This is a genomic window from Vibrio jasicida 090810c, assembly GCF_002887615.1.
GTDB lineage: Bacteria > Pseudomonadota > Gammaproteobacteria > Enterobacterales > Vibrionaceae > Vibrio > Vibrio jasicida.
The window spans coordinates 1,499,458-1,557,128 of the sequence record NZ_CP025793.1; the positions used below are offsets into that span (position 1 = coordinate 1,499,458).

The 57,671-nt window shown below is 44.9% G+C and carries 49 protein-coding genes (2 of these 49 only partly in view); 16 read left to right on the plus strand and 33 right to left on the minus strand.

All coding sequences use genetic code 11. The annotated features are described in order from the left end of the window. Positions 1 to 606: the 5' portion of an enoyl-CoA hydratase/isomerase family protein gene (locus C1S73_RS24255; protein WP_095760400.1), read on the minus strand. 240 nt of this gene lie to the left of the window's left edge; 606 of the gene's 846 nt are visible here — the first part of the coding sequence; it begins with the start codon at positions 604 to 606; its stop codon lies beyond the left edge, outside the window. A 326-nt stretch (positions 607 to 932) separates the two neighbouring features. Between C1S73_RS24255 and C1S73_RS24260 the strand changes: the two genes are divergently transcribed. Then, positions 933 to 1,919: a zinc-dependent alcohol dehydrogenase family protein gene (locus C1S73_RS24260; RefSeq protein ID WP_038871731.1), complete on the plus strand. Its 987-nt coding sequence runs from the start codon at positions 933 to 935 to the stop codon at positions 1,917 to 1,919. 66 nt (positions 1,920 to 1,985) lie between these two features. On the opposite strand, the gene C1S73_RS24265 is transcribed toward C1S73_RS24260, so the two are convergent. After that, a complete protein-coding gene (locus C1S73_RS24265) occupies positions 1,986 to 2,426 on the minus strand; it encodes a YtoQ family protein (RefSeq protein ID WP_038871730.1) in 441 nt (146 codons plus the stop codon). A 375-nt stretch (positions 2,427 to 2,801) separates the two neighbouring features. Between C1S73_RS24265 and C1S73_RS24270 the strand changes: the two genes are divergently transcribed. Then, positions 2,802 to 3,407 carry a transcriptional regulator gene (locus tag C1S73_RS24270; protein ID WP_038871729.1) on the plus strand — a complete coding sequence of 202 codons (606 nt, stop codon included), beginning with the start codon at positions 2,802 to 2,804 and terminating at the stop codon, positions 3,405 to 3,407. Positions 3,408 to 3,476: 69 nt separating this feature from the next. Here the strand turns inward: C1S73_RS24270 and C1S73_RS24275 are convergent, their stop codons facing one another. The 5 genes from C1S73_RS24275 to C1S73_RS24295 form a co-directional block, all read right to left on the minus strand. Continuing rightward, a complete protein-coding gene (locus tag C1S73_RS24275; RefSeq protein ID WP_038871728.1) occupies positions 3,477 to 3,938 on the minus strand; it encodes a hypothetical protein in 462 nt (153 codons plus the stop codon). Beyond that, entirely contained in the window at positions 3,935 to 4,621 is a 687-nt protein-coding gene (locus C1S73_RS24280; protein WP_038871726.1) for a winged helix-turn-helix domain-containing protein, read from the minus strand. Before C1S73_RS24280 ends, C1S73_RS24275 begins: the two co-directional genes overlap by 4 nt. Positions 4,622 to 4,741: 120 nt before the next feature. Then, positions 4,742 to 6,067, minus strand: coding sequence for a sensor domain-containing diguanylate cyclase (locus C1S73_RS24285; RefSeq protein WP_038871723.1), 1,326 nt, complete (start codon positions 6,065 to 6,067; stop codon positions 4,742 to 4,744). 360 nt (positions 6,068 to 6,427) lie between these two features. Beyond that, positions 6,428 to 7,558: an AI-2E family transporter gene (locus tag C1S73_RS24290; RefSeq protein ID WP_038871736.1), complete on the minus strand. Its 1,131-nt coding sequence runs from the start codon at positions 7,556 to 7,558 to the stop codon at positions 6,428 to 6,430. A 228-nt stretch (positions 7,559 to 7,786) separates the two neighbouring features. After that, positions 7,787 to 8,422: a DJ-1/PfpI family protein gene (locus C1S73_RS24295; RefSeq protein ID WP_038871721.1), complete on the minus strand. Its 636-nt coding sequence runs from the start codon at positions 8,420 to 8,422 to the stop codon at positions 7,787 to 7,789. A 308-nt stretch (positions 8,423 to 8,730) separates the two neighbouring features. Between C1S73_RS24295 and C1S73_RS24300 the strand changes: the two genes are divergently transcribed. Beyond that, positions 8,731 to 9,303, plus strand: coding sequence for a YceI family protein (locus C1S73_RS24300; protein ID WP_038871719.1), 573 nt, complete (start codon positions 8,731 to 8,733; stop codon positions 9,301 to 9,303). Positions 9,304 to 9,403: 100 nt separating this feature from the next. On the opposite strand, the gene C1S73_RS24305 is transcribed toward C1S73_RS24300, so the two are convergent. The 7 genes from C1S73_RS24305 to C1S73_RS24335 form a co-directional block, all read right to left on the minus strand. Beyond that, on the minus strand, positions 9,404 to 10,000 hold the full coding sequence (locus C1S73_RS24305; RefSeq protein WP_038871716.1) for a cytochrome b: 597 nt from the start codon (positions 9,998 to 10,000) through the stop codon (positions 9,404 to 9,406). Positions 10,001 to 10,136: 136 nt separating this feature from the next. Next, the gene (locus C1S73_RS24310; RefSeq protein ID WP_038871713.1) at positions 10,137 to 13,025 is read right to left on the minus strand and encodes an Ig-like domain-containing protein; all 2,889 of its coding nucleotides are present in this window, start codon (positions 13,023 to 13,025) and stop codon (positions 10,137 to 10,139) included. An 829-nt stretch (positions 13,026 to 13,854) separates the two neighbouring features. Further along, positions 13,855 to 14,715, minus strand: coding sequence for a nuclear transport factor 2 family protein (locus tag C1S73_RS24315; protein ID WP_038871710.1), 861 nt, complete (start codon positions 14,713 to 14,715; stop codon positions 13,855 to 13,857). 123 nt (positions 14,716 to 14,838) lie between these two features. Next, on the minus strand, positions 14,839 to 15,717 hold the full coding sequence (locus tag C1S73_RS24320; protein ID WP_038871708.1) for an AraC family transcriptional regulator: 879 nt from the start codon (positions 15,715 to 15,717) through the stop codon (positions 14,839 to 14,841). Positions 15,718 to 15,942: 225 nt separating this feature from the next. Further along, entirely contained in the window at positions 15,943 to 17,262 is a 1,320-nt protein-coding gene (locus C1S73_RS24325; protein ID WP_038871705.1) for a peptidoglycan DD-metalloendopeptidase family protein, read from the minus strand. A gap of 216 nt (positions 17,263 to 17,478) precedes the next feature. Continuing rightward, positions 17,479 to 18,036, minus strand: coding sequence for an AAA family ATPase (locus tag C1S73_RS24330; protein WP_038871702.1), 558 nt, complete (start codon positions 18,034 to 18,036; stop codon positions 17,479 to 17,481). A gap of 43 nt (positions 18,037 to 18,079) precedes the next feature. Continuing rightward, positions 18,080 to 19,015: a LysR family transcriptional regulator gene (locus C1S73_RS24335; protein WP_038871699.1), complete on the minus strand. Its 936-nt coding sequence runs from the start codon at positions 19,013 to 19,015 to the stop codon at positions 18,080 to 18,082. Between the two features lie 135 nt (positions 19,016 to 19,150). Here C1S73_RS24335 and C1S73_RS24340 point away from each other — a divergent pair, with 135 nt between their 5' ends. The 4 genes from C1S73_RS24340 to C1S73_RS24355 all read left to right on the plus strand — a co-directional run bounded on the left by C1S73_RS24340 (position 19,151) and on the right by C1S73_RS24355 (position 24,542). Further along, positions 19,151 to 20,239: a DUF1254 domain-containing protein gene (locus C1S73_RS24340; RefSeq protein WP_038871697.1), complete on the plus strand. Its 1,089-nt coding sequence runs from the start codon at positions 19,151 to 19,153 to the stop codon at positions 20,237 to 20,239. A 700-nt stretch (positions 20,240 to 20,939) separates the two neighbouring features. Then, positions 20,940 to 22,271, plus strand: coding sequence for a cytochrome ubiquinol oxidase subunit I (locus C1S73_RS24345; RefSeq protein ID WP_038871696.1), 1,332 nt, complete (start codon positions 20,940 to 20,942; stop codon positions 22,269 to 22,271). A 2-nt stretch (positions 22,272 to 22,273) separates the two neighbouring features. Further along, positions 22,274 to 23,266 (plus strand): cytochrome d ubiquinol oxidase subunit II, encoded by a 993-nt coding sequence (locus C1S73_RS24350; RefSeq protein WP_038871695.1) that lies wholly within the window; start codon positions 22,274 to 22,276, stop codon positions 23,264 to 23,266. Between the two features lie 274 nt (positions 23,267 to 23,540). Beyond that, positions 23,541 to 24,542, plus strand: coding sequence for an oxidoreductase (locus C1S73_RS24355; RefSeq protein ID WP_038871694.1), 1,002 nt, complete (start codon positions 23,541 to 23,543; stop codon positions 24,540 to 24,542). Between the two features lie 93 nt (positions 24,543 to 24,635). On the opposite strand, the gene C1S73_RS24360 is transcribed toward C1S73_RS24355, so the two are convergent. From C1S73_RS24360 to C1S73_RS24375, 4 genes are all read right to left on the minus strand, one after another. Beyond that, positions 24,636 to 25,196 carry a hypothetical protein gene (locus C1S73_RS24360; protein ID WP_038871693.1) on the minus strand — a complete coding sequence of 187 codons (561 nt, stop codon included), beginning with the start codon at positions 25,194 to 25,196 and terminating at the stop codon, positions 24,636 to 24,638. Between the two features lie 47 nt (positions 25,197 to 25,243). Then, a complete protein-coding gene (locus C1S73_RS24365) occupies positions 25,244 to 26,902 on the minus strand; it encodes an ATP-binding SpoIIE family protein phosphatase (protein ID WP_038871692.1) in 1,659 nt (552 codons plus the stop codon). A 26-nt stretch (positions 26,903 to 26,928) separates the two neighbouring features. Next, complete coding sequence (locus tag C1S73_RS24370; protein WP_038871686.1) at positions 26,929 to 27,189, minus strand: hypothetical protein; 261 nt, start codon at positions 27,187 to 27,189, stop codon at positions 26,929 to 26,931. Positions 27,190 to 27,443: 254 nt separating this feature from the next. Next, a complete protein-coding gene (locus C1S73_RS24375) occupies positions 27,444 to 28,058 on the minus strand; it encodes a glutathione S-transferase (protein ID WP_038871681.1) in 615 nt (204 codons plus the stop codon). A 284-nt stretch (positions 28,059 to 28,342) separates the two neighbouring features. Between C1S73_RS24375 and C1S73_RS24380 the strand changes: the two genes are divergently transcribed. Both C1S73_RS24380 and C1S73_RS24385 read left to right on the plus strand, forming a co-directional pair. Beyond that, the gene (locus C1S73_RS24380) at positions 28,343 to 28,918 is read left to right on the plus strand and encodes a TetR/AcrR family transcriptional regulator (RefSeq protein ID WP_038871678.1); all 576 of its coding nucleotides are present in this window, start codon (positions 28,343 to 28,345) and stop codon (positions 28,916 to 28,918) included. A 1-nt stretch (position 28,919) separates the two neighbouring features. Then, the gene (locus C1S73_RS24385) at positions 28,920 to 29,324 is read left to right on the plus strand and encodes a PPC domain-containing DNA-binding protein (RefSeq protein ID WP_038871676.1); all 405 of its coding nucleotides are present in this window, start codon (positions 28,920 to 28,922) and stop codon (positions 29,322 to 29,324) included. Between the two features lie 98 nt (positions 29,325 to 29,422). Here the strand turns inward: C1S73_RS24385 and nirD are convergent, their stop codons facing one another. The 11 genes from nirD to C1S73_RS24445 all read right to left on the minus strand — a co-directional run bounded on the left by nirD (position 29,423) and on the right by C1S73_RS24445 (position 42,878). Then, positions 29,423 to 29,758, minus strand: a complete 336-nt coding sequence (gene nirD, locus C1S73_RS24390) for a nitrite reductase small subunit NirD (RefSeq protein WP_038871673.1) — start codon at positions 29,756 to 29,758, stop codon at positions 29,423 to 29,425. Then, positions 29,759 to 32,278 (minus strand): nitrite reductase large subunit NirB, encoded by a 2,520-nt coding sequence (gene nirB / locus C1S73_RS24395; protein ID WP_050566727.1) that lies wholly within the window; start codon positions 32,276 to 32,278, stop codon positions 29,759 to 29,761. Between the two features lie 10 nt (positions 32,279 to 32,288). Continuing rightward, entirely contained in the window at positions 32,289 to 33,125 is an 837-nt protein-coding gene (locus C1S73_RS24400; protein WP_038871668.1) for an ABC transporter ATP-binding protein, read from the minus strand. Between the two features lie 11 nt (positions 33,126 to 33,136). Beyond that, positions 33,137 to 34,102, minus strand: a complete 966-nt coding sequence (locus tag C1S73_RS24405; RefSeq protein WP_038871666.1) for an ABC transporter permease — start codon at positions 34,100 to 34,102, stop codon at positions 33,137 to 33,139. Between the two features lie 80 nt (positions 34,103 to 34,182). Next, entirely contained in the window at positions 34,183 to 35,547 is a 1,365-nt protein-coding gene (locus tag C1S73_RS24410) for a CmpA/NrtA family ABC transporter substrate-binding protein (RefSeq protein WP_005387573.1), read from the minus strand. Between the two features lie 265 nt (positions 35,548 to 35,812). Continuing rightward, complete coding sequence (locus tag C1S73_RS24420; RefSeq protein WP_012129218.1) at positions 35,813 to 36,394, minus strand: ANTAR domain-containing response regulator; 582 nt, start codon at positions 36,392 to 36,394, stop codon at positions 35,813 to 35,815. A gap of 73 nt (positions 36,395 to 36,467) precedes the next feature. Then, on the minus strand, positions 36,468 to 37,385 hold the full coding sequence (locus tag C1S73_RS24425; RefSeq protein WP_038871659.1) for a dienelactone hydrolase family protein: 918 nt from the start codon (positions 37,383 to 37,385) through the stop codon (positions 36,468 to 36,470). A 229-nt stretch (positions 37,386 to 37,614) separates the two neighbouring features. After that, a complete protein-coding gene (locus C1S73_RS24430) occupies positions 37,615 to 38,568 on the minus strand; it encodes a glycosyl transferase family protein (protein WP_038871656.1) in 954 nt (317 codons plus the stop codon). Next, entirely contained in the window at positions 38,565 to 39,470 is a 906-nt protein-coding gene (cobA, locus tag C1S73_RS24435; RefSeq protein WP_038871653.1) for a uroporphyrinogen-III C-methyltransferase, read from the minus strand. The genes C1S73_RS24430 and cobA overlap by 4 nt, the downstream gene beginning before the upstream one ends. Positions 39,471 to 39,490: 20 nt before the next feature. After that, positions 39,491 to 42,154, minus strand: coding sequence for a nitrate reductase (locus tag C1S73_RS24440; RefSeq protein ID WP_038871651.1), 2,664 nt, complete (start codon positions 42,152 to 42,154; stop codon positions 39,491 to 39,493). A 289-nt stretch (positions 42,155 to 42,443) separates the two neighbouring features. Then, positions 42,444 to 42,878, minus strand: a complete 435-nt coding sequence (locus C1S73_RS24445) for a GNAT family N-acetyltransferase (protein ID WP_038871648.1) — start codon at positions 42,876 to 42,878, stop codon at positions 42,444 to 42,446. A gap of 363 nt (positions 42,879 to 43,241) precedes the next feature. Here C1S73_RS24445 and C1S73_RS24450 point away from each other — a divergent pair, with 363 nt between their 5' ends. The 6 genes from C1S73_RS24450 to C1S73_RS24480 all read left to right on the plus strand — a co-directional run bounded on the left by C1S73_RS24450 (position 43,242) and on the right by C1S73_RS24480 (position 52,329). Further along, entirely contained in the window at positions 43,242 to 45,458 is a 2,217-nt protein-coding gene (locus C1S73_RS24450; RefSeq protein ID WP_038871645.1) for an EAL domain-containing protein, read from the plus strand. Positions 45,459 to 45,678: 220 nt separating this feature from the next. Further along, positions 45,679 to 46,935: an aromatic amino acid transport family protein gene (locus C1S73_RS24455; protein ID WP_038871642.1), complete on the plus strand. Its 1,257-nt coding sequence runs from the start codon at positions 45,679 to 45,681 to the stop codon at positions 46,933 to 46,935. Between the two features lie 644 nt (positions 46,936 to 47,579). Then, positions 47,580 to 49,493 (plus strand): tetratricopeptide repeat-containing diguanylate cyclase, encoded by a 1,914-nt coding sequence (locus C1S73_RS24465; protein WP_061034602.1) that lies wholly within the window; start codon positions 47,580 to 47,582, stop codon positions 49,491 to 49,493. 9 nt (positions 49,494 to 49,502) lie between these two features. Beyond that, positions 49,503 to 49,838 (plus strand): hypothetical protein, encoded by a 336-nt coding sequence (locus tag C1S73_RS24470; protein WP_038873503.1) that lies wholly within the window; start codon positions 49,503 to 49,505, stop codon positions 49,836 to 49,838. 256 nt (positions 49,839 to 50,094) lie between these two features. Next, a complete protein-coding gene (locus tag C1S73_RS24475; protein ID WP_038873500.1) occupies positions 50,095 to 51,873 on the plus strand; it encodes a S8 family peptidase in 1,779 nt (592 codons plus the stop codon). Between the two features lie 12 nt (positions 51,874 to 51,885). Next, positions 51,886 to 52,329, plus strand: a complete 444-nt coding sequence (locus tag C1S73_RS24480) for a hypothetical protein (protein WP_038873497.1) — start codon at positions 51,886 to 51,888, stop codon at positions 52,327 to 52,329. Between the two features lie 82 nt (positions 52,330 to 52,411). Here the strand turns inward: C1S73_RS24480 and C1S73_RS24485 are convergent, their stop codons facing one another. The 4 genes from C1S73_RS24485 to C1S73_RS24500 form a co-directional block, all read right to left on the minus strand. Continuing rightward, the gene (locus C1S73_RS24485; RefSeq protein WP_038873495.1) at positions 52,412 to 53,701 is read right to left on the minus strand and encodes an alkaline phosphatase; all 1,290 of its coding nucleotides are present in this window, start codon (positions 53,699 to 53,701) and stop codon (positions 52,412 to 52,414) included. Positions 53,702 to 53,839: 138 nt separating this feature from the next. Then, entirely contained in the window at positions 53,840 to 54,769 is a 930-nt protein-coding gene (locus C1S73_RS24490; protein ID WP_038873492.1) for an SRPBCC family protein, read from the minus strand. Positions 54,770 to 54,926: 157 nt separating this feature from the next. After that, positions 54,927 to 56,168 (minus strand): sensor histidine kinase, encoded by a 1,242-nt coding sequence (locus C1S73_RS24495; RefSeq protein ID WP_038873489.1) that lies wholly within the window; start codon positions 56,166 to 56,168, stop codon positions 54,927 to 54,929. Next, on the minus strand, positions 56,140 to 56,808 hold the full coding sequence (locus tag C1S73_RS24500) for a response regulator transcription factor (protein WP_038873507.1): 669 nt from the start codon (positions 56,806 to 56,808) through the stop codon (positions 56,140 to 56,142). The genes C1S73_RS24495 and C1S73_RS24500 overlap by 29 nt, the downstream gene beginning before the upstream one ends. A gap of 89 nt (positions 56,809 to 56,897) precedes the next feature. Here C1S73_RS24500 and C1S73_RS24505 point away from each other — a divergent pair, with 89 nt between their 5' ends. After that, a protein-coding gene (locus tag C1S73_RS24505; RefSeq protein ID WP_038873487.1) for a DUF5666 domain-containing protein crosses the window boundary here: on the plus strand, positions 56,898 to 57,671 show its 5' portion. 408 nt of this gene lie beyond the right edge of the window; only the first 774 of its 1,182 coding nucleotides appear in the window; its start codon is at positions 56,898 to 56,900; its stop codon lies off the right edge, out of view.

A 57,671-nucleotide genomic window follows, 5' to 3' on the forward strand; every position in this document is an offset into this window, starting at 1 on the left:
CGCCAATGCATCAACATAAGGGCCAATTTCATCGGGTTCTAACGCTTTGTTGATGGTGCCGTACGCTTCTGCTTCATCCGCATCGAAGTCACGAGCGCTCAAGATGATCTCTAGGGCACGACCTAAACCCACCTGACGCGCCATACGAGATGCACCGCCGCCACAAGGCAAGATGCCCATACCCACTTCCATCTGCATGAATTTGTATTTACCGCGAGCGGCAAAACGCATATCACAGGCCAATGCAAATTCATGACCGCCACCACGGGCAAAGCCTTCTAGTTTTGCAATTGTGGCTTGTGGTAGCTTGCTGATTCTTTCAAGAACCGCTTGAAGATCGAGTAACTTCGCTTCTTCGCGAGAAACAGCCTCTGTGGATATCTCTTTAAGCAATTCGGTATCGTAATGACAAACCCAAATCTCCGGGTTGGCTGATTGGAATACAACCACTTTGACACTACGATCACGTTCTAATCGCAGTGCTAACCCATTCAAATCCGCCAACATTTCCTGCCCTTGCACGTTTACCGTACCAAAATCAAACGTGACATAAAGAATTGCGTCTTCTTGCTTTGCAGTAAACGTTTTGTAGCCTTCGTAAGCCATATCCACTTCCTTTTTCCAATAAAATCATTAGGTTGCTATTTTTCAAAGCAACGCAATTAACGTTACGCCTCTAAAAAACATCAAACAATGACGCATAAAAAGAAACAGTATCTACGAAAACTAAAAGGTGATTTCCCCAATAACGGCTAGCAACAAATCACGCAAATCTGATCTCTACTCTCAATTGGTGAGTAAGTAACTCTGCGGTTTATTACTCGTATTATTATCAACAAAAACTTAAAACTGATTTCTTTTTCAGCCCAATTATCAATTTTGAAATCGCGCCTATACTGAATCCATACAAACGCACAACCGAGGAAATCATAATGAAAGCAGCCGTAATTCGTCAGTTTGGTAGTTCAGAAGTATTTGAAACAGCAGACGTACAAAAACCGGAAGTTAAAGCGGGCCACGTCTTAGTTAAAGTCGCTGCATCAAGCGTTAATACTGTTGACATGATGCTGCGTGAAATGGGCGAAGGTTTACCCTTCCACCCACAACTTCCGGGCATTTTAGGGATGGACTTCGCAGGTACGGTTGAAACCGTTGGTGAAGGTGTTACCGAGTACGCGATTGGCGATGAGGTTTATGGTTGTGCGGGTGGCCTCGGTGACCTTCAAGGTTCTCTAGCGGAATACATGGTGGCAGACGCAGACCTTATCGCTCACAAGCCAAGCAACCTTTCTATGCGTGAAGCGGCGGCAATTCCATTGGTTGGCATTACGGCTTACGAAGGTTTAATTCGCGCTGGTGTTCGCCAAGGCCAAAAAGTACTGGTTCATGGCGGCGCAGGTGGTGTTGGCCACATCGCACTGCAGCTTGCTCGTCACATGGGTGCTGAAGTCTTCGCAACTGGCTCTACGGGTGTGAAGAATGACCTGATTACTGAGCTTGGTGCAACCGCGATTGATTACCGTACTGAGTCAGTAGCCGATTACGTTGCGAAACACACCTCTGGTGCTGGTTTTGATGTAGTCTTCGATTCAGTTGGCGGTGCAAACCTAACTAACTCGTTTGATGCAGCAAAACTCAACGGCCAAGTTGCAACAACCGTGTCTTTGCATGAGCAAGATTTAAGTACCGTTCACATGAAAGGCTTGTCATTGCACGTGGTATTTATGCTTATTCCGATGATCCACAATGTTGGTCGACGCGAGCATGCCATCATCCTAAAAGAGTTAGCCAAGATTGCAGAATCAGGCGCACTAAAACCGGTTCTCGATGAACACGAGTTTACCCTTGAGCAAGCTGGCGCTGCGCATGATCGTCTAGCCAGTGGTCAAGCGATTGGTAAAGTCGTCGTGAATATCTAAGTTTTGTCTTAGTGACATTAACAGCACAATTCAAAAAGACCTCCGTGATGGAGGTCTTTTTTTTAGTTATGGAGTCACGGTGTACGCAATTAACTCGACGATCTGTTCTGGCGTTGTTGCCCATGCTTGCGCTGAAGCATCAACTTCTTTAAGTGCATGGACAATGTTTTCATCATGCAAAGTGATGTAAGGCTTACCTAAAGCGGCACAGAAGCCTGCATCAAACGCCGCATTCCACTGCTTGTATTTATCCCCAAATCGAATCACGGCAAGGTCGCAAGACTTAATGGCGGTCTGAATTCGAATCGCATTTACTTTCGCTGATTTATGATCGCGCCAAAAAGGATTGTCTTCCGAGCCCAAACCATCGCCCGCTGCATCGCTGGATTCATGATGCGTGTTGGCAGAGATAAACGACACATTCAGATCTTTTGCTTCACAGCCTTTGATGATTTGCTCACGCCAGTCGGTGTGGATCTCACCCGACAAATACACTTTTAACTTCATAATCACTCACATTGTTTTTGTTATGTGCTTGAATTTAAACCGCATGCACACGCCATTTACAAGGTTCTAAGCGCATATCTGTGAATCTGGCATTAAATGCCAAGTTAAAAACAGGCAACGGAATTTCCCGTATTACAACGATAGGTTTGCGTAGGAAGCATTAAAAGTACGAATTTTCAGCCGCTTACCAAAGCGCAAAAAACCATAAATTATTATAAAAACGAACTTTGACCTTTTTTCCGCAACATTCTGCGCAATTCGTTTCTCTTTTTGTTCATCAGTATCTAGCTTAGCCACCACTTTCACCACGATGTGAAAGAGCACAAAGGTAACAACGAGTTATCAATTAGCAGCTATTACACTAGGAAATACATGATGCAAAATAAGACAGCAGCACTTTTCGCTCTAGCAGCATTAACAGCAGCAACAACGTTCAACGTTAACGCAGCAGTAAAATACGAACCGTTTGTTGGTATTGATGCTGGCGCACGCTTAAGTGGTCAAGCTGAATCGAAATATGACGGAAAAGAAGAGCACCTAGACCTAAAATCATCAATGGTATTTGGCGTGGAAGGTGGTGTAATCCTTAACCAAGCGCATCAGTTCAGCATCGGTTATGACTACCGTGGAGTAAGTCTTGACTACAGCGACGATGACCTTGAAGTTGGCACGCTATACGCACAATACGATTACCTTGTACCTATCACGCAAAAACTGGCATGGACCATTGGTGGCAAGCTTGGCTACGAGATGTATAACTCAGATTCTGATGGCGCGGACGAGCTAAATGGCGTCGTTCTGGGCGCGCAAACAGGACTAAACTACCGCTTTAACGCTTGGAGCGTGGGTACTGAAGTAAGCTACCTGCACCACACAAATGAGGTCGAATATTCAGAGACCTACAACGGCCAGAAACATACTTCATCATATAAGATTGGTGACGAAGTACTGCTAACAGCAAATGTGAAATACCACTTCTAATAACAACAACCTTAGTTGGCTTCTTCTCCCGGGAAACCGGGAGTTTTTTTCGTTTTAAAAAGTAAATAATTACCAAACTCGGCTCAGCATTAAGTGATTTCGTTCTCGCGCTATCACATCAAGATTTTCATCGTGATAGATGAGTTGGTTCTTAGACGTACCAGAAAGAAACAGGGAGCTGTAGCCCGCCGCTTGGTAACCATCCAATACCTTAGTCGTTTGAATCGGCTCAGTCTTATAGAAAAACTCAAATTCGCCATTAAATGACTTGGTGATTTTACCTGTGACCGCAAAGAGCGCAACGCCCTCTAGACCATCTCCCTCTATGGATATCGTTGACTCTAGGTTTTCGTTATTTAAATCAACTTCTATGCGTTCTTTCCAAACACCGTTGTCCGCTGAGTATTGTTGTACGGTGGTGGTGTATCTTCCACTAAGCAGAAGCTTCTTACCACTCACGTATAACGAAACACTGTAAAGCATAGAAGCGAGTAAAAACAAACCAATCCAAGGTCTCAAACTGCGTATCATCCGAGCTCCTTAATTACCTTAGGGAGTGTCTCCACTTCAAACAGATAGTTCTCGCTACGTCGGTGCACGTTGTCGTAAACCGATAGGGTGTAAAGTCCTTCTGTTTGTGCCACAGAATAGAAACAATCACATTTGGAATGTTCAATTAAAGATTCTATCTTCAATGGTAATACCATCCCTTTTGGCTTAAGTACCCGATGGTGGTTGAGTTCCATGATCTCATAACCATCATGGCGATAAGAAACCAAATGCGTGTTGGTGACCCTAGAGAAATTGAAGAAAGACAACACTATGAGAACTAGAGAAACAGACGCCAGCAAGGCTTTCGCTAATGTAAGTGAATTGAAAGCACAACGAGTTGACGTTGATTCATTGGCTCCCGCACAGCTGCAATAGAGCATGTATCCGACACCCGCAATGGTTCGTAGCTCTACGCAATCAGAGATAGCAATGGCAAGCCTCAGCTTTTGCACCGACTTTTGCAGGGAAGAGTCCGTTACAATGGTATCCGGCCACCCTGCTTGTTTGAGCGTTTCTTTATCAAGAACTTGACTTGCATTGTCCAGAAACGCTTTAAATAAAAGACATTCGTTGTAATTTAATGAACGTTCTAAACGATCTGTTCTGACGCTCATCTTTTCGATGTCGAATACCAAATCGTCACAAGTGTACTGCTTACTCACTTTACTTTGCCCGAGAGGTCTTGCTTAAAAGGCCGAGCATTGTAGTAGAAATGGCTACCGCACATCTAGGATACAAGAACTCATCAGACCAGCTTTACTACCAATATCCGGGGGGCTTTATCAAGCTTTCACGTAAACCCGGTTTCTGCCAGATTGCTTAGCTTTGTATAGCGCTTCATCCGCTTCAGCTAAAGCGGTTCTTATACCATCAGCAGAATCAAAATGAGCAACACCAATACTCACGGTGATTTCTATCTTCAAATCATTAATAAGAATTGGAGTAGCAGCGACCTCTTGTCGAAGCTCCTCACAGAACAACATTGCTTCTGAGCTCTTAACACCAGGCATAAGAAGAACAAATTCCTCGCCACCAGTACGTGACAAAGTAAAATTCAATTCGGTCTTCGCCCCACACAGTAAAGCAAACTGAACCAGAACCACATCGCCAATTTCGTGGCCGTAGGTATCATTGATGGCTTTAAATAAGTCGATATCAAAAACGGCAATAGAACCGGAAACCTCTTGCTCTTTTAACGCATAAAATCGATTTTCTAAGCCACGGCGATTCAACAAGCCAGTAAGGAAGTCTGTGTATGCTTCGTTTTGTAGATCGAAACGCTGTTTTTCAGACCGTCGATACTGATTGAAAAACTTCACGGGAGACATAATTAAAAGCAATGTAATAAACAACGTCGAGAATATAGCGGCTCTAGCCAGTAATCCCGAGTCGCCTTGTGAAATTGAGACCTGCCAGTTGGTATTAAATATTGTCACTATGCTGATATCAACATCACAATCAATATGACCTTTACTACTGATCACTTTTTCATGAAAATTACGATTATCCGGATCGAACCCAACAATCGAATAATTAGATATATTTTTATCTTCCAGAATACTTTCTAATGAATTTAGAATGGTTTCTAAATAAATAATGGAAGACGAAAAACCAATAAATCCAGATTCATTAGTAATTGCTTTACGAAGGATAAAGGCTTGCTTACCATTCTGAACAAGCTTAACCGGACCAATTACCGTATTTTTACGACAATTAATCGACTGCTCTGCTCCTAGCCTTCTGCTTTGATCTTGAAGCACATTGTGACCAATCGCTCGTTTGTTTTCGTCGTATGGGTAGACAAGCGTCACGACGCCTTGTGGCAAATAGAGCAAAGAATCAACGTTGCTATAGGAAAACAACAGAGTTCGGCTCAGTTTGTTAAACGCTTCAAGTGAGATGCTGCTGTCTTCAGAAAGCACCACGACTTCTTTCAAGACTTCAGCCGTGATTAACGCGTCATTAAAAACCTTCTTCATCTCTTTGTTTATCGTACTGATTACATTTGCAGATTCTTTTTGGTTATTAATTCGACTCAACTCAGTCGCAAGGAATTCGGTTAATATTAGTATCGACATGACTAATACTACTTTGATGCTTTTGTTCACTGTAACCTTCCCAGTTCGTGTCGTTCTCCATATCCTTTATTTGATTCTCAAAATTCCATCTATATTTCAGTTATTTCTTTTATTATCACAATTATTATGATTACGATAATCAAGAAACAGGGATTATACGCATAATAGAATAACCGTCGATGCCCAATGAGTATCGTTAAGACAAAACTTTTTTATCAAAATTGATTAATTTTCTATCGATCGATGTCATTGATCGACACGATCGATTGTGTTGATTAAAAAGATTGATCCAAACGGTAAATTTTTGTGTGGAACGGTTCAATTCACAGACAACAAAAAAGACGGCCATCAGTACCGTCTTTTGCTCAATTGAGAATCTCGTTCGTCTTTCTACTTCCTAGATTCTTGTCCTTGTGTTCCTGCATCCTTAATCGCATCAGCAACGTCTTGGGTTTCTGTGTCTACCCACTTCATAAATACTTGGTAACCCGCAGCTAAGAACGCAGCACCAATGAACATGCCAAGAATACCACCCGACATCATGCCGCCCACTGCACCAATAAGAACAATAGGCATAGGAACTTCGAGGCCGCGGCCAAGAATTAACGGCTTTAAGAAGTTATCTATTAAACTTGCAGCAAGGAGCAAAACCGTGAAGACAACATTATGAACCGTGCCGCTATCTCCTGCCCACAAAATACCGACGGTAACTAACGCAATAATGGTCACGGGCAGTTGCACAATCGCAAAGATCAACGCAATAAGCGTAAACAATGCTGCGGCAGGTACGCCGGATAACGCCACGACACCACCGAATGCCATTGCCGTTAAGAACGCTATACCAATGATCCCTACAGCGACTTGTCTGATGGTGGCCGTGGTGAGTTGATGTAAATCTGGCCCTCTCACCTCATCCGTAAAACTAATGAAGATCTTACGTATCGACGTTGCAGCAGGTTGTGCCCAAGCGAGCATGACACCCGCAATGATAATAGCACCGATGAGCATGAATACACTTTTAGCGGCCCCCGTTGCACTATCGACAAACCAACTAAAGAAACCTTTAATTTGAGGCTGGCGTTTCTCGATAAATGTAGGTAAGTCATCCGCAGCTTCATACCAAACAGCATGAACTTTTTCACCAACTAAAGGCCAAGTTTTGACGCTGTCTGCAGGCTTAGCAATGACCAAAGTGCCATCTCGATAAGATTCAAATGCACCGAGTGTTTTCGAAGCAAAGGAATTACCCACCATGGCCGTTGGCGTGCCGAGAATCAACACACCAATGATGGCAATCAATGTCGCAGCACGAGCCGAGCTTAATCCAAGCTTTCTTTCAATGACGAGTTTGACTGGATAGAGCGCAATGGCAAGCACCAGCGCCCAAAGTAAGATAGGAAGAAATGGTAAAAACGCCCACCAACAGACAATAACGATCAGCGTCGTGACTGAGAATCGAATCAAAGACGTGGTAAACGCTTTGGCCAGTACTTTCTCTAAATTTTCATTTGGATTGCTCAACTGTTTTTCCCTTTGGTTTCGCGCCATATTCTTATTTATCGGTAATCCGATAATCGATGACGCGTTGATGGACCCAACACAGTATTTATCCGCACCTAATGAAAGACCGATGGCTTAGATAGCCGCGGTCTCATAAAACAAGCGCTTATATAAAACCTAGTACACTTCCCCGTACATTCAACGGTTTAGTGAACAAGTTTGTGTTCAGTCACAAAGGGAAAATCAGAGTTATTGCTTATTCCGCTGAGCAAGTACTTGGTTAAGCATTTCTGCTTCCATGATTGTGTTCGCGATAAGAGACTCGAATATCTCCAACTGCCCTGCTGGTATCAACTGGTTTTGGATTTCGCGTCGCTTATCAGAATCAAACAGGCGCTCTGCTAACCAACCAATGAGGTACATCAATGATAAACAACCTCCCGCCGTTGCAATATTACCCTCAATAACCAAAGGAACATCTTGAACGTCTCCTCCCATGCCCTCTAACACCGCTTTAGCATCTGGGTTGGTTGTGAGCTTTTTACCGTCAAGCAAGCCCAATTCATGCAAGATAAAAGAACCCGCGCAGATAGAGCCAATTAGCTGCCTGTCTGGGTTGAGCTTCATCGCGGACATGAACTCACTATCTTGAAGCGCTGCTGGTATGCCTTTCTTGCCACTCGCGATAAGCACAACGTCTTGCGTTGCAACTTCAGAGATATGACCGTCCGTCTTTACCGTCATTCCGAGATGAGAAACATGCTCAGGCTTGGTCCCTAGCACTTTGACTGTCCAACTGTCTTGCGTCCTTCCTAACAGGTCATACATCAAGAAAAAGTCTACGTCTGTGAAATCATCAAACAACACAATCCCAACGGTATACATAAGCCAACCAACCTAACGAATGATAAAATGTGCGAACAGTGTAACGGCAACCTAAGCAAGTCGCGAATCATCAATTAGAAATAAATTCACACATTCGCACCTGCTTATTAAGTTATTGCTAATTAGCGTATTTTTGACATTCAAAGCAGACATAACATCAGTTGTATTGATATCAAACCATGACATTTGAGCACTCAATCACATCGAAAAAATCACCCAAATCAATCGATTTAATTCCTTATTAACTTTTATAAATCCGAACTACTATCAAGTGGAACCATCGTTCAACATAAATAAGGTTAACAATAATGAAAAAGGCTTTCTCTACACTAAGCATCGCGGTCGCACTGTTTTCTAGTGCCGCATTTGCTGCAGACAGCTACACGCTTGATTCCGATCTATCTTCCCTAAGTTTCGCAACCATCAAAAAGCAATATATTGTTGAGCCCGCGACCATTGACACCCTTTCCGGCACACTCAACAGTGATGGGCAGTTTGATGTGGCTATCGACCTAAACAGCATCAATACAGGCATTCCAATTCGTAATACGCGCCTGAACGAGATCTTCTTTGAATCTACAAAACACGCGCCAGTAACAGTGACAGGCAAAGTGGATTGGGCATCTCTGGGTGAAGGCTCACACAAAGTAAAAGTACCGGCTGAAGTGACGCTGTTTAGTAAGACGAAATCCGTCGAATTCCCAGTCGTGGTACTCAATGCAGGTAATACAGTAATGGTCAGTTCGAGTGCCCCTGTCATCATCGGTGCTGGCGATTTTGGTATCCCGACTGACAACTTAACGAACCTTGCAGCAACGGTTGGTGGGATTAAGATTTCAGACCGAGTTCCACTTACTCTGAATCTCACCTTTAAAAAGTAGTTATTTAGCCCAAAACGGCTTGATAACGCGAAACAAAGGCTTGGAGGCTCACCAAGCCTTTTTTCTCTCTATAGTATTTCAGCCAACCTTTCCGTTTGGTTTAAGATTGGCTTTGCTTGGATACGTTAAACGCCATGCTTCTTAATACATCATTCTTATTCACGAAATGATGCTTTAGAGCTGCGAGCACATGCAGCAACACCAAAGTTGCGAGAGTCGCGCAGCCAAAACGATGAACCATAAAAAAGAACGCATTCACTTCAGCATTTGAAATTGGGTTTGGAATAGTAAACAGCCAAAAGAATGGGTACTCGTGCTTAAGCATTAAAAAGCCACTGACAAACACAACGAACATCACTAGATAGAGAGCGCCATGTGCAAGTTTGGCCATACTTTTCTGAGTGTTTGGAATCGTGTCTGGTAGCTCTGGCGCATTACGAAAAAATGACCACCCCCACCTGACAATCAAGAGCACCGAAGCAATCGTTGCAAATGACATATTGAGCGTCGACAACACATGAAACAGTTGCGGCATGTCCATGACGAATAACATGCCGTAGCCTGCAATCGTTGCATAGATAATAATGACTGCCATTATCCAATGAAGCCATTTACTGAACGCGTCATAGTGTTGAGTGGGTGTATTTTGGACGTGCGGAATCGCTTTCTGGTGCTGACCAGAATCTAATTTCGACATATTGTCACCACTGATTTTTATTGAGATTGGCATGGGAATACGGCGAACAAAAGCGTTCCCATGATGAAGATTGAAGAAATAACGGAAGGCATGAGAGCCTTCCGTCGTTCAAGTAGATTACAAGATGAGGTGAGTACTACTTGCTTACACTGATCATGTCATTAAAGTAGTCAACTTGTTCTGCCATGCTCAAACCTTGGTTGTTTGAACCTAGCGTCCACATAAAGAAACCACCGTAACCGTTATCTTTCTGCCATTTAGCACGGTCTAGGTTGTTTTGAGGCGTTTCAACAAAGTTACCACCAGGTGCCCATTGGCTGTTGATCGTGTTACCTAAAACAATCTTCGACTTGTCTCCAATATATTCAGCATAGTTCGCCATCGCGACGTCGTAGAGGAAGTTTCGACCAGCGTCGTAGGTCATTACGTTGAAGAAATCGAAGTCGTTCTTGGTTGCTTTCAGCAAATCGATAACTTCACCGTGGTGAGATGAACGGCCTGATGGTTCAATGTAAGAACAATTTTCGAACACACTCGCATCCATACACTCAACTGGGTCTGCACCTACGTGGTAAGTCGTCAGAGACAGCACTTTCGTATTGCCTACTTTCTCACGGATCAGTTTGATCAGAGCAGTCAGATCTTGGTTCTCTTTATCCGTAATACGAGCGGCTTTCTCGAAGTCGAAATCTAGACCGTCAATGTGTACGTAGCCTGCTAGCTGGTACTTACTGTAATCACAGCTGCCATCAGGTTTTGATGCAAGACATTCACCTTCCATCTCTTCTGGTGTCAGATTCTTTTTGTACACAGGGAATGGCGTATGTACCAAATCAACCAATCCAGTTGCGACCGCTTCACGGCTTTGTGGTGTGCTTATCGCTGACCAAATGCTTTCGTACGTTTGACCACCGAACGCCACCATCATAGTTACGTTTTCATTGTCATGCTTAAGTGTTGACCAAGCTAGGTACTGCGTTGGCATCCAATCCGGATTGTAATCAGGTGGCGTTAGCATGCCATCGGAGATCGTAATGTTACCGCTCGCGTCCCACTTACCAAATGACAATAGGTAACCGTCACCCTCTGAATTGAACAACTGCTCGTAGTCATTCAAGCCCCATGATGTTAGGTAACTGATAGAGCGATCTGGGTTGTCGACTAAACCACCGCCGCCAGTGCTTTCTTTCACCGTAATGTTAGACGTTGCCGAAGTTTGCTCTTGGCTTGCTGTGTTTACCGCTTTGGCCGTGATCGCGTAAGCGCCCTTCTGTGCACCTAGCCATTCGTATTCGTATGGCGCTTCGGTGTCTTTGAATAACTCATTACCATTTGCAATAAAGCTTACTGAAGTAATATCTCCTTCGTAGCTCTTCGCGTCTGCTTTGATTGAAATCGCACGACCTTCAAAGTAGCTCGAACCATCAACAGGAGAGGATAGCGAAACCACCAAGTCTTTATCGGTGATCGCCAGAGAAATTGGTGCGGCTTCTGCACTTGCCCCTTGGTCATCGTAAGCGACGACGGTTAGCGTGTATTGACCTTCGTCCTGTGCAGGAACTGTAATAGTGTAGGTATCGCCTTGTGAAGGAGTGCTTGATGTTGCCACCACTTGACCATTCAATTGAACGTCAACGCGAGCAACTTCAGTATCGTCAGTCGCATCGACAATCACATCGAACGCTTGGTTTGGTGCAATTTTTTGTCCATCTTGAGGAGATTGAACATCCACCACTGGAACTGGGTTAGGATCACATTGCCCTACTTCGTCCCACGCGTCTTTCCACGCATCTGGATAATCTGGGTGACCTGTCCCCGGCGTCCAAACCGGGTTTCCACACCAACCTGCTACGGTACATGAATAGATGTTGCCGATATTGGTAACTTCATCACCCACCTTGTATGGCACGCCATCTTCATATTGAGGAACATCGCCACAACTGGTGCCCGTGTCCGTCACAGTAATGGTTAGGCTCTTACGAGTAACATGTTGTTCGTCATCTTGGGCTTCTGCGCGGAGCGTTGCTGAACCCGCAGTTTGTGCAGTCCAATCACATGAGAAATCTTGAGTCGCTTTCGCGTCTAACTGACATACTTCAGCATCGTTAGCAAAGAATTTTACGGTTGCTAAGTCATCATCCGCATCGCTGACATTGGCTGAGATCGTAATCGTGTCACCTTTTTGGTGAGAAGATCCTGCATCCGGCGAAATAAACTCAATCACAGGAGGATTCGGCGCGGTAGATTCTGATTCAACCGTCACTTGTACCGATTGTTCAGTCAGCTTTTCGCCACTCTCGTTGAACGCCATGACAGCAATTGAAGCAGCACCAATTTCCGCTGGTAGCCAAGCTTGTTGGTACTCAGTCGTTCCTTCTACTAGAGGTTGTTCTGCCAGCTTGGTATTGTTGATCCAGAACTCTAGCTTGCTTGCACCTTCGCCCTCTACACTCGTGATGATGTCTACATTCGAGCCAGTGTAAACCACAGAGTTTTGTGCCGGCGCTAAGATATCCAATGAGAACTCTGGTGGAGGAACAACTTCACCATCGACTTTCACCACAACGGACTTTTCAAATGCATCGAGATCCTTCAGTTCACCGCCAAAAGAGATGGTTAAGGCAGCCGACTCACCAGACGCCAACTCACTGTCAACCCAAGAGCCTGCTGGGAACTTGAGCGTCACAGCGTTCAATACGCCGTCAGCTTGTGTTGTATGAGCAATCTCCCATGATGGGTATGAAAGATGATTTGATGCCCAACCAATGTCGTTAATCGCGACAGGCAATAAGAACTCAATCACCGCTTCACGCATGTCTGCGCTGTCTGAGCCCGTGTTTTTGATGTCTAACTTATAGGTGCTCCAGTATTCGCTTTCTGATTGTGCAACCGCATCGGTGCTGAACTCCGCCGCCATGGCTTGTGAAATCGGATTCAACAATAAACCAGAACAAAGCATTGTTAACCCTAACGTGCGATAACCAATGGAGTTTGTCTGCGTAGCACTGCTCTTTCTTAGATACATAATTAAGTCCTTAGTCTTATATTAATTATTTAGGTACTGCACAAAGACCTGCAATTAACGATTCAATTATTTTTTGCAAGCACACTTAATTTATAAATAAAAATAACCAAGGCAAAAATTCCTTCTTACTTCTGGGATAAATATCAAACTTTATCTTTCATAGCGAATAACCACCCCATTTTATAAAGCTAATTATTATATCAATCGGTTTTAATTTCATGTTAAAGAATAAACTTAATTAGCTTATTTTAATTTAATTCACAGTAGCTTTGCCACAATCAAAAGAAAGGCGTTGTTTTGAGAAAATAGACAGCAACTTCTAGAATTCTAACAGCAAGATAGCAACAAAACCCTCATTTTGCATTCAACATAAAGAACTCGCACTGAGTTAAATAAAACATTAAAAACATTAACTTAACCGTTTTTAATGTAGTATTTTTCGCACAATAAATAAGTAGAAGGTATAATTAAATTAATTTAATAACCAGTACAAATAGAAGGAATATAAAAGCGAAGAAAATCAAATAAATCGATTTTAAAAATATTATTTGGAATTAAAGTCACACATTTTTCATGCACTACAACAAAAATACGAAAGAGAAAAATTAGAGCCTTAATTCTATTCATATTTCGTAAAGCCCTTAATAATCCAGTTATCACTTAATGTCATTAATTTCTGTACAAATAAAAGCCAAAGTTAAGCTGTTTTTATTTTACACCTGTATCACATTGATTTATTTTCGAACTATTATTGGGTATATAGCTCGTTTAAACGAAAAAAGAGAGCCCACAATGTGACTCTCTTTTTCGTGCATGTTGTCTTTAGATGCTATTTAAAGCCGAACTTACCATTGCCGTTCTTCCACTCTGACTTCGGTGGAATCGCTTCAATCGTGTCCCAATGCTCTACAATTTTGCCATTGTCGACGCGGAATAAGTCATAGAACGCGACGTGTTGATTCATGAACTGACCTTCACTCACTGATAACACGAAGTTCCCTTCACCGATAATCAAATGGTTCTTGCTGTATACCATCGGCATGCCCGCTTCCGCTAATTGCTTCAATGCAACACCCAAACCGCTCAAGCCGTCGGCCACCGCAACGTTGTGTTGAATGTAGTCACTGTCTTTATCACCGATAAACTTACTGATCTTAGACATGTCCCCTTTCATCAGAATGGTTTGTACAAAATCAGAGACGATCGCTTTGTTCTCATCCGTTTTGTTTACATCTGTGATTTCTGTTGCACCGTCAAATTGAGTGCGACCACTTGGATTAGGTTTCGCCACGTCTTGTAAGTTATCCCAGTGCTCGACGATCAAACCATCTTCAAAACGGAAAATATCAAAGCCAGCTTTCGGTCCGAAAAAGTCGTATTCCGTGTGCAATGCCACGTATTCGCCATCTTGAATGGTACGAATCACTTTCGCTTTAGCACTGCCTTCTGGCAGCATCTTCATTACTTCGCCAAAGCCCGCTAAACCATCTGCAACCGCAAGATTATGCTGAATGTACTTATTTGGATTGATGTATGAAATCGCGTTTTGGTCGCCCGTTTCAATGCTTGAGATAACCACGACGGCTTTATCACGATTCGACAATTCATCGGCATTTACAGCGAAAGAAGCACTAGCAAAAACGGTGGATGCGATAACAGAACTAGCGAAAAAGCGAGTCAATTTGTTCATATTATTTTCCTCTTGTTGGCTTGAGAACAATAATAGGAATGAATCAAAGACTCGTCTGTGTGGATGTGCGTCGGAAAATGGTCAATATCGAACATGAACACAAAAAGGCGTTGATACTCAACATCATAACTGTGGTTCAGCGTACTGCTTCTGGAATTGGCTTGGTGTCATATCAGTTTGATTTTTAAAGTATCGAACAAAATTACTCGCATCTTCAAAGCCAAAGTCAAAAGCTAACTGTTGCGTCGTAACGTTACTCACCACCAAGCGGCGCTTAATCTCTATTGTGACAAACGCGTCGATCATCTGTTTCGCGGTTAAGTTGGTTGCCAGCTTGCAGATAACATTTAACGTTTTGTACGTTGACCCCATCTGCCCCGCATACCAGTTCGCATCACGGATATGTTCATAATTCGCCTGGAGCAAATCAAAGAAACGTGCAAGTTTGTAGCTCTGCTCTTTGGTTAACTTATCGTGCCGCTCCTCAGGGCGAAGGCGATGCAACATTAAAGCGAAAGAAGAGAAAAGATACATGACGATCAACGGATCGGAATGCTGACTTTCAATTTCCTTGATAACCTCACCAATAAGCAGTTTGGCACTCTGACAGGTGGCGTCGTCTAAGCTCAATAGTGGCGAACGAGCTTGGTTTAAATGCGTTGGAGTGTAGTTAGGTAAACGCATGTTGGCATGCACTTGGTCTAAAAACGCTTGGGTGAAAATAATCACTTTACCGGAGGGCTTGTTGGACAAATCGAAAGCTTGCACCTGCTCACGACGAACAAAGAGGATGCTGCCAGATTCAAACGGATACTGCTTAAAATCCACCATGTGCACGCCACTGCCTTTTTCGATGTAAACCATCATAAAGAATGTAATGCGATGCGGCTTTTGAGGTGAATGGCTTTTGTACTCTTGGCCATGCAAGCTTTCTAGATCGAAGATTTCAATCTCTGCTTGATTCGATTTCTTATGGTCAAAGCCTACGGTTGGTATTTGCATTCACCCTCCACTCGTTACTACTTGTATTTTGGTCAATTTCAGCAGGAATGCGAATCGAACTGTATCACATCAAGTAACGAAGGTAGTGCTTGAGGTCGTGAATGTCTGTCTAACCTCCCTAAACCAACATGCTGCTTAAAATAGCCCAGTCCATAAAACAACATGGCTCTTAAAACACAAAGGCAAGCCGAAGCCTGCCTTTGTTCATTGATCTATGCAAAGAGTCTAAGACGTCTTTTTACCCTCGTTCGCTTTTGCGTTGCTTGCGTTTTGCTCGGTAGCAACCATGTCATCAAACTCAGAAACTCGTGCTAAGAAGGCTGGTTTGTCTTTGTTTGGAATCGAACTCGCCAACGGCAAATCCGCGGTCATCGAATCCACTGCACGGTTGCGCACCAGTACTTCAAAGTGCAAGTGTGGACCTGTTAGACGGCCTGTCGCACCCGAAAGCGCAATCTTTTGTCCACGCTTAACGTGGTCGCCTTTCTTGACCAAGAAACGGCTCAAGTGCAGATAACGAGTTTTGTACACGCTGTTGTGCTCAACCACTAAGTATTTACCTGCGTAAGGGTGGTTACGAACGGCAATCACTTTGCCATCACCCGTGGAGTAAACTGGTGAACCCACAGGCGTCGCGAAATCGGTGCCATTATGCGGTTGAATTCGGCCTGTTACAGGGTGTCTTCGGTTCGGGTTAAACGGAGACGTAATCCGTCGGAATTGTTTGTCGACTGGATAACGGTTAAAGGCTTGCTCTAGGCTGTTTCCATCACGGTCATAGAAGCGACCATCTTCAGCCAAAAACGCTTCTACATCTTTACCACGCATCTTGATGGCAATGCCCTGCACTTCTGTATTGCCTGTTAAATGGTCATCAACGTACTGACGACGTACCAGCACATGAAAGCTATCACCAGCTCGCAGTTCGCGGGCAAAATTCACTTTGTCACGAAGTACACGCGTAATGTTGGCAATCTGGGTGGTGGTTAGTCCTTGTCGGTGCGCAGAAGATGAGAAACTACCGTTGATCTCACCAGAGTACATTTCCTCACGCCATTCTCCAGGCTCTTCAACAAAGTCATAAGCGAATGTGCCATCGTCGTTCTGCGTGTAAATCGAGCGTTCGACAAGGCTTTCGTGGAAGATCACTTGTTGCAGTGTCTTGGTGTCTCTATCCACCACAAACTCAAGGTGGTCACCAGGTTTGATGGTGTCGAGTTTCAAGGAGGTTAAATCGGCTTCAAGAAGCTTTTGCGTGGTGTCGTATGGGACGCCCCATGAGGAGAAGATAGTGCTGAGTGTGTCACCTACTTTAACGAAGTAGTGAATACGTGCAATGTTGTCGTGATCTTGTGTTGCCAGTTCGGCGCTTGGTGCCGTGTCGTCTGTCTGAGCCTCATATACGTGAGCATTCTCTAGCTCGGAATAAGGCGTGACCTTAATGGTGATTTCTTCTGGTTTCGTTTCTGCTTGATAGGTGAGATAAGCTGCAAGAGAGAATGCGGTAGCAGCGACAGCAATGAGTGAATAACGAACAAACTTCATAGTACTTGGGATAATAGGAAACAGTAATTGTTATGTTATAACACCTGAATCTAAAAATTTAAACATTGCGTATTTGAGAACTTTGTTTCTAAGCTTTTCTAGTCTCGCTAAGCGCCTATTTTGCTTAAATAAACCTTACTGTAAAAAGGGTAAATTCCTCTTACCCTCTCTATGATTGCGTGATCCCGGTTTAGTTCACTCTACTACTCGCAACTTCTATGAATTCTTTATCAACTGCCGATCTTTTAAGCGTTCGAGAATAAAATCTACGCGTTGTTCGATACTCACCGTCGGTACCTCTATCAACTCATAACCATATTGCTGATATGCCGCTACGATGGCTTGATAAGTTCTTACGGCTTCAGCAAAGTCTTGTTTTCGTTCTTTATCATTAGCAAAAATGGCTTCCCAAGGCGGAAAGATAAAGACAGGGTTGGCGTAACGTATACGCTGACACGCATCCATTAATGCTTGTGGAATGGGTAAGTTTTCTAATTGGCTATAACCGTATGAATCCACAATACAACGATCGAAAAAGACCAAATCATCACGGCACTTGTAAGCCTCATGATTTTTCTTTTCCTCTACTATCATTCCATCTCTAAAAGCGACTTTGTCTTTCCATGGTAATGCGTCACCATCGATGGCAACTTGATGTTTGATCACTTTGCGCCCCACCTCTGGCGCGCAAACGTAGCCAAGCTCAATCAGTTTTTCTATTACAGAGGTTTTGCCCGCACCTGGGCCACCTGTAAATACGATTAGGTTGTTCATGTAGACCTCGATTGTTGAAGCGTAATGTTCGCCTTCCGCCCTTTTATGTCGGTCTTCGGTTATTCTCGAATCGGTGTTGTAGAAGAAGTTTGATCTCTGAAAGAAGCCAGTTAATCAATGGGGTATCTTGAGTTTGATAGAGGTAATAAGCGTACACATCCATATTTTGCTTGGGTAAGCCTGTGCTGGAATTAACCGTAGGATGAATAGCGACGATATCGTCTGGAAGTGTCGTCATGACACTCGCGACTGGGAAGAAGGCATCAGAATGTCGGATGGCATTAAAGTTAACCTCCGGCGAATCCGATTTCAACAAAATATCCGGAACATGACCGGCTTTTAACATGGTCTGCTCTGCCGTTTCGTGTCTTGTTTGCCAATCAGGAGTACGAATCAACACCATTGGATACTTAGCTAAATCATGAATGGTAACAACATCAAGTTGAGTGAGCGGATGCCCTTGCCTGACACAAAACATAAAGTGGTTCTTGGGCATCAACTCTTGTTTGATCTGTTTGGAATACCCTTCTGGACCGTAATCCAAAGCGACGTGGATTTTTCGAGATAGCAAAGCCGATTCTACTTGTGAACGCCAATCCATAATCTCAAATCTTGCGTTTGGAGCTTTCTCTCGCAAGGTGGAGAACAGATCCACACCAATTGCATTCGTCAGTGCATTGGTCAAACTAATAGAGACCTTTCCTTGATATTTAGAAGGATCAAATGCCGCTTCTAAGGCCAACAGTCCATCAATCTGCTCGACCAATTCAGGAAGACGGCGCTCTAATTCATAACAACGCTCTGTAGGCACTAATCCATAACGCTCACGCACGAACAATGCGTCATCAAAGGTTTCCCTTAATCGGCTGAGCGCGTGGCTTACCGCCGATTGACTAAGGTTCAAACGTTCTGCCGCTTGCTTAGTATTTCTGGTTTCGAGCAGCACTCGTAATACTTTGAGTAGGTTGTAATCAAACATACGCCATCTCTTTCATCACTCATTGCATTAGATATTAATACAATTAATTTCTAACATTCAACAGCTTCACTTCTGAACATATCTTGTTCTGCCTAATATGGGGTCAACGCTTCCTTAATCCTGAAAGGTCCTATTATGAAAAAGACGTCATTAGCACTGACCATGGCTCTGATTTCTTCGGCTACTTTTGCTGCTGATTTGCCAACGACACAACAAGTGATCGACAGCATCGATTCCTCTAACTGGGCTGTAAATCCGCTTGATTACGGCATGACAGCAATGGAGTACCAGCGCAAAGAAGCCGATTTGTTCGCACAAAAGATGCTAAGCCGTGGTGAGTTGAACCAGTTCATCCACTTCCCTGGCCTATCTCAAGCGGGTGATACTTGGGTAGTAACGCCGAATGTCGACAACGTCTATTCCCTTGCGGTTATTGATGCGCGCAAAGGCTTCAAGATTGAAATCCCAGACATGGGTGACCGTTTTGTCTCGCTTCACATCCAAGACCAAAACCATACTTTTGTTCAGTACACTTGGACACCGGGTGTGTATGAATACAAAGCGGGTGATATTGAGACCGACTACGTGTTTATTGGCGTCCGTGTAGGAACCGACGCAACAGCCGATGACTTGGCGTACATCAAGAACGAAATTCAACCCAAGATGAAGATTGAGTCAAACTCAGCCGTTCCATACGCCACTGACACCAAAGAGGAAGACATCGCTGAGCTGCGTTCTGCCCTACTTAAACAATGGGGTAAGCTACCTGACATGTACGACACGGTGCAATTCGATATTCATGATGTTTCTAATTGGGAGAAATGGACCTACACCATTGCTGGTTCTTGGGGTCTGAGCCCTGAATCGACGGCAATGTATGCTTCTTGGGCTCCTGAAAACACCAAGGCGAATGAATGTTACACCGCAACGTTTAACCATGTTCCGGCGAAAGCCTTCAGCTCGCTAACCATGTACAATTCAGACAACTACTTGATGACAAACGACCACAATATTGTGAGCACAAACCGCAAAGACTTTAAGAGTAACGAAGACGGCAGCTTTACGATCATTTTTGGTGGGGAACAATGTCATGCCATCGCAGACGAACAAGGCGTGAACTACGCGAAAACACCAGTAGATGGATGGCGCGCACAGCTTCGAGCTTACGTGCCAGATGTGGAGAAGATGAAACACTACAAGTTACCAAAACTAGAAAAACTGTAGTGAGAACACTTCAGACAATTTCAATTAATAGTTTTTAAGGACAAGTTAACGCTTGTCCTTTTTTTTGTTGCTTGTCCCTTCTTTTTTAGCGCAACACAAATAATGGCATCAATGGCTAAGCACTTTCATGTTGGAACTCAAATATGCATCCAAGTGCATTATTTGGCCATTAATTAATGGATAATTAAACGTAGTCACAAAAGAATGGAATGGCTGGCGAAAATGCCAGCGTTCTACTCGATTGTTGTGTTTTTCAAGATCTCCGAGTGATTAACCAAGCACTCTTATGTATCTAACAGTCATTGACTCGCGCGGATGACTCCAAGTCCGCGCCGTTTTTTTGTCTGATAAACCAAAATCGGACATCCAAAGCAACAAACGTAAATATCCTTACTAAAAACACTGTTTCTGTAATTTTATTTCAGAATTATCGAAACCATCATAAGGATAATTCGAACTAATCTTAATTCATGCAACTTCAGTTACATTTGCTTTCTTTTACTCACTTCTAGCGACTATTGGCGGCATTTTGAGACAATTTCCTACACTCCTTTCTTTGTCTTAATTGATATAAATCATGGTTAGAAGAAAACAGAATTACCTGTATTTCTCTATACATGAATCCAAACTGCCCGATTTTTCGTAACTAAATTACAGATAGACACGATTTTTTAGCACGGCACGTTTTTGAGGAACCAAGATGTTAGATACCCTCATGTTGTCGCGGATCCAGTTCGCGGCCAATATCAGCTTTCATATTCTCTTCCCTACCATCACGATCGCATTGGCGTGGATGTTGGTGTTTTTCAAATGGAGATATATCCGCACTCAAGCCCCCGTTTGGCTTGATGTTTATTACTTCTGGGTCAAAGTCTTTGCATTGACCTTCGCCCTAGGCGTGGTGTCTGGCATCACCATGAGTTTCCAGTTTGGTACCAACTGGCCAGGCTTTATGGAACGAGTCGGAAACGTAGCAGGACCATTGCTCGGATACGAAGTGATGACTGCCTTCTTTATGGAAGCCACCTTCCTTGGCGTGATGCTTTTTGGACGAGGACGAGTACCGGAGTGGGTTCATACTCTCGCCACCGTTCTGGTTGCTGTTGGGACAAGTATGTCCGCATTTTGGATTTTGGTTCTCAATAGTTGGATGCACACCCCAAGTGGCTATGAGGTGATTGACGGCATTGTGCATGTAACCAGTTGGAAAGAGGTCATTTTCAATCCTTCTTTGCCATACCGTCTTCTACACACGCTATTAGCATCGGCGTTGACTGCCAGCTTCTTGATTGCAGGTATCTCGGCTTATCAAATAATGAAAAAGCCAGATCATCGCTCAGCCAAACTTGGCCTAAAAGTCGCGCTGTTTGCTGCGGCTGGATTCATCCCAATTCAAATCTTTGTCGGTGACCTTCACGGGTTAAACACGCTTGAACATCAACCTGCAAAAATTGCAGCAATGGAAGGCGTGTGGGAGACCGAGCAAGGCGCGCCTCTTCTTCTGTTTGCGATGCCAAATGAAGAAACTCGCAGCAATGATTTTGAAGTGGGCATCCCTAAGCTGGCGAGTTTGATTCTTACTCATGATTTAGAAGGCGAAATCCAAGGACTTAACGAGTTTGCGCCTGACCACCCGCCAGTGAAGCCCTTGTTCTTTGGTTTCCGCATGATGGTTGGTGTAGGTGTCCTTATGTTGCTGGTTAGCTGGTATGGCGCGGTGAAGCTGGCACGTAAAAAAGCGCTACCTAAACCTTACCTGTACACGGTATTAACCATGACGTTCTCTGGTTGGATAGCCACACTTGCGGGTTGGTATGTTACTGAGATTGGTCGACAACCTTGGTTGGTCAGCGGTGTATTGCGTACATCAGAAGCCGTCACCACAGTTGCGAGCAGTAGCGTGATGACTTCGCTCATAATGTATTTGGCCATTTACGCTGCACTGCTGGTTGCGTACATCCATACCCTGTTCTATTTGGCGCGCAAAGACGTTGCAGCCCATGAAGTCCCACTGACACAACAAGAGGCCTAATCATGCTCGACTATCTACCAGAAATTTATCTTCTGCTGCTTGGCTTCTCGGTCTTTATGTATGCCGTGCTCGACGGCTACGACCTTGGCGTCGGTATCCTTTTACCGAGCGACAATGAAGCGCAACGTGACAGAATGATAGCGTCTATTGGCCCTTTCTGGGACGCAAACGAAACGTGGTTGGTGTTAGCCGTTGGTATTCTGCTGATTGCCTTTCCTACCGCTCATAGCTTGATTTTGACTGAGCTTTATATGCCGACCGCCATCATGCTGATCGCACTGATCATGCGTGGCGTGGCGTTCGACTTCCGCGCCAAAGCGAACTCGGATCATAAACCTCATTGGGATTGGTGCTTTAGAATTGGCTCGTTAGTCACTGCTCTGACTCAGGGTTACATGGTCGGTCGTTACATCATGGGTTTTGAGCAATCAACCGAAGCATTTGGCTTTGCATGGTTAAGCGCACTTTGTGTAACAGCGGCGTACGTTTACATTGGTGGCGCATGGTTGGTACTAAAAACGGAAGGTGATTTGCAGATACGCTCGGCCCGTTGGTCTCGTCGTGCTGGTTGGTTGGCAGCTTTGGGAATCTTAGTCGTCAGCGTTGTAAACCCGATTGTAAATCAACAAGTCGCCCTGCGTTGGTTCAGCTTCCCAGAAGTCTTGTTGCTTGCACCCATTCCGTTGATTGTGCTGGCAACTGTCTTCCTCGTTGATCGCTATTTGCGTCAGGTTCCAATGGTGAATGATCTGGGTGTGCGCTGGCCTTTCTTTGGTGTCACCGTCATTTTCGCCTTGAGCTTTCTCGGTCTTGCGTACAGCTTCTTCCCAGAGGTTGTGCCGGGGCTGATGACCGCACAAGAAGCTGCGTCATCGCCTGCGACACTAATCATTGTGGGTTACGGTGTGATGATTGTTATGCCGATGATATTGCTTTACACCTTCATGGTGTACCGAATTTTCAAGGGCAAAGCGACAGAGCTCAGCTACAAATAACGACCATAGTAGACACGCCGCTGATCTAGCGGCGTTTTAACAACACCCTTTCAAGCTTTGATAGCTCAACGATTGACTGGTGATCTCATGAAACGCTGATTACGTAAGATTAGCCTCTGAAACGCAGTCAATATTGGCTGCTTTTTGATTATACTCAAGTAACCTCAAAATTCTTGGGTAATAACGCTAGGCCTTTAGTTCTTAAGTTTCACTTAATGAATAACACTCTCTGGCTTAAAATGACGACGGAATTACAGATATTACGAGGGACCGTATGACCCGCTTCTCTTCATTGACAGTTGCGCACCACCACTTGAAAAACCGCGTTGTTGTGCCATCAATGGCATCTCAAACCTCCACTACCGAAGGTCTTGCAACTTCAAGCACCATAAAACACTACGGCAAACTGGCACAATCCGGTGCAGGTCTTGTTATGGTTGAATACAGTTTTGTCGATTTTTCTGGACGAAGTGAACCGAACCAATTGGGCGCGCACAGTGATGACTGCGTGGAAGGAATGAAAGCGATCGCCCAAGTTATCCACGATCACGGCGCAAAAGCAGGCTTTCAAATCACGCATTGCGGTGGCAAAGCAACGTTAGAAACCTGTCCAAATTTAATGGGGCCTTCCGGAATAACCGTACCCGCTTACGACCGTGTGTTACCGCAACCGAAAGCGATGACGTTGGAAGACATGCTTTTTTGGCGTAAGCAGTTCATCGATGCAGCGCTTCGTGCCGACAAAGCCGGTTTTGATTTTGTTGAACTGCACTGCGCACACGGCTATGGATTAAACCAAGTTCTCTCTCCAGTCACGAACCAACGTGATGACCTATACGGTGGTTCATTAGAGAACCGCTCTCGTTTAGTGGTCGAGATCATCGAAGCAATCAAAGCCAAGAGCAATATTGGCATGATGGTGCGCATTCCAGGTCAGGACCTTTACCCAGAAGGATTAACGCAAGAAGACATGGTGAAAGTGTGTAAGTTATTCATTAACGCTGGCTTGGATTTGATTAACGTCTCATCGGGTATTGGTGGTTGGAACCGTCCTAAAGACCGCCGCGGCGAAGGCTTTTTAGTCTCAGAATCCGCTTTTCTAAAACAAGCTGACTTGGGTATCCCAATCATTGGTGTGGGTGGTATCGAGAGTGCCGAATACCTCGACCAAGCGGTCAACAACGGTTGGCTCGATTTGGCTGCCGTCGGTCGTGCCATATTGAAAGATCCCCTCGCCTTTAATCAGCAGATCATGCAAAAAGAGGTCAGTGCTTAACAGTAAGCTCTTCTCCCCAAAAAACACGTAAATGCCGAAGCGAACTGCATCACTTCGGCATGTTTTTTTCGCATGCTAAATGCAAGAGAAGATTTACCACTTCACAATGCCCAACGTAACTTTAATGCCGCCAACCAACGTCGAGCCACCATAGTCTTTCGCCAAGCGCAGCAAAGTGTCGTGAAAGCCTAGATTCGGAAATGCCGCCTCTACTTCTGCGATGACCTCTTTGCTTAATCCTTTACGTGCACTGCCTTTGGTTGCATATACCCAATCAGCTTTCCGACACGCTTCAATCACTTTCTCATTCGGACCTTTATAAGGCGATATCTTGTGATGCCAATGAATCGCGCCACTAAGAGCATCCGGGTCAAGTCCCCACTCAAAATGTTCGTTGTCAGCAAGTGCGCATGCTTCCGAAGGCTCCAAATACGCAAGTTCATGATCTGTCCATAATCCAATATCGTGATAAACAAACGCCGTTTCCACCAGCTGTTCATATTGCTCATCGTTCCCCAAAAAATGCATTGCATACGTAATGGTTCGATAAACATGATTTCGATAGCCAGGAAAGTCATCACCAATCTGGTCTTTATATTTAGCAAACAGCAATTCAACACGCGGCCGCTCTTTTATTATCTCAATTTTGGACATGGCCCCAGCTCCAATAAATGACATGTAGAGAGTATAGTTGTTGTGAGTTAACTGACTTTTTTAACTACAGAAAAACAATTTCGACCCGCTTTATGAGAGACTGTAAACGCATCCGTCATTTGGGCAATGAGCATTAAGCCTCGTCCTGAAGGCATCCAACTCTGTTCATCAAATAGATTTGGCGCCTCTATTTGCTTTGAGGTGTAGCTTTGGAAGGTTTCATCAGGAATGGGATTGCCATAATCAAATACACGCACTTCTATGTTGTGCTGCTTACCTTGTATTAGTTCGCATTCTAACTCGACCGTTTTTCCGGTTTTTTCTTGATACGCATGGATGAAAGCATTGTTCATCAACTCAACCACACACAACTCTAGGGTTTGCATGGCATGAGAAGAAACCGAATGTTGTTGAAGGAACTCAACCAATTCGAGACTCGCTTGGCGTGAAACTTCTAAAGACGCTTGATAGGATTTCTGAAATACCGCACTCGGCGAATTGACGATTTGCAACTGCCTAGAACCCAACCATTGCACTTTCAACACGCTCACATCATCGTCGAGTTCCGGTTTTCCTTGCCAGTTTTGTACTTGCTCCAAAACGGCATTGGTTTGTGTCTTTTCTGGCATCGCTTGACTCCCTTCGATGTTGGATAGCAGTCGGTCAATGCCGTAAAGCTCCTCACCTTGCTTGGCCTCTATTAGGCCATCGGAGAAAAACCAAAGGGCGTCATTAGGCTTAAGTTGGATACTTCCACCTTGGTACATCATCGGCTCTAATGCCCCGACAATGAAGTTGTTGTCGCCAACAAGTTCCAAGCAGTTGTGTTCCGTCTGTTGCCAAACGAAGTTAGGGTGCCCTGCAGTGCAATAATTAAGCTCACCGGTTTCGGTGTTCAACACGGCGTATTCGATAGTGAAATAGAGCTTGCTGTTCTGCGTTTGCTGGTAGCGTCGATTAAGCCTTTCAATCACAGCGGCAGGCTCACTGATGCGGTATTCATTGTCGATCCAGTCTAACGTTATCGACTCCGATTGGTGACGTTGTGACAAAGTTTGCTGGACTGAAAATGCCATCAGTGCTGAAGAAATACCATGGCCCGATACATCAAATACGTAGAAAGCAACATGTTGCTCATCAAGCTCCACATAGCCCAACATATCCCCACCGATCTTGGTACAAGGGACATAAGTGAAGCTAAATTGTGCCGTGTGAATTTGTTCTTCCACTGGCAACAGTTGCCCCATTAACTCTCCAGCCGAATCCAAATCCTGCTGAATGGTTTGATACGCTAAATCGAGCTCTTGGTTTTTTGTCGTGAGCGTATTGTGCAGTTCTAAGGTACGAAAACCCGCTCGGATGCGCGCTTGTAGTTCCTCTACAGATGTCTTCTTGTCGACAAAGTCATCGGCGCCTGCATCCATGCCTTTGATGATGGATTCTTGATCGTTACGGGAAGAGAGAAGCACAAAGAAGATATAGCGAGAAAACGCCGACGATTTGAGCTCTCGACAAAGTTCAATACCACTGATGCCCGGCATCATCAAATCACTGAGGACAAACTGAATGTCAGTTCGGTGAGTCAGTACCTCTAACGCAGACTCACCATCTTCAACGGCAATGACCTCGTACCCTTGCTTTTGCAATGCGCTGGTCATATAGAGCAACACCGTTTTACTGTCATCGACCAACAAAATTGATTTCATAATGCTCCCTGCTTATGACGCAGTGCCTAACGAAGGATGACGTTAGTGGACTGTTCGTCTCTAAATCGAGTGTAATCTTCTGATAATAGTTGGTGTTGGTAACGGGTATAAGACAACGCCTCATTCGAGACAACGATTTGGTTTTCTTTTTCCACCAGTTGCCCCCGCAGCAATTCAATTTGTTGATGTTGTTGAGTGTGGTTTTGATACATCGCAACTAATCCACACACAGACGCTACGAGCAGCGTACACAACACGCCATTGATGGTTTTACTTCGAACACGCATAACCTCTCCTTGTCGCTTGGTGTCCTTCATTACTTGGTGAAGTCCAATAATGATTGGGACGTCTACAAACTAAGAACTCAAGGTTCCAAAACGCCGTGAGAGCCAATTGATGTTGTTTCATTAATAGAGTTAATTATAGGAGAAAGGCAGAAAAAGAAGAGAAAACCCGATAAAATTGAAGATCTTTACGCTTAAAACGGCAAAAAGCAGCGAACTCATACAAGCTTCACTGCTTTATTGAAGATAACTAAGCCTTAGTTTTGGAATGCCTCACGCACCGATACTTGTTCAAACCAACGCGCAATATTTGGGTAGGTTTCGAACACTTCAATACTCAAGCCATTTACGGCAAAACCAACAAAAATGTAGCCGGTAATGTCTACGATGGTGAAGTTGTCCGTGGCGATGTGCTCGCTTTCTGATAGGCGCTTGTCGAGAATTGGTAGGAATTCTAATACGCGAGATTTCGACTCGTCACCCCACGCAGCTACGCAGTTTTCACGGTCTTGGTAAATTGCTGTGATATTGCGAAACGCCTGAAAAGCCGTGTACAAACCTTGGAATTCGACAACGCGATGCCACATTTCCACCTGAGCACGTTCGAGCTGGTTAGCACCAAACAACGCCAGATCATTTTCAAACGCTTCATCTAGGTAACGACAAATCGCCACGCTTTCACAGATCGCAGTGCCATCATCCAGTTCTAGTAAAGGCACTTTGCCGTTCACGCTTTTCGATTTAAACGGTTCAGATAGGTTATCGCCCTCACGAACGTTCAGCGCAATTCGCTCAACCTCGCCACCGATTTCCTTTAGAAAAATGCTAACTCGCTTACAACTTGGAGTCATTGCGGTTTCATAGAGCTTCATTTCACTTCCTTTTATCTTTTTCTAACCGATTGGTTAGGATATACTGTAGCCAGTTTATAAACGATCAGTCAAGAACTTCACTATCAAAAATTTTCAAACAGTTGTGGGTCTGTTTGCTGAGCGAGATTTTTGATGCCGTTTGTGAGTTCACACGAATTTGGGGGCTGATACCCAAGAATAGATGGGTATTCATCATATTGGTTCAGTTCGAACGCTAGAGGTTCTCTGTACCATCCCTCCAAAGCAATTTAATTACCCGATAAGCAGACCCAGGCAGGTAATTTATGGCAAGAAAAGCCAATTTCGACCGAGATGAAAAACTTCTCGTGGCTATGGATGTGTTTTGGCGCAAGGGCTTTGCGAGCACGTCTATCTCGGATCTCACAGACGAGTTGAACATCAACCGCTTCAGTCTTTACAACACCTATGGTGACAAGCAACAGCTCTACTACGAAGCGCTCGATACCTACTTGAAAAAGGTCTCGCTACCGTCACTGAATGATTTGGAAAAAGACGACGCGTCTTTACCTGAGGTGGAATCGTTCCTTAAATCTTTTGCTGAGCTGCAGCGCAAACGCAACTGTGGGTGTTTTATCCAAAATGCGTTGATTGAGCACGCTGGGGAAGACGATGATGTACTGCGCAAAGGGCATTTTTTGTTTGACCATCTTATCGACATCATTGCGGATGCGCTGACCAATGCACAAAAAGAAACCTTAGTGCCGAAAACGCTGAAACCAGAAGAGCTTGCTCGTTTTGTTCTCAACAACATGCAAGGCATGCGCGTACTTGGCAAAGCCAAACGTTATGCCGACTTGGATACGGCGCTTTCCTGCTTGCTGGTTTTGATTAGGAAGTGACATGTCGATTGAAGTGATAGCGGTACGTCTTACCAAAGGCATGGACTTAAAGCTCAGCCTTGCGAAATTGGTCGAGCAGCATGGTATCAAAGCTGGCTCGATTGCCTCATGCGTTGGCTGTGTCTCTGACCTCAACCTTCGTTTGGCAAGTGCAGAGAGTACGTTAACCAAGCAAGAGCCATTTGAAATCGTCTCTGTGATTGGAACCCTAACGCCTGAACATCAACACGTTCATATCTCGGTGTCTGATCGTGAAGGACGAGTCTGGGGAGGGCATTTAATGGAAGGCACGGTTATTGATACCACCGCAGAATTGATCATCCATTCTTACTCAGAACTTGAGTTTACCAGAACGATGGACGACTCGACTGGCTATACCGAACTGAAAGTGAATCCTTCCAAATAGTAAAAAGCTCCAGAGCCATACTGTGCTGTCTCTGGAGCTTTATTCGCTTGTCTCTTACGCTAAGAATTTACTCATATCGAGCAAGCTAATTTCGAGGATCATTCTTCGGCTAAATAACAAACCTGATTATCGTCGATCGTTACTTGCCACGTTTTTAGACAGTGCGCTTCGTCTTCCAAACATTGCCCACTCTTTAAACTGAAGTGTTGTTTATACAGTGGTGATGCAACACACATCTCACCATCAATATCACCGACAATCCCTCGACTCATCACATAAGCCTTACCAATTGGGTCCCAATCTTGAACGGCGTAAACACCGCTATCAGGAATGTAGAATAGCGCGACATGCTCGCCTTCAATCAACACCGTGGCACCGATGAACGGCATTAGGTCATCAAGCTGACACAATTTCACTTTGGTTAAAGCAGCCATTTACACCTCCTGTTTCACGGGAATACGCTGACCGCGCACACGTTGGTACGGCAAGACTTTGCTGCCCGACGTGCTGTTCAAGAAAGGACGGAAGCGTTGCAATTTTTGAGGATTATCCAACGTACTCTTCCACTCACATTGATAGGTATCTACGACTCGTGCCATTTGTTCATCCAAAGAATCACATAGGTTGAGAGAGTCATCCAAAATCACTTGTTTAAGGTAATCTAAGCCCCCTTCCATGTTCTCCATCCACACCGACGTACGCTGCAAACGATCTGCTGTGCTGACGTAGAACATCAATACTCGGTCAATCATGGTGATCAACTCTGATTTAGATAAGTCGGATGCAAACAAATCAGCGTGTCTTGGTCTCATGCCGCCATTACCGCAAACGTATAGATTCCAGCCGTTTTCGGTGGCGATCACCCCAATGTCTTTACTTTGCGCTTCTGCACACTCGCGAGTACAGCCCGATACTGCAAACTTAAGCTTATGGGGCGCTCGCAATCCTTTGTAGCGGTTCTCTAACTCAATGGCTAATCCAACTGAATCATCAACACCATAACGACACCAAGTAGAACCCACGCACGATTTCACGGTGCGCACCGATTTACCGTAGGCGTGCCCTGTTTCAAAACCGGCATCGATTAAGGTTTGCCAGATTTCAGGAAGCTGTTCTAACTGCGCGCCAAATAAATCCACCCGCTGACCGCCAGTGATCTTGGTGTACAGATCGTATTGCTGAGCAACTTCGCCTAGTACGATGAGTTTGTCTGGTGTGATTTCGCCGCCCGGAACACGAGGTACAATCGAGTAAGATCCATCTTTTTGCAGGTTCGCCATAAAGGCATCGTTGGAATCTTGCAGAGATTGATGCTGTCGCTCCATAATGTGTTCATTCCACAAAGAAGCAAATACAGATGCTGCTGTCGGCTTACAGATATCACACCCATGCCCTTTGCCATGCAGTGCAATTAAGGTGTCGAAGTCTTTGATTTGTTCCACTTGGCAAATATGGAACATCTCTTGGCGACTGAGCTCAAAGTGCTCACAAAGGTGGTTGTTAACCTCTACCCCCATAGCTGCCAATTGAGTATCCAATACCGACTTCACCATATTGCTACAGCCACCACAGCCAGTACCGGCTTTGGTATTGGCTTTAAGGTCCGTCAGGTTGGTAGTGCCAGCTTGAATCTCGGCAACTAAGTCGCCTTTTGTGACGTTGTGACAAGAACAGATGATAGCGCTGTCTGGCATCTCTCCGTCCAGCATTCCGGTATCAAACAGCAGATTCGCCGCGTGGTCTGGCAGGACCGTTTTGTTCAAATAACACTGTAAGAGCGCATCGTAGTCACTGTTGTCACCAACGAGAATCGCACCAAGCAATTGGGTGCCGCTCGCATCAACCAACAGCTTTTTGTAGATGCCGGCAACCGCATCTTGCAATACCATTTCTTGTGCGCCTTCGGTCTGCATTTGTGCATCGCCGATAGACGCCACATCTACCCCAAGCAGCTTGAGCTTGGTACTCATGTCTGCGCCTTTAAAACCTTCGCTTGGCATACCAGTCAAGACATCGGCAGTGGTTCTCGCCATGGTGTAACCGGGTGCGACTAAACCAAAGATCTTCTGCTCCCAAAGAGCACATTCGCCAATCGCGTAAATATTCTCATCGCTGGTTTGGCATTGGTTGTTAATCACAATACCGCCTCGCTCGCCGACTTCTAGCTCAGCCATTTTTGCCAGCTCATCTTGAGGACGAATGCCTGCGGAGAAGACAATCACATCCACTTCGAGAGGATCTTTGTCTTTAAACACCATACGATGCTTAGCCGTTTCACCATCGCAGATTCGCTCCGTACCCGTTGAGGTGTGAACGGTTAGCCCTAGCACTTCAATCTTCTCTTTTAGCACTAAGCCAGCACCATCGTCTAACTGCACGGGCATCAGGCGGGGAGCAAATTCAATAACGTGAGTTTCTAACCCCAATAGTTTAAGTGCGTTTGCCGCTTCTAAACCCAACAAGCCGCCGCCAATCACTGCGCCCGTTCTTACGCCTTCACATGCTTTTTTGATTTGTGAAAGGTCATCAAGCGTGCGGTAGACAAACACGTTGTCGCGGTCTTTACCTTCAATTGGCGGCACAAATGGGTACGAACCGGTCGCGAGCACAAGTTGGTCGTAACCCAGCACATCTTCACCATCAAGCAGAATGCGCTTTTGCTCTCTATCGATGCCAGTTACTTGGCTGCCAAGTACGAGTTGGATGCCATGCATGTCGTACCATTCTTGGTTACTCAGCATCAAATCATCATGAGACTTGCCCGCAAATAAAGAAGAGAGTTGTACACGGTCATACGCGATAAAACGCTCTGCACCAATAACGGTAATTCGGTGCTCCAAATGCGCGTTTTTCTGCACTAATTGCTCGACGAGGTGTTGCCCGACCATACCGTTGCCTACCACAACGATGTGGCTCAATGCGTTCTTTACTGGGATCGTTAAAGGACTGTTCATCGCTGCCTCCTTATGCCGTTTGCGCTGCGGTTTTGGGTTTCTCTTCTTTCGAAGCAGGAATCTCGACTTTGGATTGCTTCTCATAAAGGAACTTCAACACCGCTTGTCGACACTTCTGATACTGCGCATCATCCGCCAGTGCGACACGCTCACGAGGGCGAGGTAGGTTCACTTCTAACACTTCACCAATGGTTGCTGCCGGTCCGTTGGTCATCATCACGATTTTGTCGGATAGCAGCACCGCTTCGTCCACATCGTGAGTAATCATGATCACGGTGTTGTTTAGCTCGGCTTGAATCTTCATCAGTGCATCCTGTAAGTGCGCACGAGTTAACGCATCCAACGCACCAAATGGTTCATCCATCAGCAAAACCTTTGGTTGAAGTGCCAATGCTCTCGCAATGCCGACTCGCTGCTTCATACCCCCAGAGATTTCATCCGGCTTTTTGTGCGCAGCATGCTGCATTTGAATCAGCTCCAAATAGTGATTCACTTGTTCCTGAATCCACGCTTTGCCCTTTTTGCCGGCAATTTGTTTTACTGCAAGCTCAACATTTTGATACACGGTTAACCAAGGCAATAATGAATGGTTTTGGAACACCACCGCGCGGTCTGGTCCTGGTCCAGCTACCTCTCGCCCATCGACGATCACGCCGCCGTCTGTTGGCATGTGCAGCCCTGCGACTAAGTTCAATACCGTTGATTTACCGCAGCCAGAGTGGCCAATTAGGGATACAAACTCGCCCTTATTGATTTGTAAATCGACGTTCTTAAGCGCGATGAACTCGCCATCTGGCGTTGGGAATCGCATCCCTAAACGCGTTAGATCTAATAATGCTTTTTCCATGATCTTTTCCCTTATCTCAACGCTTGTTGTTTATTCCAAGACAGCCACTTTTGAAGTTGCAGCATGCCTCTATCGAGCATCAAACCGATAAAGCCGATGGTGATGACAGCCACCATGATGCGCCCCAATGATGCTGAACTGCCGTTCTGGAACTCATCCCAAACGAACTTGCCTAACCCTGGGTTCTGCGCGAGCATCTCTGCCGCAATCAATACCATCCAAGCGATACCTAAAGAGAGACGTAAACCGGTGAAGATCATTGGAATGGCAGAAGGTAAAACGATGGTGCGTATGTGCTGCCACCACGAAAGTTGGAGCACTTTGCTCACGTTGATTAAGTCTTTATCAACGCTCGTTACACCCACAGCGGTATTAATCAGCGTCGGCCATAAGCTACACAGCGCCACAGTGATCAAAGAGTTAATGAACGACTTAGCAAACATCGGGTCATCACTCACATAAGTGGCACTCACCACCATAGTGACGATAGGCAGCCAAGCCAAAGGTGATACGGGCTTGAGCAATTGAATGATTGGGTTGAACGCTTGATACAGCCCTTGATTAAGACCAAGCACGATGCCAAGTGGAATCGCAATAACCGTCGCCAGCAAAAAGCCTGCAGTCACAGTTACTAAGCTTGTTATGATTTGGTCGAAGAACGTCGGTTTACCAGTGTAAGGACGAATCTTTACTTCGGCGTCTGGATTCTTGGCTAACTTCGCGGCATTGCGTTTTTCCTGACGCTCGATAAACGCTTGTTCTTTTTCTCGCTCTTGCCAATGGTCATCGACAAGGTTACCGAACTGCTGAAAAGTTTGCACTGGCCCCGGTAGCGTACCTAATGAAGTTTGCACTTCTTTCGCTGCTAAGTGCCACATTGCCAAAAAGATCAGCAAACCAATCACGGGCAAAAGCACCAACCGACTTCGGTTCACTACCTGCTTAGCAGGAAAAAGGGAAATGACATTACTAGACATACTCACTCCTAAGAAATTTACATCCTTGTTATTGCGGGCAGACTCACCTGCCCGCTGTATTTTTTGTAGGACTGCTCATCCTAAACTTTGTCTTTTCCTTTAAGCCCGATAGAGAACTTCTCTAGATATTTATTTGGCTCACGACCGTCATAAACGATGTTGTCGATAAAGTGTGTTTGTGGCGCACGGAAACCATCTTCAGCACTGAAATCTGGGAAGTCTTTTTTGCTCAACACACCATCTTCAATTAGCGCTTGAGCCGCTTGTTGGTAGATATCTGGACGGTAAACCTCTTTTGCCACATCCATATACCAATCATCGGATTTCTCGCTTGAGATTTGCCCCCAGCGACGCATTTGAGTCAGATACCAAATTGCATCGCTGTAATACGGATACGTGGCGTTATGACGGAAGAACACGTTGAAGTCTGGCACGTCTCGTTTATCACCTTTCTCGTATTCAAATGTGCCCGTCATTGAGTTGGCGATAACTTCGGCATCCGCTCCAACGTATTCGCTTTTTGATAGCATCTTCACTGCTTCTTGGCGGTTGGCATTGTCGTTTTCATCCAACCAATGTGCCGCTCGAATCAAGGCTTTGACTACTCGAATGTGCGTGTTTGGATACTTCTCAGCCCAAGCTTTGGAAACACCAAACACTTTCTCTGGGTTGTTCTTCCAGATCTCGTAATCGGTCACGACTGGTGTGCCAATGCCTTTGAATACGGCTTGTTGGTTCCATGGTTCGCCTACGCAGTACCCTTTGATCGTGCCCGCTTCCATCGTCGCTGGCATTTGTGGTGGCGGTGTAACACTCAAAAGAACGTCAGCATCCAACTGGCCACTGTTGTCTCCTGATTCTGGTGCGTAAAAGCCAGGATGAATCCCACCTGCCGCTAACCAGTATCGCAACTCATAGTTGTGCGTCGATACAGGAAACACCATGCCCATATTGAAAGGTTTGCCTTTATCCAGATAGCTGTCGACCACAGGCTTCAGTGCATCCGCTTTGATTGGGTGAACAGGTTTGCCATCTGGTTGTTTTGGAATGTATTGCTTCATCTGCTCCCAAGTATCATTGGAAACCGTGATTGCGTTGCCGTTCAAATCCATACTGAACGCGGTAATCACTTCTGCTTTTGTGCCGACACCAATCGTTGCGCCCAATGGCTGACCAGCAAGCATGTGCGCACCAGCAAGCTCACCATCGATGACTCGGTCTAAAAGCACCTTCCAGTTTGCTTGCGCTTCTAAAGTGACGTACAAGCCTTCGTCTTCAAAAAAACCTTTCTCATAAGCAACCGCCAGCGGTGCCATATCGGTTAACTTAATAAAACCAAACTTCAGGTCTTCAATTTCTGGCTCACCCAACTCTGCCTTTACGCTGACCGTGGTGAATACCGATAACGAAATTGCTGACACTTTCAGCATCGAACTCCATTTCATTGGTTTGCTCCCATAAAAAAAGCGCCACTACTCCGAAGAGCAGTAGCGCCGTTGCTAAGTCTACAATTACCGTCGTTGATAATTGAGATAAGCGATTCAACAATAAACCCAATTCTTCTAATCCAATTACTGTGCCAACTTATTTTTCACAGTAAATACAATAGATTAGTATATCTTGCTGTTTGTTATTCCCTGTTATTGCTTGCTGATAGTGCAACACGCACCACGTTAGAAAACGCACCCTAACCCCAAAGTGGTAGAACACCTAATCCAAGACCTCCAAGGTGGTTATCAAATTCTTGGCAACTTGTGCGAGCGTTTGGCTCGATTGCATGGCTGAATTTCTTAGCGCTTTATAAGCCTGATCTTCATCAACGCTGTGCATCTTCATCAGCAACCCCTTGGCTTTTTCCACCAGCTTGCGCTCTTCGATCTTATGGGTCAGCGATTCAATTTCCGATTGCATACTTTCGAATTTCGCTCTCACCAATGTCGCATGTTCAATCCAAGGCTGAAGTGCAAATTCACTATCGTGCGGCATGAGCACATAGTCCATTTTTTCTGATAACCGATTGATATCATTGGATGATAATTGCTTTAAGACGATAAGAAGTGGTGCCGATTTTCTGCGGCAGAAATCGACGATCAAACGCAGTTCTGCGGTTGGTTGCTGCCATCCGACCACAACGCTTGCTGACGGTTCTCGCTGCATAAGCGTTTCTAGTTGTGCCAATTGGCAACCGATGATGTTGTCGTAATCTTTGCTCAATAAGCCGGACAATCGAGCCTGCTCTTGGAGGCTATCACAGCACACTATGATAGGTGTTTTTGACGTTGATTGAGTCATGCACATTCCTTGTTTATATCTCACTCACTAAGAGAGACATAACAAGGAATGTGCCAACTAAAGCTGAAGCATTTTAACTAGAGGCGAGATGTTCTTTGAAGAAGCCGAGCGTGCGTTCCCAAGCGAGCGCTGCTTCTTCCGGTGCGTAGCGTGCCGTTGAGTCGTTATGGAAGCCGTGGTTGACGTTCTCATACATTAACGCTTGATACCGTGCGTCAGTTGCAATTAACTGCTGCTCATAGGCAGGCCATGTATCGTTAACACGCTTATCGAGCCCTGCAAAGTGAATCATCAATGGCCCTTTGACTTGCTTTTGGATCTCTTGCGCCGCGGGTGTTCCATAGAAAGGCACACCTGCATCGAGCTCTTCTGGCATTACCGCTGCAAGCATGTTGACAATGTATCCACCGAAGCAGAATCCAACCGCGCCCAATTTACCGTTTCCACCCTCGTATTGTTTGAGGAAGTTAGCGGCTGCAATAAAGTCTTGTTCGATCTTGGCTCTGTCCATCTCTTTCTGCATGGCGCGACCCTCATCGTCGTTCCCAGGATAGCCGCCGAGTGGATAAAGCGCGTCTGGAGCGAAAGCAATAAAGCCGTCCTTTGCAAGTCGTCTTGCGACATCTTTGATATAAGGGTTCAGACCTCGATTTTCATGAATCACCAACACGGTCGGCGATTTTAAGGTCTTCTTCTGTGGCATCACCAAATAACCACGCCCTTCTCCATGCCCATTTGGAGATGGAAAGGTTTCGTAAGTTGCTTTGATGTCAGGATCGTTAAATGAAACTTGTTCTGCCAGTGCGTAATTCGGGGTTAGCGCGTCGACCAGTGCTGTCATGCTAAAGCCAAGTACCGCAAGACCACCCAGCCTATTTAGAAACTCACGGCGCGTGATTTTTCCGTGGGCGTATTCGTCGTACCAATCGAAGGCTTCTTGCGGGATCGGATGAGAAGCCTTTTCACTAGGAGTGGTATGCTTTAGAACCATTATCCATGTCCTCTGTGTCTTACCATATGGGAATTTCTCATTCTCAAAAGCGCAGCGAGAAACGAACGCTATCGAGGCTAAAACTGCGGTTTCACCACTCTGATAAGGAGCAAGGTGGTGAAACACATCATTGGCGAACTAGGATCTTTTACCTTCTTCAAACAATAGATAATGGATTCAGATTCAACAACTTTGCGTCGTTGGTTTTACATTAATTGACAATAGTGCGTTATTGCTGGCCGCAATAGGCTTGCCAGTAAGAGAAGGCACGTTCGAATGCTCTTTCTCTGTCGTGCATTTGTGCAAACAAGACCACTGTCATGGTAGCGAGAACCGTATTTGCCATTTGGTTCATGTCGTCTTCTGACGTCCCAAATGGGCAGTTCGCAGGCATTGGCACCTCAGACAGCATTTGCTCCGTCCAGTAGTGCGATGTCACGCCGCTTGTTTGGCTTAACCAGACTGTTTGACTTACTTTCGGGTTGTATTCTGACTCACCCGATTGTCCTTTGAATGACACAACGGCGTGAGCGGTTTGACCAATCTCGTATTCGACTTCAGCATGAAGTTGTTGGAATCCAGGATGGAAGCTACCACGAATACCAATCGTTGCTTGCCCCGGGTTCAATGCTCGAACTACGGTATTAATCGGCGTTCTAAGCCCATAACGATTCTTCCAACCAATCATGGTTTCTGCTTGAGGAGCAAACGCACTCAGCGGTAGATACACGATGTTTTGTGTTTCTAACACAAGCTTTGCTTCTTCTGCTGATTCCGCTTTCTCAATAGTAAATTTGTCGAGGTAATCTTCTGCGTGTAAACGTCCAGATTGGCGGTCGTGATAGCCGTGCATCAGCACTTTATGGCCATTATCGGCGAGGATCTTCGCTGCCAACAGGTGCCACAGTTGACCTGCCGCTTCACGTTTGCCCGCATAACATGGCCAATCAATATCTGCACCAATAGCTGGCATGCGGGATTGGAATGCTTTCACAAAGCCAGCGATTTCTTGTTGAGTCTCGTTCTGTACACGGATCAGCATCAATAACATTGCCATCTGATCGTCGTCGCACTCACCGTTTAGGTATTCATCCATAACTCGAAATGCTTGGTCAAAGTTCAGTGGTTTTCTGCCACGTTCGCCACGACCGACTGTTCTAATACATTCCAAAATGCTGCTCATATTCCCTCGTATTCCGTCACTGACTGTACGGTTTCTATTAGTTGTTCGCGCAGTTTGACAACTTCTCCCATCACAATCAATGCTGGGCTCACGCCTTTAAGTGTAATCGATAAATCATTGAGCTGATTGAGTTGGGTAACATGAACTTGTTGCTGAGGGCTGCAACCATGAGTGATGATCGCGACTGGGAAATCTGCTCTCAAACCGGAGTTGATTAAACCCGTTTGTATTTGCGATGACTTTTCTAACCCCATATAGAAGACTAACGTTTGTCCGCTTTGCATCAGATTGCTCCACGCCTCAAATGCGCCTGTTACCACTTGCCCTGTCACAAAGGTAACACTGCGAGCAACGCCACGATGAGTCAGCGGTATCAAGCTGTTTGCTGAACATCCAATCGCAGCAGTAATACCGGAGATGACTTCGTAAGCGATTGAGTGTTTGACGAGTGCAAACGCCTCTTCACCTCCACGGCCAAATACAAAAGGATCTCCCCCTTTTAAGCGTACAACTCGCTTTCCTTGCTGAGCGAGCGACACCATCAAATCACAGATTTCTTCCTGACCAATACTAGGTTGTCCGCATCGTTTGCCCACGTAAATCCAATCGGCTTGTGGCGAAGCCAACTCCAAAATATCTTTGTTAACCAAACGGTCGTACAGCAGAACCTCTGCCGACATAATCGCTTTTACAGCCTTTACCGTTAACAAGTCAGGATCGTGCGGCCCTGCTCCAACAATCGAGACAAAACCTTTGTGGTTCGCATCTAGACTTGCGGAGTTATTTTCTAAAAGTTGGTTCAGTTTGCTTGCTTGATCATGCTTAGAAAAGCGAGACGAGCCTTCTTGTTTCTGACTCGCTTGTCCTTTCTTAAACCAAGACTTTTGATAAGGCGCTTCCATGTGCTTATCCTCTTTATGACTTACTTTATTTGAATAGCCAAACTTTGCTGGTTCGCTTGCTGTTTACCCTTTTGATGCTGATGACTGTCGACCATCTGTTTGATTTGAGAAACGCACGAACCACAGTTAGTGCCGCATTTGAGTTTGTTTTTAAGTTGAGTCAGTGAAGTGCAGTCTTGCTTATCCATCGCGTCATGTATTTGTTTATCAGTGACACGGAAACAACTACAAACCAGTTTGGCACTGCTTTGCGATTGAGTGATGGTAAGCAGTTGCGATAGCTCCATCGGTTTGCCAATCAAGCCGGTAAAGTTCGTGTAGTCGGTTTGAATCGGTTCACTAGACACCACTAAAACAGAGCGAATGATACGAACGTCTCCAACAAGGTCGTAATCCACCGCTAGCCAACCTTGGGCAATATCTATCGTAATTCTGCGGCTCTTTTCCGTTCGACAAAAACTCTGCTTCTTTGGTCGTTTATCGTGTGCAAAGCGCCAGATACCCAGATTACTTTCTGCTTGAAATGCGCTGTAGAGAAACTTGCCGGAATCAAACTGTGTACCGATGAACATACCGTAGGTTTTTACCGCTGCGTCTTGCACTTCAACATAAGATGACTTAAACGCAGGTTGCCCAGAAATAGGGTCTTTTGCGCTGTTTACTATCGCGTTAACACTGCTTTCACCGCCATATCGACCCGCCCAGTGCATTGACATAAACAGCTCCTGAAAACCCAAACCTTCATCAATGGCAACTTTGGCATAAATACTGGTGTTTGAAGTAGGCTGGAACAGCTTGGTGAGTTGTCCTGTTTTTAAGCGATTTTGAGTTGCAGAGAGTGTGTTCATGTACACGGTTGGTTCTAACTCAGAGGCGGCAAGATGTGCGATATGCCCTGTGCGCGTCATGGTATGCCATTGGTCGCGTTGCCTGCCCGTATTGAGCCACCAGCCTTTTGTTCTCTCTAAACGTGTTGGAGATTCACTGGTGACGACAAAACGCCCTTTACCATCTGGGTGCGAATAGATTCCATCAGCAAAAGGACGCTCTCCTCCCCATTGTGTCGGCACCCACTCTTCGTATTCTTGCTCGGTTAAGCTCGCGTATTGAGACAGGTCGAGCTTCAAAGGTGAATCTGCATTCATACCTGTCATTGCTGCATATTCCCTGAAAACTGCTCGCTCTGAAGTAAACGCAAAACCATTTTGTGTCTTTTCCAATGCGCACAGAGCTTGTCCGACTTGGCTTATCGCCCACCAATCTGATTTTGCTTCACCCGGAGGTGTTTGAAACTGGCGCTGCCTTGAAAGTCGACGCTCAGAGTTGGTCACCATGCCTTGTTTCTCCCCCCAGCCAGCGGCGGGCAGCAACAGGTCCGCGTAATGCGCTACATCCGAATCCGCTGTAATATCGGAAACAATCACAAACGCACAAATCTCTAGTGCACGTTTTACCAATTGGTTATCTGGTAAAGAGACAACGGGATTGGTTGCCATGATCCACAGAACTTTAATCTCACCACGTTCTACCGCCTCAAACAGCTCAACGGCTTTTAAACCGGGCTGAGTGGCAATTTCTGGTGAATCCCAAAACGCCTGCACTTGCTTGATAGACTCTGCGTCAAAAGCGCGATGAACCGCTAATTGATTTGCCAAACCACCGACTTCTCGTCCGCCCATCGCATTCGGCTGACCTGTAATAGAAAACGGCCCGCAACCTGACTTGGCAATTTTGCCTGATGCCAAATGTGCATTAATAATAGCATTGCCTTTGTCGACACCATTTTCGGCTTGGTTAACCCCTTGGCAAAACAACGTGATTGCGGTTGGGCTTTGCGCAAACCATTGGAAGAATGTCGTGAGTTTTTCTTCTGAAATGCCAATGGAAGACGTCAAATTAGTGACATCGTAACGCGAATCAGAAACTTCTTCTGCAAGCGCATCAAACCCGTCGGTATAAGAATTAATGTATTTAGAATCAATATATTGCTGCTCAATAAGAAACTTAATCAGCCCATTAAAAAGTGATACATCCCCATCATTTTTAATTGGTAGATGCAAATCCGCTTGCTGTGCTGTGACCGTTTCACGCGGGTCAATAACCACCAGTTTGAGATTAGGATTGTTCTCTCTCGCTTGTTGAATACGTCGAAATAAAACAGGGTGTGTCCAAGCGGTATTCGCACCGCAAATTATCAATAGCTCAGTCTTATCAATATCGTCGTAATTGACGGGAACGACATCTTCACCAAATGCTCGTACATGAGCCGCAACCGCCGAAGACATACACAAACGCGAGTTAGTATCGATGTTAGCGCTGCCAACATAGCCTTTCATGAGTTTGTTGGCGACGTAATAGTCTTCCGTCAACAACTGGCCTGACACGTACATCGCGACGGAATCCGGTCCAAACTCTGCTTTCGCTTGATGAATCTTTTCTGCAATCAGATCCGTGGCTTGTTGCCATTGTACTTCTTGCCCTTGAGGTCGCTGCTTGGTAACAAGCTTTGGATACAACAAGCGCGAAGGCATATTCAAGCTCTCTGCCAACGCGACGCCCTTTACGCACAGTGATCCCGCATTTGCAGGATGACACGCATCCCCAACGATTCCTTTCGCATTGACCTCGACACCACATCCAACACCACAATAGGGACAAGTGGTTTTTTTGCATCCTTGCGACATTCCGCCCCCTGATTCTTTCCTTAGAATGACGAGCTACAAGCGAAAAAAAACCTCTCCCGAAACGAGAGAGGCTGCATTGCCTATAAAAGCTCAAAAAGTAATACCCTATCCGCTTAACCGCCTGCTAAGGGAAAGCGGCGCATCGAGTTAACGATGAACATAATCTAAATAGCAAACCCGATGCCAATTTTATATTACATTACATTTCAATAACTTAACAAAATCCGTTTTCACTTTATAATTGGCAATGCACTGATTAGGTGCGAGTTTGAATCACAGAAGTGCAAGATTAACGGGCTAGTGCCATGACCAGTCTCGGCTCTCTATCACCGAAATAATCTTCTTCTTTTTCCAGAACCTTAAAGCCTAACGAAGTGTACAACTTGTAAGCCGGCGCATTGTTCGGATCGACAGTTAACTTAATAACAGAACCGGAACTTGCTTTTGCGATTACATTCTCCACAAGCGAACGTGCAATCCCCTTTCCTCGGTGCTGACTATCTACCGCAAGTGACAAGATCCAATGGGTGTTTTGTTCATCACTTTGTGCCATCAATACATAGCCTGTGACGTGCTCGCTTTGCTTGGAAACTACCAACCCCTGTTGCCAGCAATCAAATGCTTGTCTGAAGAAGAATCTTGGGTATGCATGATGCCCAAACAGCTTATGCTCAAGCTCGTATAGCGTAACTAAATCTTGTTTTTCTGCTGAGGTGATCTTCACAACAACTCACTCCTTCGGGACACATTAAGCAATATCTAAAGCCCCATTTCGATAAACTCCAATTATTTCAGTCAGATTCTAGTGCTTTACCAACTTTAGGCAAAGGTTGATTTTTCAAACAAAGAATCGTGTTCATGAGCACTCTTTCATATTAACGGAACGTCGTACCAGTTTTTATTTGATTGTTGGTTGTTTTTTGTAGAATAATCGCCGCTCTTATATACAAAAATAATAAAAACGATAAGGGCTAACCCGCCCACCATGAGCAACTGCACTCACCTTGCTAGGCGAATCATTATAAAAAATGAAGCATCCGCGCTTAAACGGAGACTTCCATTACGCTGTCAAAATTAGAGTTAAATAATGTCGATGTCTGGATTCGAGCAATCACCCCTGTTGCTCGATTATAAAAATAAAAAGTGGTGGCAGTTTTTAGGCATTCAAATCCTAATATTTTGCGCAATACAAGTAAGCTATAGCCTCTCCAACTTTTACGTGATAGCACAGGATCGTGTCCACGTACTCTCTTTTACGGCCGCTTTCGTTGTAACAGTGATACTCCGATACAGTTGGCGCGTTTTGCCAACAATCATTGCTGGGTTACTTTTCTACTATGGGTGCTTTTCCAAACGTCCGTGGGAAATGGCTTTGCTATTTTCTGTGTTGCTACCCGCATTGCCGCTGTTGTTTTGTCACCTCTACCGATCCGCATTAAAACGCGTTGCGGCGTATAACTTCACCTTAAAGCTCAGTTATTATGCGGTATTAATCGGCATTCTCTATCCTATTGCAAACACTGCTCTACTCATGCTGATTAGTGCCTTTTTAAGTGACGTGGCAAATCTCTCTTTTGAGTTTATCGCTTACTCTGTTTTGAGCGCCATTTTGACACAAATGGTACTAACTCCTCTGTTGTGCCTTGGTTTAAGCTATGTCCTTGATGGAGAAAATGCACCGTATATTAAGCTCGATCGTGCAATGATGGCGGCCTACTCTGATCCATTACACTATCGCTTATGGTTGATGGTATGTGCGCTATTTTTGGTCGCCAGCATATCCACACAAAACCCGCTGACACTTAATACGCTCAGTTTGATGTTACTGTGCCTAGTAGGCATGGGGTTAGGCAAATTAGGTTTACTGCGCCCCATGTTGATTGGTGCAACGACATTGCTGGTATGCGTGGAAAACATCATCAGTCGATACAATCTTGGCTTTATATCTCGTGAACAAGTTTATGCGATGCTGCTGGTTTTGTTTGTACTGACCATGCTCACTTTTATGCTTGGTGCTCATACAATAAAGAACTATGTCACGACACGTAATGCGATTCGAAAAGAACGCATCGATAGCTTTACGGGGTTATACAATCTCGCGCAACTAAAAGAAGATGTCGCAACGCAAACTCACGCGACATTGATCTACATCGATCTTGAACCAACCTTATCTAAACTTCATGGATTAGGACACCAAGGTCGAGCACAGTTAATGAAACAACTTAGCCAATACCTCGCGTATAAGACTGACCACCTAACTCGAGCTTATCTGCCGCCATTCGCTAGCGGTTTACTTTGTTTTGCACCACGCTTGCCAAACATGGAAGCAGAGTTAAACAAACTCATTGGGCTGTTAGACCGTTTTTATTTTTACTTCGACGACAGCGCGGTAAGCCTTGTAAAACGTACCATCCAGTGTGCTTCCATCGACGGAAACCACAATCTTGATCCTTTGATCTCCAAACTGTGCGAGCAACAAGGTCGCGACACCGCATGCGTGAACTGGGTAACACACAATCAAGAAGAAAATAAGACACTTAACCAATTGAGCTTCATCCAACAGTGCTTTCGCGAAAACGAATTTGAGCTCTATTGTCAGCCTTATCGAGCGCTATCGGATAACGCTCAAAATGCCCACTTTGAGATTTTGCTGCGCCTTAAACCTAAACAGGGAGAGCTTATGTCTCCGGCTGAGTTTTTCCCTTTAATCAATGAGTTCGGGTTAGAAAGAGAGCTAGACAAATGGGTAATCGAACACACTTTCAAAGCGCTAAAAAACCATATTAAAGATTGGGACTCGATCGGACGATGTGCCATCAACCTGACCGCCAAAGCGCTGAATTCACAGGGTTTAGCGGAAGACATTCAAACCGAAGCGGAGCTACACCAGATCCCGATGAATAAACTGTGTTTTGAAATTACCGAATCGGATGCACTTCGTAATGAACCAATTGCAATTCAAAACTTAAACAGACTTCGGGAAGCAGGTTCCACCATCGCACTGGATGATTTTGGCACCGGTTATGCGAGCTTCGATTATTTGCGTCGCCTTCCCCTTGACGTGCTGAAGGTGGACGGCTCATTCGTGAAAAACATTGTCGACAGTGAAAATGACCGAATCATCGTCCAAGCCATCAGCCAAGTCGCCTGCAGCATGCAGTTGGTCACGGTTGCCGAGTTTGTCGAATCAGAAGGTCATATCGATACACTGAAAGCGCTAAATATCCAGTTTGCTCAAGGGTTTGGGGTCGCAAGACCACTGCTGCTTTCGGAACACCTTACAATGTTATCGAACAAAGCTTAACCGCAACATCTAAAACCATAAAATTGTAATATTTCGCGATATAATTTCAATTTATAAACACCGAACTGAAACTATATATCGCTTTTTTCAATTTTACATGGTTCGATAGTTTACACCTTTGCCTCTTCACTAGCATGATTCACCATCACCTCCATGTGATAACAATCACTAAAACAGTTAACATCCGCGCGATTATTATTTTTATAAAGGCGAGTTTTAAGTGAAAGAATCTCGATATACATTAAATTTTAGTGAATTAAACACAACAAACGCTTGGACTAAACATGATACCCATTGGGTACTAAGTCTGTTTGGTACTGCCGTGGGTGCGGGTATTTTATTCTTACCGATTAACTTAGGTATTGGCGGTTTTTGGCCGCTTGTCGTCATGGCGGTACTCGCCTACCCAATGACTTATTTGGCACACCGTGGCCTAGCACGATTTGTGCTGTCATCAAAAGTGAAAAACGCAGATTTTACCGATGTGGTTGAAGAGCACTTTGGCGCAAAAGCGGGACGCTCTATCTCTCTCTTGTATTTCCTTTCAATCTTCCCGATTCTACTTATCTATGGCGTAGGTATTACCAACACCGTTGACAGCTTCATGGTCAACCAAGCGGGTATGGAGCCATTACCGCGTGCCCTACTTTCCGGCGTATTGGTGTTCAGCTTAATTGCTATCATGATGGCGGGTGAAAAAGTGATGCTACGTGCGTTTGCTATCATGGTTTACCCATTGGTTGCGATTCTGGCGTTTCTTTCATTTTATCTGATGCCGAACTGGAGCATGCCAGTGATGGATGCGCCGGAAATGTCGTCCTTCGCAAGCACAATGTGGTTAGCGATTCCGGTTGTGATCTTCTCTTTCAGCCACGCAGCAGCAATTTCCACTTTTGCAAATGTTCAACGTCGTCATTATGGTGATGCGGCCGATAATAAATCAGAACTGATTCTGCGTCGTACAAGCGTCATGCTGATTGCGTTTGTTCTTTTGTTTGTGTTTTCTTGTGTCTTGGCGCTTTCTCCAGAGCAACTGGCAGAGGCGAAATCGCAAAACGTATCAGTACTGTCTTACTTAGCAAATGCAACAGACAATCCATTCATTGCAACGCTTGGTCCACTTGTAGCATTTGTCGCGATCACCTCTTCTTTCCTTGGCCATTTCTTAGGTGCACGTGAAAGCCTAAATGGTTTGATCACTAAGCATTCAGATATGCCGAAACGCCGTGTTGATCACATCAGCGTTGTGGTGCTATTCGTGTCTATTTGGATTGCAGCAATCATGAACCCAAGCATTTTGGGTATGATGGAGGCACTATCTGGCCCGGTTATCGCGATGATCTTGTTCATTATGCCGATGTTGTCGGTGTACAAAGTGAAAGCGTTAAAGCAGTATCGTGGAAAAGTATCGACGTACTTTGTCCTATTGACGGGGATTATTGCAGTAAGTGCGTTGGTTTTTAGCTTGTTGAGTTAAGAAAATAGACGTGGCTTTTATTTTCAGGGGAATACCTTATTTTTTATTAAGGTAATTCCCTGAATTTTGCTATGGTTTTCTTATTCGGTAATAGAAAGAGACTTTCTCATTACATGAATGTGAAAACACCTACGATCATTAGTACAGACGCGATGCAAGTACGACCGATGATACCAAAGTGGGAAGGTTGAATCATTTCATTGTGCATAGGCAATCTCCTTTTTAGTGAAAACAAGCCGTTTTCTCTTGGCTTACTAACACTATGTCGAAAAAAGCATTTTTCCACAACTCATACAAAGATTAAATTTTTATTACAGTCATGTGAACTTTTAGAGATCGAACGATTTTTTAAGATTGAACTATCATCAAACGGCGTCTTTATTTTTGAATCGGTCAGCGAAAATATCCCCACCAGCCCTCCGACCCTTCTTATATAAATAACCGCTGAAAGACTCTACCTTCCTCCCTTACGACAAAGCTGAACTTTTTAAACGTTTACCTTGACCACATGCCTAGTTTCATTGGCTTGGTGAAGAGAATAATAAGCAGAATAAAACCGCTAAATCTATGGGTAATCGCGGTTAAGAGATGATAAACTTGTTACGTGTTTCATTATAAGAGTCAGCTTTTCTATCAACAGTCTGATGCCTTTTCCGTTAAAAACGCTGCGATTCCTTTTTACTATTATATTTGGAGTGCTTTGCTCACTACCCAGCCTAGCCGCTGACGCGCCCAAAAAGGAAAGCTACCTAAAGCAACATCTTGCTCGCGCAGATTATCCAATGCTGGAGTTCTACTTCGACTCCATTGGTAAACCTCGTTCAATTAAATCTAGCGATCTGTCACTGACACCTAATGCTTCGCCAGAATCTCAAGCGCTGTATTACTTTGCCCGTATCTATCTAGAACGCTATGAAGGGGTTCCTTTACCGAAACTTCCCAACCTTGTGGAGTTTGGTAAAAAGCACAAGTTGCCGTGGGTTATTGCAGAAGCCAAACTCAACCAAGCCGTAGAATTGGTAGAAGCAGACGAAGTGTGGCAAGGCGAACTTCTATTACACGAAGTCATCAACACCGCGCGTGAGATCGGTTATGACTCTTTGCAGGGCCGCGCCTATCGCTGGTTAGGTAATGCTGAAGTCCAACGCGCTCAAGTGCAAACAGGCCTAAGACACTACCGTACCGCTTACGATCTGCTTGAACACTCTGAGTTTGAAATCCAAATCGCGATGACGCTCAATAATATCGCTTCTCTTTACATGGAACTGTCCGATTGGAAGCGAGCGAAAACCTACTTAGATCAAGCGATTGATGGGTATTTAAACAGCGATGATCATTACGACAACAGCCTTTTCCTGGCGATCATGTACGCTAACATGAGCGTGGTTTATTTTGGAATGGAAGAGTACCTTGAGTCTGAACACTATTTCGAACAAGCAGCGAAACTGTCGATGGAAACCGGCTCAGTAAGAATCAAACATAATTCTGTTTCCAACCTATCTCAGCTTTTGAGTACGCTTGGTAAGATAGATGAATCATTAGAGCTAGCAGAAGCCTGCTTAGCCTTACCTAACCCTCAGAATCATAAAAGTATCAAAGCCGCTTGTTATGAGGCGTATGCCGAAGCGTACCTCGCAGACAATCAGTTTGATCAAGCAATCTTAAATGCGAAGTTGGCACTCGATAGCTTAAATGAATCGGCTAGCGCTGAAACTAAACAAAAAATGGACCTTCTTCTAGTCATGGTTCGAGCGAATCAAGAGTTGAAGAAGTTTGAAGCTGCATTTGATTACTTAGGTCAGTTACGCAGTTTGGAGCGCAACTTTTCTAGCCATGTCCATGGTGAAGAAATGATTAACATCAAGCTCGATCTTGAGGCAAAGTTAGCGCAAAAAGAGCTGACCTTACTAGAAGCAAAAAATGCGTTGCAAGCGTCTGAGCTTGAATCTCAACGCTATCGTGAAATCTTCTATTTTTGTGTCGTTGCGGCTATCGGTTTTTGGTTGTTCCGTTACATCCGCCAGATGAATAAGATCAACGAAGAGTTGGCGCAACAGAACACAACAGACCCGCTAACTAAAGTCCATAACCGCCGCTACCTTCCTAGCTGGTTGGAAAATATGGCTCGTCGCAGTCCAGATAGAAAGTTTGCCTTAGCGGTCATTGATATCGACCACTTCAAATCGTTCAATGACCAATACGGGCACGACTTAGGCGATAAGATGCTGATACATGTCGCCACTATTTTGGATGAGGCGACACGCTCTGGTGATCTTTTAGTTCGTTGGGGTGGTGAAGAGTTTGTATTATTGTTCGAAATCCGTCACGTCGACGACTGTGCAAAAACACTCAACCGTTTGAGACTTGCAGTAGAAAACAACAATCTAGAGGTTGACTCACAGTCGCTAAGCGCCACAATCTCTCTCGGCGCGGTCAACGAGTTAAGCGCTCAATCGATCAAACAAGAGTGGGATAAGTGGTTCTTTGCCGCGGACCAAGCTCTGTATGATGCCAAACAAGCTGGTCGTAACCAGCACAAAATTCACTCGACGTCATAGAAAAGCACAATGAAAAAAATATGGATTCTTGCTGCATTTGCCCCTTTCTTTTTGGCTGCATGCAGTAACCAACAAGCTTCCCAACTTGGAATGCGAAGTAGCAGTGTTAATGTGTACGCTCAGCAAATGAGTAACATGCAATTATGCGAAACGCTCTACTACAATCGCGCCACAAATCAAACTCGAGTAGCAATCGGTGCTGAATTCAACCGTCGCGGTTTGAACAAGAAATGGTGCGATAAAGAATTTAAGAAGTTTTATGTTGAAAAGGTAGTTGACGGTCTGCTGTCTCGTAAAGAACAAGCCCCTACAGAACCTGAGGCAACCATACAACCTGCCATATAAATCACCCCATTCCATAAAAAGCAGGAAATTACTCTAGTTTTCCTGCTTTTTAAACACGCTATCTTCCAGTCAAATATCTAGAATCCCAAGTGACTTCAAGCAGTTAACGTCAAGATAATGTCGTGCGTCGAAAAATGAACGTAAATAAGATGTAAACAGTTTTCGTCTCCTTAGTTAACCGCTAGCTTTGTTTAGACCTGTTTAAAGGAGTATCGAACAGGGACAAAAATTCCAAACAAAGACAATGAGGTCACAAATGGAAACACGCATTAATCGCCTATTCGCCGCGATGTTGGCAGTAGGTATTTCTCCTGCCGTCTCGGCATACGATCCGCTCTATTCAGAGCAATGGCACTTAAACAACACAGGACAAACGGCGTTCGCGGCCAATCCTGCGGTTGCGGGTAACGATTTAAACACCAACCTGACACAAGCAATGGGTATTGCTGGCGTTGGGGTGAAAGTTGCCGTTATCGATTCTGGTGTTCAAATCGACCACCCAGACCTTGCAGGTAACGTAGTCACAGGCAGCAGAAACTTTGTTGAAGACTCTTCATTCCCAGCCGACTACCCAGTCGATGCAAATGGTCACGGTACTGCCGTTGCCGGTTTGATCAGTGCTGTCGGTAATAACGGTGAAGGCGTTCGCGGTGTCGCTTCTCGCTCTTCTTTGATGGGCTTTAACTGGCTCGCTAACCAAACGCTTGAAGGTTGGTTAATTTCTCACGGTGCAGACGCGTCTACCAGCGACGTGCGCGTATTCAACCAAAGTTATGGCTTTAGCCCACTTACCCCTATTCCATTCGACGAGAATGATCCTCAGTTCAAACTCGAAATGGATGTAATGAAAGATGTGAGTGAAAGTAACGCATGGGGCCGTGGAGCAGTCTTCGTTAAGTCTGCAGGTAACGGTTATCGTTACTTCAATACTGGCCGATTCTTCGTTCTTCCAGGCGATTTCTTCGCCGGTGGTGGTAACAAAGGCTTACCAATGCACAACTCACAGCAGTCTTATGACAACGCAAGTTACTACAACCTAGTCACTAGTGCATTACGTGCCGATGGTACACGTGCAAGTTACTCGTCTGTAGGTACAAACGTTTGGGTTGCTGCACCAGCGGGGGAATACGGCCAAGACTTTCCAGCAATGGTAACAACGGACTTAATGGGCTGTGAAGAAGGTCAAAACACCAGCGCAGATTTGGGTATTAATGGCTTGCATGGCGGTACAGAGCAAGATCCAAACTGTAACTACACCAGCACGATGAATGGTACGTCTTCTGCTGCTCCAAACACCTCTGGTGCGATTGCCGCAATCATGTCGACAAACCACGCGTTATCAGCTCGTGATGTTCGTGCTCTTCTTGCAGAAACAGCAAGTGTCACGGACAAAGATCACCCAGGTGTTGCACTTGAATTTGTCAACAACCAAGGTGAAGTTGTCAGTTATGAAGCTATTTCACCATGGCAGAAAAACGCAGCGGGCGTTGATTTCCATTCCTTCTATGGTTTTGGTGCCGTTAACCTAGATGAAGCAATGAAGCGTGCACGTATGACAAACAACGTTCTACCTGCACAAGTCATTACGCCATGGGCAAACAATGCAACTGAAGTGAGCGTTCCAGATGCAAGCTTAACGGGCGGCTCTTCTGCTGTTGCGATCACTGAAGACTTAACGGTTGAGTCTGTTCAAGTTAAGCTAACGCTGGAACACTCACGCCTACCAGATTTGGCAATTGAACTAATTTCTCCAGCAGGTACGCGCTCTGTTCTACAAACGCCTCGCAACGGCCTTGTTGGTCAATCACTTGATCCAACAGTGGCAGGTTACGAAAACCAACTAATGCTGTCGAACCAGTTCTACGGTGAGAATGCGAAAGGCGAATGGACGCTACGCGCGATCGATACCAACGGTGATGAAGTATTCTCATTCATTGCATATTTCAACTCTTCTGCTATCTATGATGTACCGATGGCAAACAACGCACAACCAGGGGTTATCAAAAACTGGTCTATGCGTATCTTCGGTCACTAAGGAGTCAATCACATGAAATTTATGACTTTTTCTATTCTGGCTCTTTCAACAATGGCGGCAACTGCAAGTGCACAGCAATTGGCAGAGCAACCAACCCCTGAGTTATTCGTCGCTTCTGACGCGTTAGAAGTTAACGGCCAAGACTACCGTAAGCTATCAGTCGATAACTTATCTGAAGCCGCTGAACTGCATGCCGGTGATGAGGTGTTTAAGAACGCGTTTAGTAACGTATCTAAAGCCACAGGCCTTATCTTTGTAACAGTAAAAAGCCCTGCGGATGCAAAGGCCGTAGCAAAGGAGCTGAAACTTGAAGTTGTCTTCGCACAAGGTGAATCCGCGGTGTTTAAAGCATCAGAAGGCCAAGATCTTCTTGGCATCAGTGATTACCTAAATGCGGACAGTCGCGTAAAAGCGTCTAAAATTGAACTAAACAGCGGTAAATACCGTGCACAATAATTCTCTAGCAAGAGAAGTTGGCTGATAAAAATGCCTCAGCAATCGCTGAGGCATTTTCTTTACTAATCAGCTTCAATCTAATTTATTGAATAAACCCGATCAACTTCTTGGCAATATCGGTATTGTTCTGTGAGCCCACAAACTTATCAGCCCCTTTCCCGTAAGCGAACACTTGAACATCAACAGCGGTATGACCCTTCGTCGTCCAACCAGTAAAACTCTTCTTGTTGATGATGTCTTTCACTTCTTTATAAAGCGCTTTCGCTGGTTCTTCACTTAATTTCGCATAAGCGAGTTGTCTACCTTGCTCTTTCGACAATTCCCAATCCACAGAAGCATTCCATGTTTTGATCATATCGTGAGACTGCGCTAATGACATCGCTAAGGGCCATGCAGTTTGATGAACTCCTTTAATCGCCTCTGTATCCCATTGGTATTGTCCATTTGCACCGATAGTTAAACCGCCAGTGGAGTGGTCAGCCGTCACCACTAACAAAGTGTCTGGATGCGCATCGACATAAGCTTTCGCCAATTCAATCGATTTGGCAAAGTCATCCATTTCTGCCATCGCGCACGCAATGTCGTTCGCATGGCCACACCAATCAATTTGACTGCCTTCAATCATAACGAAAAAACCGTTATCTCGACGTTGCAGCAGTGAGAGAGCTTTGTTGGTCATTTCCTCTAGACGAGTGGGATTCTCATCAAGCGCAAATGGAAATGCCTTATCTGCGAACAGGCCTAAAGCAGGTAAAGTTTGCAATGCAGGAAGGTCTTTGAAATCGGTAATGTACTGGTAACCTTGCTGTTTAAATTCTTCAACCAAATTGCGATCTTCACGTTCAAAATAACGCACACCGCCACCAAGTAATAAATCAACAGGTAACTGATCATCGACTTTGTTATCAATGTAGTCATTGGCAATCTCATCATAGTTTCGACGAGATTCATTGTGAGCCGCAAAGCTCGCTGGCGTGGCGTGATTAATTTGTGACGTTGCAACTAATCCAGTCGTCATCCCCTGCTCTTTTGCCATCTCAAGCATGGTTTTTACTGGCTTTTTATCGACATCAACCGCCACAGCACCGTTATAACTCTTAATGCCACTGCTCAGTGCCGTCGCGCTTGCTGCACTGTCAGTAACATAGGTGACGTCATCAGGATACGTCTTTGCCATACCAACTAAGATCGAGTCAAACACCGTCGGCTCAATCTCTTTTGTGGCTGGGTCATCATGATAATAACGGTAAGCAGAGGTAAAGGCAGGTCCCATCCCATCACCAATCATATAGATGATGTTTTTAGGCGCCTCGCTGGCAAAGACAGGACTGGCAAATAAGCAGGCAGTTATTAGAGGGGTTTTCAGTTTCATATCTCATCCATGACATAATGCGATGATGCCAATATGGCACTCATCAACTTGAGTATCGTTCTAATTTTAAAGCATTAACGAATACTATCATGCAGTTAGGATGAAACATGGCGTTAGTTCATAGTTTTACAACGCACATCATTTCTTAAATAAGATAACCTCAGTGCGCAGCTCAGCCTGCTCAGTATCATGCGGACTGTTTAAGTAGCGTTCAATACCCAAAGGTTTGTTTTTCACTTTAACACCATCATGCCGAGTCACACTCATCGCCATTGACCATGCATTACCCAGAAACCAATATTCACCTTTATGCTCCACAACAAAGGTGTCACTGGCAGGAATGGTTCCAGCAACAAAATCCCCCATCGCGGCAACGCCAGCTTTAACTGGTAAACAGGTAATAAATTCAAAGTATCCACGCTTCATGTCCATGGATAAGTAATAGCAAAAGAGCTCCCCGGTCACAGGTAGCTTCTCTTTTTCTACGAGGTCAAATAATCGTTCAATGTGATCTTGCATGATTGGTCCCAGATCATTCATCATGCCGGAACCCATTAAGCCAATGTAGTTAATTTCATTTTGCTGACGGCTACCGACTTCAACCAATTCAGATAAGACAGTTCCGGTCTCTAATTGGCGCTTCAGCATGCGCAGCCCACGTTCATAGTCCATCTCAATCATGCTTTTAAACATGCCTTTCAAGAAGAATAAAAACCACGGCACGCTTGATTGCATCTGCCATTCCACCACAGATCCTTTCTCTGATGGCGTGACGATTAACGTCACTTTCGCATGACTTTTAAAAGGGCGGAAAAAGTGCAATTCCATATCTAAACGATGTTCTTGTGCGCTCTCTAAGACCATTGCCCCAGTACCAACACGCTTCCCGTTCCACTGATAGCCGGAACCGACCAGCCCCTGCTCATTGCTGTAAGTCAGCTCGCAATCCGGCTCTAAAATAAGCCAAGGAGACCATGCCGGCCAATTCTTAAAATCTTTGAGGTAATCGATAATCTCGTTTTGTGTCTTTTCGATTTCAACGCTCTTACTGACGTGGTACGAAAGCATAGTCGCTCCTTGAGTTTCCCTTCCACTCCCTAGAGTCTAATTCATATCAGTGTTTTTTCTTTTTTCACTGACAGTTAGGTACAAAAAAACCAGAGTGAAATCTCTGGCTTTTCGTTATTCACACCGTTCGAAGCACTCCCCTAATCGAAGTGCTCAATCAGGAAACAAAGTCGATTTTGGCCGTAAACCTTACGCCATCATCCTCTAATTCAAACGGCCAACTCATGCGCTCACAGATGCGTTGCACAATCACAAGCCCACAGCCATAACCGGCATTGTAGGTCTCATTACCATCATGGCGATTCACAACCACCAATTGAGTGCTATTCAGTTCAATCTCGATGTCACCAACGCTGTAACTGAATGCATTCTTAACCAGGTTATTGATCACAATGGTGATAAAACTCTCAGGCGCGTGCACCACACCACTGTCTTTTTCCCTTAACTGGTACTCTGCACCTTGTTTAGCAAACAGAGGAGCAAGCTCTTCTAGCTGTTGATTGAGGCAAACAATCAATTCATGGTCGCCGTAGTGCTGAGGCTCAACATTCTCTTTCCCTAACAGTAAGAAAGCTTCCGTTAGAACCCGCATTTCTTCACTGGCCAGTTGAAGACGCGCAATGGCTTTTTGCGCGACGCGTGGTTGATCTGGCACTCGGCTTAAAATATCTGCGGAGCCTTTTATTACCATGATGGGCGTTCGAAGTTCGTGTGATGCAAATCGGCTAAACTCTTGCTCTCGTCGGAAGTAACCTGCGATGTTGTTTTTACTGTCCAGCAAAGTTTGCTCAATATGTCGGGTTTCACTGAACTTGGTATCGACTTCAAACGCGGGTTGGTCTGGCGGCATACAGCCGATTTTGCCTTCAATTTTAGCCAGTGGACGAGAAAGAATTCGCACCATGTAAACACCGTAGCCAACCATGATGATGGAAAACAAGCCACCTAAGAAAAAAGTAAACTGATGCAACGAGCTTTCGTACTCATCCAGGTAATCATCGGAATCATCTTGAAAGACGATGTACATCAATCCTTCACCAGATGGGTGCTCGAAGACAACAAAGTGCTTATCCTCTTCACCTAATAGGTATTCATAGAAGCCTGGAAACTTAAACGACAGCAGCCAATCAGGTGTCGGAGCTTTGCTCCAGTAGGAATCAAACTCCATCACGTTTGGCAAAGGGGCATCCCAACCCTGCTTTTTGTAATTCTCTTTGTATAGAACCACTTCAGTATCGAGCCAGTGATGCAAGCTCAACACTTCCAGTTTGTTCTCTGCCACATAAATTAATGACCAAAACAACGTAAACATCGCAAACGTCATAAGGCCAAAACCCCAACGAATTTTGCGATAAATACTTGGGTAATCTTTATGCTTTAAGTCGGTAACCTTGTCCATGAATGGTCTCTAATCTAGAATCATCAAACCCTTTGTCGAGTGCAGTTCTTAGCCCGTAAATATGACTACGCAACGCATCACTGCCCGGAGGTTCATCCCCCCAGACATCCTCAATAACTTCGGTTCGAGATACCGATGCCGGAGCCCGCTTTAATAACAGTTTTAAGATCTTAGTTTGAATACGACTCAGTTTGAGTGCTTTACCCATTCTTGTGACTTGGTCGGTACGCACATCCAAACTAATGTCGGCAAATTTGAGCGTGCCAACATCTTGTCTCGGGCCTCGATTTGCCAGTGCATGCACACGTAAACTCAACTCTTGCATTGCAAATGGCTTCATCAAATAGTCGTCACCCCCAGCTTGAAACGCGGCAACTTTGTCGTCTAACGTATCTTTGGCGGTTAAAAATAATATCGGCGTACCACATAGATACTCTTGACGCAGTTTATGGACGGTACTGATGCCATCAAGTTTCGGCATCATGATGTCCATAATGATCACATCATAATGATTTTCTTGAATTAAATTTAGCGCGGCCTCTCCATGATAAGCGCAATCTATCGTCATCCCTTCCAATTCCAGATAATCGGCAATAGTTTCTGAAACATTGTGATTATCATCGACAATTAATATTTTCATAGGCTCACGTTTCTTCACGAACACTTCACGATACGCATCATAAGATACAACCAAATTCATAAATAAGCTTTCAAAAACAGGTATAAATCATGAAAAAATTAGCGCTTGTAGCCGCAGTGGGCATGGCATTATCGGGTTGTGGTGGTTCTGGTGACGGTGGCAGCTCTTCACCTCAACCGGCAGCAAAACCAAGCTCAGCGATTGGTACGGTTGAGTCCGTAAACGAAGCGAAAAGCACCATTACAGTAAATGGCTACACCTACCGCGTTTCTGAAGTCATGTATGGTTCAAAAGAAACCAACCTTGGCGCCGTTCAGCCAAACATGATGGTTCAAGTGGGTTCTGGAACAGAAAAATCAACAGAGGAACCGGTTGTTGTTACGCTAGAACCGACCATGACTGGCACGGTGACCGCGATTGACCACATCAACAAAACGTTCACGGTAAACGGTGTTGAACTTCATTTTGAAGGTTTAAGTGATGAAATCGACCAAGGCGACTGGGTTATGGTGTCTTCACTACCAACCGCTGATGCGGGCTACAAAGTGCTATCCGTCGTTAAGTTTGATTTCGATTACAACGGTCCTGATGAAATTGAAGGTCGTATCTCAAGCATTGACACCAATAACGGTACATTCAAACTAGGTGCGAACGTCACAGTCTCTTATGACCGAGTTGATGGTTTGAGCGTTGGCGAATGGGTAGAAGCCGAAGGTACGAAGCAAGGCGATGTTTTCATGGCTACAGAAGTTGAAGTCGAAAACTACGACAGCTTGATCGGTGATAACGACGTAGAAGGCATTGTTACTTGGGTCGCTAATGACTACAGCCAATTCTCACTAAACTACCGTGGTAACTTCGTT

Excerpts from the sequence above, each read along its gene's own strand:
- C1S73_RS24295 (WP_038871721.1), bottom strand. The coding sequence starts at position 8,422 with ATGTATACCGTTGGGATTGTGTTGTTTGATGATTTCACAGACGTAGAC.
- C1S73_RS24350 (WP_038871695.1), top strand. The coding sequence starts at position 22,274 with ATGCTCGACTATCTACCAGAAATTTATCTTCTGCTGCTTGGCTTCTCG.
- C1S73_RS24330 (WP_038871702.1), bottom strand. The coding sequence starts at position 18,036 with ATGAACAACCTAATCGTATTTACAGGTGGCCCAGGTGCGGGCAAAACC.
- C1S73_RS24485 (WP_038873495.1), bottom strand. The coding sequence starts at position 53,701 with ATGAAACTGAAAACCCCTCTAATAACTGCCTGCTTATTTGCCAGTCCT.
- C1S73_RS24310 (WP_038871713.1), bottom strand. The coding sequence starts at position 13,025 with ATGTATCTAAGAAAGAGCAGTGCTACGCAGACAAACTCCATTGGTTAT.
- C1S73_RS24375 (WP_038871681.1), bottom strand. The coding sequence starts at position 28,058 with ATGAAGCTCTATGAAACCGCAATGACTCCAAGTTGTAAGCGAGTTAGC.
- nirB (WP_050566727.1), bottom strand. The coding sequence starts at position 32,278 with ATGAACAGTCCTTTAACGATCCCAGTAAAGAACGCATTGAGCCACATC.
- C1S73_RS24380 (WP_038871678.1), top strand. The coding sequence starts at position 28,343 with ATGGCAAGAAAAGCCAATTTCGACCGAGATGAAAAACTTCTCGTGGCT.
- C1S73_RS24325 (WP_038871705.1), bottom strand. The coding sequence starts at position 17,262 with ATGAAGTTTGTTCGTTATTCACTCATTGCTGTCGCTGCTACCGCATTC.
- C1S73_RS24450 (WP_038871645.1), top strand. The coding sequence starts at position 43,242 with ATGTCGATGTCTGGATTCGAGCAATCACCCCTGTTGCTCGATTATAAA.
- C1S73_RS24360 (WP_038871693.1), bottom strand. The coding sequence starts at position 25,196 with ATGTCCAAAATTGAGATAATAAAAGAGCGGCCGCGTGTTGAATTGCTG.
- C1S73_RS24500 (WP_038873507.1), bottom strand. The coding sequence starts at position 56,808 with ATGAAAATATTAATTGTCGATGATAATCACAATGTTTCAGAAACTATT.
- nirD (WP_038871673.1), bottom strand. The coding sequence starts at position 29,758 with ATGGCTGCTTTAACCAAAGTGAAATTGTGTCAGCTTGATGACCTAATG.
- C1S73_RS24385 (WP_038871676.1), top strand. The coding sequence starts at position 28,920 with ATGTCGATTGAAGTGATAGCGGTACGTCTTACCAAAGGCATGGACTTA.
- C1S73_RS24480 (WP_038873497.1), top strand. The coding sequence starts at position 51,886 with ATGAAATTTATGACTTTTTCTATTCTGGCTCTTTCAACAATGGCGGCA.
- C1S73_RS24400 (WP_038871668.1), bottom strand. The coding sequence starts at position 33,125 with ATGGAAAAAGCATTATTAGATCTAACGCGTTTAGGGATGCGATTCCCA.
- C1S73_RS24335 (WP_038871699.1), bottom strand. The coding sequence starts at position 19,015 with ATGTTTGATTACAACCTACTCAAAGTATTACGAGTGCTGCTCGAAACC.
- C1S73_RS24410 (WP_005387573.1), bottom strand. The coding sequence starts at position 35,547 with ATGAAATGGAGTTCGATGCTGAAAGTGTCAGCAATTTCGTTATCGGTA.
- C1S73_RS24305 (WP_038871716.1), bottom strand. The coding sequence starts at position 10,000 with ATGTCGAAATTAGATTCTGGTCAGCACCAGAAAGCGATTCCGCACGTC.
- C1S73_RS24340 (WP_038871697.1), top strand. The coding sequence starts at position 19,151 with ATGAAAAAGACGTCATTAGCACTGACCATGGCTCTGATTTCTTCGGCT.
- C1S73_RS24495 (WP_038873489.1), bottom strand. The coding sequence starts at position 56,168 with ATGGACAAGGTTACCGACTTAAAGCATAAAGATTACCCAAGTATTTAT.
- C1S73_RS24355 (WP_038871694.1), top strand. The coding sequence starts at position 23,541 with ATGACCCGCTTCTCTTCATTGACAGTTGCGCACCACCACTTGAAAAAC.
- C1S73_RS24365 (WP_038871692.1), bottom strand. The coding sequence starts at position 26,902 with ATGAAATCAATTTTGTTGGTCGATGACAGTAAAACGGTGTTGCTCTAT.
- C1S73_RS24405 (WP_038871666.1), bottom strand. The coding sequence starts at position 34,102 with ATGTCTAGTAATGTCATTTCCCTTTTTCCTGCTAAGCAGGTAGTGAAC.
- C1S73_RS24270 (WP_038871729.1), top strand. The coding sequence starts at position 2,802 with ATGCAAAATAAGACAGCAGCACTTTTCGCTCTAGCAGCATTAACAGCA.
- C1S73_RS24425 (WP_038871659.1), bottom strand. The coding sequence starts at position 37,385 with ATGGTTCTAAAGCATACCACTCCTAGTGAAAAGGCTTCTCATCCGATC.
- C1S73_RS24265 (WP_038871730.1), bottom strand. The coding sequence starts at position 2,426 with ATGAAGTTAAAAGTGTATTTGTCGGGTGAGATCCACACCGACTGGCGT.
- C1S73_RS24420 (WP_012129218.1), bottom strand. The coding sequence starts at position 36,394 with ATGACTCAATCAACGTCAAAAACACCTATCATAGTGTGCTGTGATAGC.
- C1S73_RS24315 (WP_038871710.1), bottom strand. The coding sequence starts at position 14,715 with ATGAACAAATTGACTCGCTTTTTCGCTAGTTCTGTTATCGCATCCACC.
- C1S73_RS24430 (WP_038871656.1), bottom strand. The coding sequence starts at position 38,568 with ATGAGCAGCATTTTGGAATGTATTAGAACAGTCGGTCGTGGCGAACGT.
- C1S73_RS24465 (WP_061034602.1), top strand. The coding sequence starts at position 47,580 with ATGCCTTTTCCGTTAAAAACGCTGCGATTCCTTTTTACTATTATATTT.
- C1S73_RS24275 (WP_038871728.1), bottom strand. The coding sequence starts at position 3,938 with ATGATACGCAGTTTGAGACCTTGGATTGGTTTGTTTTTACTCGCTTCT.
- C1S73_RS24470 (WP_038873503.1), top strand. The coding sequence starts at position 49,503 with ATGAAAAAAATATGGATTCTTGCTGCATTTGCCCCTTTCTTTTTGGCT.
- C1S73_RS24300 (WP_038871719.1), top strand. The coding sequence starts at position 8,731 with ATGAAAAAGGCTTTCTCTACACTAAGCATCGCGGTCGCACTGTTTTCT.
- C1S73_RS24490 (WP_038873492.1), bottom strand. The coding sequence starts at position 54,769 with ATGCTTTCGTACCACGTCAGTAAGAGCGTTGAAATCGAAAAGACACAA.
- C1S73_RS24260 (WP_038871731.1), top strand. The coding sequence starts at position 933 with ATGAAAGCAGCCGTAATTCGTCAGTTTGGTAGTTCAGAAGTATTTGAA.
- C1S73_RS24320 (WP_038871708.1), bottom strand. The coding sequence starts at position 15,717 with ATGCAAATACCAACCGTAGGCTTTGACCATAAGAAATCGAATCAAGCA.
- C1S73_RS24370 (WP_038871686.1), bottom strand. The coding sequence starts at position 27,189 with ATGCGTGTTCGAAGTAAAACCATCAATGGCGTGTTGTGTACGCTGCTC.
- C1S73_RS24440 (WP_038871651.1), bottom strand. The coding sequence starts at position 42,154 with ATGTCGCAAGGATGCAAAAAAACCACTTGTCCCTATTGTGGTGTTGGA.
- C1S73_RS24345 (WP_038871696.1), top strand. The coding sequence starts at position 20,940 with ATGTTAGATACCCTCATGTTGTCGCGGATCCAGTTCGCGGCCAATATC.
- C1S73_RS24475 (WP_038873500.1), top strand. The coding sequence starts at position 50,095 with ATGGAAACACGCATTAATCGCCTATTCGCCGCGATGTTGGCAGTAGGT.
- cobA (WP_038871653.1), bottom strand. The coding sequence starts at position 39,470 with ATGGAAGCGCCTTATCAAAAGTCTTGGTTTAAGAAAGGACAAGCGAGT.